The 57,330-nt window shown below is 42.6% G+C and carries 56 protein-coding genes and 3 tRNA genes; 35 read left to right on the forward strand and 24 right to left on the reverse strand.

Annotated features, from left to right (window positions below; translation table 11 throughout):
- Positions 1-59: 59 nt before the first annotated feature.
- Positions 60-527 carry a nickel-responsive transcriptional regulator NikR gene (gene nikR / locus EO92_RS11285; protein WP_048171687.1) on the reverse strand — a complete coding sequence of 156 codons (468 nt, stop codon included), beginning with the start codon at positions 525-527 and terminating at the stop codon, positions 60-62.
- A gap of 634 nt (positions 528-1,161) precedes the next feature.
- On the opposite strand from nikR (EO92_RS11285), the gene EO92_RS11290 reads away from it, so the two are divergent.
- Positions 1,162-1,911 (forward strand): peptidylprolyl isomerase, encoded by a 750-nt coding sequence (locus EO92_RS11290; protein ID WP_048171689.1) that lies wholly within the window; start codon positions 1,162-1,164, stop codon positions 1,909-1,911.
- A 164-nt stretch (positions 1,912-2,075) separates the two neighbouring features.
- Positions 2,076-2,161 (forward strand) — tRNA-Ser (locus EO92_RS11295).
- Positions 2,162-3,018: 857 nt separating this feature from the next.
- Here the strand turns inward: EO92_RS11295 and EO92_RS11300 are convergent.
- Complete coding sequence (locus EO92_RS11300; protein ID WP_048171691.1) at positions 3,019-4,275, reverse strand: acyltransferase family protein; 1,257 nt, start codon at positions 4,273-4,275, stop codon at positions 3,019-3,021.
- A gap of 578 nt (positions 4,276-4,853) precedes the next feature.
- On the opposite strand from EO92_RS11300, the gene EO92_RS11305 reads away from it, so the two are divergent.
- Positions 4,854-5,354 (forward strand): cupredoxin family copper-binding protein, encoded by a 501-nt coding sequence (locus EO92_RS11305; RefSeq protein ID WP_048171693.1) that lies wholly within the window; start codon positions 4,854-4,856, stop codon positions 5,352-5,354.
- Positions 5,355-5,708: 354 nt separating this feature from the next.
- On the opposite strand, the gene EO92_RS11310 is transcribed toward EO92_RS11305, so the two are convergent.
- The 3 genes from EO92_RS11310 to EO92_RS11315 all read right to left on the reverse strand — a co-directional run bounded on the left by EO92_RS11310 (position 5,709) and on the right by EO92_RS11315 (position 8,373).
- The gene (locus EO92_RS11310; protein WP_048171755.1) at positions 5,709-6,614 is read right to left on the reverse strand and encodes a RimK family alpha-L-glutamate ligase; all 906 of its coding nucleotides are present in this window, start codon (positions 6,612-6,614) and stop codon (positions 5,709-5,711) included.
- Positions 6,611-6,952: a hypothetical protein gene (locus tag EO92_RS17835; RefSeq protein ID WP_156165806.1), complete on the reverse strand. Its 342-nt coding sequence runs from the start codon at positions 6,950-6,952 to the stop codon at positions 6,611-6,613. The genes EO92_RS11310 and EO92_RS17835 overlap by 4 nt, the downstream gene beginning before the upstream one ends.
- A 224-nt stretch (positions 6,953-7,176) precedes the next feature.
- Entirely contained in the window at positions 7,177-8,373 is a 1,197-nt protein-coding gene (locus EO92_RS11315; protein WP_048162079.1) for a tetratricopeptide repeat protein, read from the reverse strand.
- A 219-nt stretch (positions 8,374-8,592) separates the two neighbouring features.
- Here EO92_RS11315 and EO92_RS11320 point away from each other — a divergent pair, with 219 nt between their 5' ends.
- A complete protein-coding gene (locus EO92_RS11320) occupies positions 8,593-9,384 on the forward strand; it encodes an HAD family hydrolase (protein ID WP_048171695.1) in 792 nt (263 codons plus the stop codon).
- A 187-nt stretch (positions 9,385-9,571) separates the two neighbouring features.
- On the opposite strand, the gene EO92_RS11325 is transcribed toward EO92_RS11320, so the two are convergent.
- The gene (locus EO92_RS11325) at positions 9,572-10,450 is read right to left on the reverse strand and encodes a tetratricopeptide repeat protein (RefSeq protein ID WP_048133761.1); all 879 of its coding nucleotides are present in this window, start codon (positions 10,448-10,450) and stop codon (positions 9,572-9,574) included.
- Between the two features lie 1,016 nt (positions 10,451-11,466).
- Positions 11,467-11,979, reverse strand: a complete 513-nt coding sequence (locus EO92_RS11330) for a response regulator (RefSeq protein ID WP_048171757.1) — start codon at positions 11,977-11,979, stop codon at positions 11,467-11,469.
- Positions 11,980-12,224: 245 nt separating this feature from the next.
- Here EO92_RS11330 and EO92_RS11335 point away from each other — a divergent pair, with 245 nt between their 5' ends.
- Positions 12,225-12,506, forward strand: a complete 282-nt coding sequence (locus tag EO92_RS11335; protein WP_048066210.1) for a helix-turn-helix domain-containing protein — start codon at positions 12,225-12,227, stop codon at positions 12,504-12,506.
- A gap of 166 nt (positions 12,507-12,672) precedes the next feature.
- On the opposite strand, the gene trxB is transcribed toward EO92_RS11335, so the two are convergent.
- Together trxB and EO92_RS11345 are read right to left on the reverse strand one after the other, a co-directional pair.
- Complete coding sequence (trxB, locus tag EO92_RS11340) at positions 12,673-13,590, reverse strand: thioredoxin-disulfide reductase (protein ID WP_048171697.1); 918 nt, start codon at positions 13,588-13,590, stop codon at positions 12,673-12,675.
- Between the two features lie 54 nt (positions 13,591-13,644).
- Positions 13,645-13,887: a thioredoxin family protein gene (locus EO92_RS11345; protein ID WP_048171699.1), complete on the reverse strand. Its 243-nt coding sequence runs from the start codon at positions 13,885-13,887 to the stop codon at positions 13,645-13,647.
- Between the two features lie 164 nt (positions 13,888-14,051).
- Here EO92_RS11345 and dph5 point away from each other — a divergent pair, with 164 nt between their 5' ends.
- From dph5 to EO92_RS11370, 5 genes are all read left to right on the forward strand, one after another.
- Positions 14,052-14,852 (forward strand): diphthine synthase, encoded by an 801-nt coding sequence (gene dph5 / locus EO92_RS11350; RefSeq protein WP_048171700.1) that lies wholly within the window; start codon positions 14,052-14,054, stop codon positions 14,850-14,852.
- 57 nt (positions 14,853-14,909) lie between these two features.
- Positions 14,910-15,191 carry a DUF357 domain-containing protein gene (locus EO92_RS11355; protein WP_048133755.1) on the forward strand — a complete coding sequence of 94 codons (282 nt, stop codon included), beginning with the start codon at positions 14,910-14,912 and terminating at the stop codon, positions 15,189-15,191.
- A gap of 405 nt (positions 15,192-15,596) precedes the next feature.
- Positions 15,597-15,986, forward strand: a complete 390-nt coding sequence (locus tag EO92_RS11360; RefSeq protein ID WP_048133753.1) for a DUF555 domain-containing protein — start codon at positions 15,597-15,599, stop codon at positions 15,984-15,986.
- A 300-nt stretch (positions 15,987-16,286) separates the two neighbouring features.
- Positions 16,287-17,186 (forward strand): carbohydrate kinase family protein, encoded by a 900-nt coding sequence (locus tag EO92_RS11365; RefSeq protein ID WP_048171702.1) that lies wholly within the window; start codon positions 16,287-16,289, stop codon positions 17,184-17,186.
- A 133-nt stretch (positions 17,187-17,319) separates the two neighbouring features.
- On the forward strand, positions 17,320-17,991 hold the full coding sequence (locus tag EO92_RS11370) for a diphthine--ammonia ligase (protein ID WP_048133750.1): 672 nt from the start codon (positions 17,320-17,322) through the stop codon (positions 17,989-17,991).
- A gap of 490 nt (positions 17,992-18,481) precedes the next feature.
- Here the strand turns inward: EO92_RS11370 and EO92_RS11375 are convergent, their stop codons facing one another.
- The 3 genes from EO92_RS11375 to EO92_RS11385 are packed head-to-tail and all read right to left on the reverse strand — an operon-like array spanning position 18,482 to position 20,064.
- On the reverse strand, positions 18,482-18,877 hold the full coding sequence (locus EO92_RS11375; RefSeq protein ID WP_048162089.1) for an AIR carboxylase family protein: 396 nt from the start codon (positions 18,875-18,877) through the stop codon (positions 18,482-18,484).
- 21 nt (positions 18,878-18,898) lie between these two features.
- Positions 18,899-19,186: a chorismate mutase gene (locus EO92_RS11380; protein WP_048133745.1), complete on the reverse strand. Its 288-nt coding sequence runs from the start codon at positions 19,184-19,186 to the stop codon at positions 18,899-18,901.
- The gene (locus EO92_RS11385) at positions 19,183-20,064 is read right to left on the reverse strand and encodes a shikimate kinase (protein WP_048171703.1); all 882 of its coding nucleotides are present in this window, start codon (positions 20,062-20,064) and stop codon (positions 19,183-19,185) included. The genes EO92_RS11380 and EO92_RS11385 overlap by 4 nt, the downstream gene beginning before the upstream one ends.
- A gap of 242 nt (positions 20,065-20,306) precedes the next feature.
- Between EO92_RS11385 and EO92_RS11390 the strand changes: the two genes are divergently transcribed.
- From EO92_RS11390 to EO92_RS11415, 6 genes are all read left to right on the forward strand, one after another.
- A complete protein-coding gene (locus EO92_RS11390) occupies positions 20,307-21,302 on the forward strand; it encodes a phosphate uptake regulator PhoU (RefSeq protein ID WP_082108090.1) in 996 nt (331 codons plus the stop codon).
- Between the two features lie 459 nt (positions 21,303-21,761).
- Positions 21,762-22,403, forward strand: a complete 642-nt coding sequence (locus EO92_RS11395) for an Era-like GTP-binding protein (protein ID WP_048133742.1) — start codon at positions 21,762-21,764, stop codon at positions 22,401-22,403.
- Between the two features lie 5 nt (positions 22,404-22,408).
- Complete coding sequence (locus EO92_RS11400; protein WP_048133813.1) at positions 22,409-22,768, forward strand: DUF2073 domain-containing protein; 360 nt, start codon at positions 22,409-22,411, stop codon at positions 22,766-22,768.
- 14 nt (positions 22,769-22,782) lie between these two features.
- Positions 22,783-23,295 (forward strand): hypothetical protein, encoded by a 513-nt coding sequence (locus EO92_RS11405; RefSeq protein WP_048133740.1) that lies wholly within the window; start codon positions 22,783-22,785, stop codon positions 23,293-23,295.
- Positions 23,296-23,573: 278 nt separating this feature from the next.
- Entirely contained in the window at positions 23,574-24,188 is a 615-nt protein-coding gene (gene hxlB, locus EO92_RS11410; protein ID WP_048141169.1) for a 6-phospho-3-hexuloisomerase, read from the forward strand.
- A gap of 127 nt (positions 24,189-24,315) precedes the next feature.
- On the forward strand, positions 24,316-25,428 hold the full coding sequence (locus tag EO92_RS11415; RefSeq protein WP_048141171.1) for a pyridoxal phosphate-dependent aminotransferase: 1,113 nt from the start codon (positions 24,316-24,318) through the stop codon (positions 25,426-25,428).
- Here the strand turns inward: EO92_RS11415 and EO92_RS11420 are convergent.
- Positions 25,368-25,592, reverse strand: coding sequence for a hypothetical protein (locus EO92_RS11420; protein WP_048171707.1), 225 nt, complete (start codon positions 25,590-25,592; stop codon positions 25,368-25,370). The genes EO92_RS11415 and EO92_RS11420 overlap by 61 nt on opposite strands.
- Positions 25,593-25,898: 306 nt before the next feature.
- Here EO92_RS11420 and EO92_RS11425 point away from each other — a divergent pair, with 306 nt between their 5' ends.
- A complete protein-coding gene (locus EO92_RS11425; protein ID WP_235283307.1) occupies positions 25,899-26,834 on the forward strand; it encodes a cytochrome c biogenesis CcdA family protein in 936 nt (311 codons plus the stop codon).
- Between the two features lie 128 nt (positions 26,835-26,962).
- Here EO92_RS11425 and EO92_RS11430 read toward each other — a convergent pair whose 3' ends face one another.
- Positions 26,963-27,976, reverse strand: coding sequence for an NOG1 family protein (locus EO92_RS11430; protein ID WP_200895022.1), 1,014 nt, complete (start codon positions 27,974-27,976; stop codon positions 26,963-26,965).
- A gap of 649 nt (positions 27,977-28,625) precedes the next feature.
- Here EO92_RS11430 and EO92_RS11435 point away from each other — a divergent pair.
- Positions 28,626-29,501, forward strand: coding sequence for a CBS domain-containing protein (locus tag EO92_RS11435; RefSeq protein ID WP_048133733.1), 876 nt, complete (start codon positions 28,626-28,628; stop codon positions 29,499-29,501).
- Positions 29,502-29,673: 172 nt separating this feature from the next.
- On the opposite strand, the gene hisE is transcribed toward EO92_RS11435, so the two are convergent.
- The 3 genes from hisE to EO92_RS11450 form a co-directional block, all read right to left on the reverse strand.
- Positions 29,674-29,988, reverse strand: a complete 315-nt coding sequence (gene hisE / locus EO92_RS11440; RefSeq protein ID WP_048171710.1) for a phosphoribosyl-ATP diphosphatase — start codon at positions 29,986-29,988, stop codon at positions 29,674-29,676.
- Positions 29,989-30,057: 69 nt separating this feature from the next.
- Positions 30,058-31,320, reverse strand: coding sequence for a 3-isopropylmalate dehydratase large subunit (locus EO92_RS11445; RefSeq protein WP_048162093.1), 1,263 nt, complete (start codon positions 31,318-31,320; stop codon positions 30,058-30,060).
- Between the two features lie 576 nt (positions 31,321-31,896).
- Positions 31,897-32,739 (reverse strand): YkgJ family cysteine cluster protein, encoded by an 843-nt coding sequence (locus EO92_RS11450; RefSeq protein WP_156165809.1) that lies wholly within the window; start codon positions 32,737-32,739, stop codon positions 31,897-31,899.
- A 1,055-nt stretch (positions 32,740-33,794) separates the two neighbouring features.
- Between EO92_RS11450 and nikR (EO92_RS11460) the strand changes: the two genes are divergently transcribed.
- Positions 33,795-34,217, forward strand: a complete 423-nt coding sequence (gene nikR / locus EO92_RS11460) for a nickel-responsive transcriptional regulator NikR (protein WP_048171714.1) — start codon at positions 33,795-33,797, stop codon at positions 34,215-34,217.
- A gap of 748 nt (positions 34,218-34,965) precedes the next feature.
- Entirely contained in the window at positions 34,966-35,469 is a 504-nt protein-coding gene (locus EO92_RS11465; RefSeq protein WP_048171763.1) for an amino acid-binding protein, read from the forward strand.
- A 91-nt stretch (positions 35,470-35,560) separates the two neighbouring features.
- Here EO92_RS11465 and EO92_RS18595 read toward each other — a convergent pair whose 3' ends face one another.
- Both EO92_RS18595 and EO92_RS18600 read right to left on the reverse strand, forming a co-directional pair.
- The gene (locus EO92_RS18595; protein WP_235283309.1) at positions 35,561-36,295 is read right to left on the reverse strand and encodes an ABC transporter permease; all 735 of its coding nucleotides are present in this window, start codon (positions 36,293-36,295) and stop codon (positions 35,561-35,563) included.
- A gap of 49 nt (positions 36,296-36,344) precedes the next feature.
- Complete coding sequence (locus EO92_RS18600; RefSeq protein WP_235283310.1) at positions 36,345-36,785, reverse strand: ABC transporter permease; 441 nt, start codon at positions 36,783-36,785, stop codon at positions 36,345-36,347.
- A gap of 417 nt (positions 36,786-37,202) precedes the next feature.
- On the opposite strand from EO92_RS18600, the gene EO92_RS11475 reads away from it, so the two are divergent.
- From EO92_RS11475 to EO92_RS11490, 3 genes are all read left to right on the forward strand, one after another.
- Positions 37,203-38,378, forward strand: a complete 1,176-nt coding sequence (locus tag EO92_RS11475) for a DUF2117 family protein (protein WP_048171716.1) — start codon at positions 37,203-37,205, stop codon at positions 38,376-38,378.
- Positions 38,379-39,479: 1,101 nt separating this feature from the next.
- Entirely contained in the window at positions 39,480-41,390 is a 1,911-nt protein-coding gene (locus EO92_RS11485; protein WP_048171721.1) for a VIT domain-containing protein, read from the forward strand.
- Positions 41,391-41,593: 203 nt separating this feature from the next.
- Positions 41,594-41,794 carry a hypothetical protein gene (locus EO92_RS11490; RefSeq protein WP_156165807.1) on the forward strand — a complete coding sequence of 67 codons (201 nt, stop codon included), beginning with the start codon at positions 41,594-41,596 and terminating at the stop codon, positions 41,792-41,794.
- Positions 41,795-41,951: 157 nt separating this feature from the next.
- Here EO92_RS11490 and EO92_RS11495 read toward each other — a convergent pair whose 3' ends face one another.
- Together EO92_RS11495 and EO92_RS11500 are read right to left on the reverse strand one after the other, a co-directional pair.
- Complete coding sequence (locus EO92_RS11495) at positions 41,952-42,689, reverse strand: hypothetical protein (protein WP_048171726.1); 738 nt, start codon at positions 42,687-42,689, stop codon at positions 41,952-41,954.
- Between the two features lie 213 nt (positions 42,690-42,902).
- The gene (locus tag EO92_RS11500) at positions 42,903-43,295 is read right to left on the reverse strand and encodes an RDD family protein (protein WP_048133724.1); all 393 of its coding nucleotides are present in this window, start codon (positions 43,293-43,295) and stop codon (positions 42,903-42,905) included.
- Positions 43,296-43,710: 415 nt separating this feature from the next.
- Between EO92_RS11500 and EO92_RS11505 the strand changes: the two genes are divergently transcribed.
- Positions 43,711-44,073 carry a hypothetical protein gene (locus EO92_RS11505; protein WP_048171728.1) on the forward strand — a complete coding sequence of 121 codons (363 nt, stop codon included), beginning with the start codon at positions 43,711-43,713 and terminating at the stop codon, positions 44,071-44,073.
- 180 nt (positions 44,074-44,253) lie between these two features.
- On the opposite strand, the gene EO92_RS11510 is transcribed toward EO92_RS11505, so the two are convergent.
- Positions 44,254-44,574, reverse strand: a complete 321-nt coding sequence (locus EO92_RS11510; protein ID WP_048141223.1) for a hypothetical protein — start codon at positions 44,572-44,574, stop codon at positions 44,254-44,256.
- Between the two features lie 524 nt (positions 44,575-45,098).
- Between EO92_RS11510 and EO92_RS11515 the strand changes: the two genes are divergently transcribed.
- The 7 genes from EO92_RS11515 (at position 45,099) to EO92_RS11550 (ending at position 53,621) form a co-directional block, all read left to right on the forward strand.
- A complete protein-coding gene (locus tag EO92_RS11515; protein WP_048171730.1) occupies positions 45,099-46,235 on the forward strand; it encodes a DUF373 family protein in 1,137 nt (378 codons plus the stop codon).
- A gap of 69 nt (positions 46,236-46,304) precedes the next feature.
- A complete protein-coding gene (gene mtnP / locus EO92_RS11520; protein WP_048171732.1) occupies positions 46,305-47,081 on the forward strand; it encodes an S-methyl-5'-thioadenosine phosphorylase in 777 nt (258 codons plus the stop codon).
- Between the two features lie 557 nt (positions 47,082-47,638).
- Positions 47,639-50,119, forward strand: coding sequence for a DUF5814 domain-containing protein (locus EO92_RS11525; RefSeq protein ID WP_048171734.1), 2,481 nt, complete (start codon positions 47,639-47,641; stop codon positions 50,117-50,119).
- Between the two features lie 177 nt (positions 50,120-50,296).
- Positions 50,297-50,695 (forward strand): DUF3467 domain-containing protein, encoded by a 399-nt coding sequence (locus EO92_RS11530; protein ID WP_048141234.1) that lies wholly within the window; start codon positions 50,297-50,299, stop codon positions 50,693-50,695.
- Between the two features lie 883 nt (positions 50,696-51,578).
- Positions 51,579-53,000, forward strand: coding sequence for an APC family permease (locus tag EO92_RS11540; RefSeq protein ID WP_200896772.1), 1,422 nt, complete (start codon positions 51,579-51,581; stop codon positions 52,998-53,000).
- Positions 52,984-53,289 (forward strand): hypothetical protein, encoded by a 306-nt coding sequence (locus EO92_RS11545; protein WP_052734346.1) that lies wholly within the window; start codon positions 52,984-52,986, stop codon positions 53,287-53,289. Before EO92_RS11540 ends, EO92_RS11545 begins: the two co-directional genes overlap by 17 nt.
- 11 nt (positions 53,290-53,300) lie before the next feature.
- A complete protein-coding gene (locus tag EO92_RS11550) occupies positions 53,301-53,621 on the forward strand; it encodes an AcrB/AcrD/AcrF family protein (protein ID WP_327037153.1) in 321 nt (106 codons plus the stop codon).
- A gap of 40 nt (positions 53,622-53,661) precedes the next feature.
- On the opposite strand, the gene EO92_RS18315 is transcribed toward EO92_RS11550, so the two are convergent.
- Positions 53,662-53,916 (reverse strand): hypothetical protein, encoded by a 255-nt coding sequence (locus tag EO92_RS18315; RefSeq protein ID WP_048171738.1) that lies wholly within the window; start codon positions 53,914-53,916, stop codon positions 53,662-53,664.
- Between the two features lie 306 nt (positions 53,917-54,222).
- On the opposite strand from EO92_RS18315, the gene EO92_RS11560 reads away from it, so the two are divergent.
- The 4 genes from EO92_RS11560 (at position 54,223) to EO92_RS11575 (ending at position 55,701) form a co-directional block, all read left to right on the forward strand.
- Positions 54,223-54,447, forward strand: a complete 225-nt coding sequence (locus tag EO92_RS11560) for an LSM domain-containing protein (protein WP_011034307.1) — start codon at positions 54,223-54,225, stop codon at positions 54,445-54,447.
- A gap of 39 nt (positions 54,448-54,486) precedes the next feature.
- The gene (locus EO92_RS11565) at positions 54,487-54,888 is read left to right on the forward strand and encodes an Lrp/AsnC family transcriptional regulator (protein ID WP_200896773.1); all 402 of its coding nucleotides are present in this window, start codon (positions 54,487-54,489) and stop codon (positions 54,886-54,888) included.
- Between the two features lie 192 nt (positions 54,889-55,080).
- Positions 55,081-55,158, forward strand: a tRNA-Glu gene (locus EO92_RS11570).
- 465 nt (positions 55,159-55,623) lie between these two features.
- Positions 55,624-55,701: transfer RNA gene (locus EO92_RS11575), tRNA-Glu, on the forward strand.
- 438 nt (positions 55,702-56,139) lie between these two features.
- On the opposite strand, the gene EO92_RS11580 is transcribed toward EO92_RS11575, so the two are convergent.
- Entirely contained in the window at positions 56,140-57,120 is a 981-nt protein-coding gene (locus tag EO92_RS11580) for a hypothetical protein (RefSeq protein WP_235283311.1), read from the reverse strand.
- Between the last annotated feature and the right edge of the window lie 210 nt (positions 57,121-57,330).

Here is a 57,330-nt window from a genome sequence, read left to right on the forward strand (position 1 = left end):
TCAAATGTCCATAACAAAATTATAAAATCATTTGTATATATTCAAACAGGAAACTCTTATTATCCGCGGTAATTGTCGGACAGCCTCTTTAGCTCAGGGATAGTTGATACTGTCCTCTCTTCAGGTACGGTTGTTAATCTGGCGTGCTTAACTCCCTTTAAACTAAGGATTTTTTCAGCCAGTTCCACTATTTTTTCTCCGTCCCCTTCAAGGATTATCACTTCAAAGCAGAAATTTTCTTCCATATGGAAATGGACTGAAGAGCTTATCAGATCCATGTATTCATGCTGAATTTCTGCCAGGGTACTTGTTACGCCTTTTTTTGAGCAATCGTATACAATAGAGATGCTTGCAGCCCTTTTGCCTTCTATCTGCTGCATCCATCCATAGTGCTGGTTGTATGTTCTTATGGCATCCCTTATGCCTTCAGAACGTGAGGAGTATCCTCTCTTCACAAGGGCTTTATCAAACTTATCCAGAAGCTCCCCGGGAAGGGAAATCCCTATTCTCATAAGTCTTTTTTCCATACACCTCTCCTGAAAATGAAATCCTTTCTGTCAGGCTTTTCTGGCCTCAGCCGTTTTACTGATGAAAAATCAAACCTGTTGACCAAACAGATAAAATCCACTATATTTCCTAATCCCCATTAAATATAATATTCAAGGATATATTTAAGATTTTATTGTATTCAGAGACATAAACAGTCACAGGATAGAGATAATTAGACTCTGGAGTTATGTTTGATTCAAAAGATGTTTATCTGACAAAATGACGGCATGAATGAACTGGTACAGACTAAAGTCTTCCTGCCGGAACTTCTGTCCCTGCCTGACAAAGCTGCAAAAAAGGATATTTTTGCCTCAGAGGACAGTTTCTAAGACGAAAATGAAAGTGACTTTTCTTCCGTATTACAGGCCGAATCTTTTCCCCAAATATCCCATAATGGCAGCAGGTGCTGGTTATGGGATAAATTACAATAAATTAAAATTTTTACAACGACCAGTGAGGTTTCAGGCAACCCTGTTGGTTCCCAAAAAGCTTATTAAAGCCAGAGTTCTATAGCGTGAAACGCGTTTACTCTAAAAGTTCAGGAATTTAACTAATAAAGGATAATTTCCTTACTTATCAAATTTAATTAATTTAATAGAAGAGTTGAGAATTATGGCAATTCAGAAAGGCGATTTCATAAAGTTAAACTACACAGGTAGATTTGAGGACGGCAGGATTTTCGACACAACAGACGAAGAGCTTGCAAAAAAAGAAGAGATCTATAATCCCCGCGGACTTTACGGCGGAGACGTCGTTATTGTTGGAGCAGGGCACACAATCGATGGCCTTGATGAAGACCTTGAAGGAAAGGAAGATGGTTACTCCGGCACAGTTTCAATCCCTCCGGAAAAGGCATTCGGCCCAAGCAACCCGAGTCTCGTAGAGACCGTTTCCATAACAAAGCTCCCGGACAGAAATGTTCACCCCGGCATGCCTGTTGAACTGGACGGCAGAAGAGGAGTTGTCAGCAGGGTTATCGGCCGCAGGGTCACTGTAGACTTTAACAGCCCCCTTGCAGGCAAGACTGTTAACTACGAGTACACCATTGAAAAGATCCTTGAGAATGACGTTGAAAAGATCCAGGGTATTCTTGCCCTCTATACCGGCATTCGTGACACCGAAGTCGAAATCGTTGATGGTGTCGCAAAGATCAATGTGCCCACAGGCCTGACCTTCAACCAGCGCTGGCTCATGGCAAAGAACAGGGTAGCATCCGAACTCTTCAAGTACGCCGGTCTCACAGAAGTCCAGCTCATTGAAAAGCTCACAGTTGAAGCTGAAGTCCCTGCACCTGCAGAGCCTGAAGTCGAGGCTGAAGCCGAAACCGAAGTTAAAGAAGAGACTTCCGAGTCCCAGGAATAATTATTTAACTGTAATTAACAGAAATGCGAAGAGTTATTTCTCTTCGCAAATTTTATATATAATAATCAGGTTCTCTGTATACGCGTCCCGGAATATCAGGACGTTTTGCCGGGATTTATCCGGAAAGCCAAAAAAAGTTACATTTAAAAGTATATTTTCAACATGCTGAGGTAGCCCAGCGGACTACGGCGCCGGTCTTGAAAACCGGTAGTGCTCACGCGCTACGGGAGTTCGAATCTCCCCCTCAGCGTAACTTCAATGCTTTTTTTAAAAAATCATTTTATTCCAATCAATGCCTATCTCCGATAGTTGCCGCGTCCCGTACTTCTAAAACAGTAAGATCAAACTTTTACATCGGGAGACTGAAAATTTATACATCGGAAAGCTTCAGTTATCACTTTTTCAGCTTACTGAAGTTGATATTGAACTTTGCCCCACTGTAATTTTAAGTTCGATAGAACCTTCTATCTGTTCAACAAAAATATTTATAAGCTGCAGGCCAGGGGAATCCGTGTTCCGAAAACCAAATTCCGGAATTAGAATCAGATCTGTGTATATGAACAGTTCTGTTTTTACCAGCCTACCGTATATGTTTTAAGAGAATTGGTTAAGAATAGAATAGGAATTGGGAGTTTAGGTTCTTTCCCAATATCCAAATATATTTATCATCTGAAAATCCGTTTTTCCGTTTTTCTGTTTTTCCAAGTTATTATATAACTTGTTAATTCATAATTATTTTTATAATATTTAAAATTTTCTGATAAAGTAGTGGCACAAATATATTTAAAGATATATTCTTCAGTTAACTGGATTCGGTTCCAAAATCTAGTGATTATTGCATTTCTTGATTGAAATTCTGAATTCGCAAGAAGAATCCGGCCTTTAATCAAAATCAGTATTCGAGATCAAAAACCGCGATCCAAAGATCTTATCACAAGAATTGTAACCCATTATAAATCCAGTGATTTTTAATTTTACATTCATCACTGGATTTTGGTACTGAGTCTTATTTCCTGTCCTTTTCTTATTCTCTACCTTAATCTACAATTTTTTATGGTTATTCCGACGTCTGATTAACTTGATTTGATCTGTTCTCACATATTATTCTCATTTATTAAAACCTGTAATAAATCTTGTATAAGGCAGGTTTTTTCCAGGGAATTTTCCGTGGGAGAAATTTCTTTTCAAGTTCAGTTCCATTGTCTGAATCTGGTATGAAATGAAAAATAACAGGGGAATAGCTATAAACACCAGAATAACATCGCGTAAAATTGGAGAAACTATGAAGTTTGTTCCCGAGTTCCACAGGGCAAAAAATGGTCTATGGAATAAATAAACACAGTACGAAGATGTAGCAATATACGTAAAGAATGAGCTTAAAGAACGTGAGAATTTTTCATTGACAAACTTCATCGCAAACGAATACTCCAATACACAGAACAAAATTACAAAAATATTTAGAAGTAGTGTGTCAATGAGGAACTGTAGTAAAGGCGGGTTAATACTCAATAAACCTGCCATACTGTCCAGGATAGATCTTACCATGGAAGAACCTATTGTGCCGCCACTCGCGGTATCAATGGTTACGGAAACTCTTGGGTCCAGAAATAGAGACTCCCTCAATCCCATAACGATTGTCAGTACGAAGATGACCGGCAGAACTGCCAGCAGGACCTGGGCAAGGGGTGTTTTCACGGGGATCTTTACAGCTTTTCCAAACTGGCTTTCCTTGCAGGCAAGGATCCCAAAAACGAATATAAGGAAAAACATGAAAAAGCGGTGGTCAATAATATTGAAAGTTTTTGAGATTAAAAAGAATCCGAGATATATAATGGTAGAGGAAAGTAAGAGGCGTTTTGTAGTCTTTGAGTACATAATGAGAAACGGATAAATGGCATAGAAAATAACAATTAAACCTACAAAATAAAGCGTTAGCATAGGAGATGCATAAGCCGGAGCAAGCAGGATTTGCAGCCCAAGTACATGTACAAATATATTAAAAAAACCAAATACATTTTCCGAATTGGGAAAAACAAAGCCTGAATTTAACCTCGGGGCAAATACGAAAAATACCAGTACAAATGTAGCCAGTGCAGCCCAGTAAAGGGGATAGATTCTAAGAAGCCTTTTTCTATAGAAATCAAATATATTTTGAAGCGAGTTTATCGAGTGATTATTGTAATATATCAGGTATCCACTCATAAATATAAAGAGACCCAAACCCATGTTTGCAAAGTAAGGATCAAAGGCATAGAGTGCTAATTTCCCATAAGTAGAATATAAAAAATTACTCAAGTGAGCTGGAATAATCATAATTATTGCTAATGCTCTTAAAAAGTCAAATGCAATTATTTTGTTTTTCATTATATCAGTCCCTACACATATCTTAAAATTGTCCCAGAAGTTTACCTCATGAATTAATTTTAGTTACCCAGAAGTTTATCTTATAAATCAAAGTTGCGCTGGCGCACCCCGGAGCAAGCTGGCGGGGTATTCGACTGAAGTTAATTTAAACTACCCAGAAGTTATCTCAGGAATTAATTTAAGCTAATTTCATTGGTCATCGGTCAAGGAATTTTCTTGCCTAAAGGCTATCGATTTTGTACCAGAAGTATGCCTCAAATTTTGTCCAATTAACCTCAAATCGATGCCGTTCTCCATCTTATAATCTGATGTTTTTTTTGAAAACTTTTGTAGAAATGGATGCGATTTATCATGATTCCTCACTTAACCGAAGACGCATGAAGCCCTATTTTATAAATAGAAGACAATAAAACGCGTAGAGAAAAAAATGATATGAGTCGACATCAAATATCCATTATTTAAAACTCTTATTGACATACAATAATCCCGAAAAAGAACTATATTCCGAATTTGGTAGGAATTATTATAAAATCAAAACGTTATTTATAAAGCATTCTTATTTTGCATGGGGGAAAATAATGAGAAGAGAATTGGTTATTTTGCTAGTCTTATGTAGCGTATTTCTGGCAGTAGGATGCGCAGAGAATGGTGCCGAAGAGCCTGCAACTCCGGTCGAAGAAGTGACTCCCGCTGAAACCGTAACTCCGGTTGAAACCGTAACTCCAGTTGAAGCTGTAACTCCCATTGAAGCTATTACTTCAATTGAAGCTATAACTCCCGTTGAAGCCATAACTCCAGCTTCAAATACAACGCCTGAAACCGGAGGGGAAGGCCAGACGGTTGATGTGTCAATCAAGGATTTTGCCTTTAACCCTGAAGAAGTCACAATATCAGCAGGAGATACCGTAAGATGGACGAACCTTGATTCAATTACCCATACAATAAAAGGTCCTGATTTTGAGTCTGATACACTCAGGGACGGAGACTCTTACTCATTCGTGTTTACCAAACCGGGAGTCTATGAGTACGAGTGTTCTATCCATCCATCTATGAAAGGAACTGTTACGGTTACGGAATAAAGGCTTTAGAAAAACTGTGCTAAATTCGGAATATCAAAATTTACTGAAATTTCATTTAAGTTTTTAAAACGAATTCTTTACTTTGTACTCACTTTTCGCAGGCGTCTGTTCAATTCTTACTATTTATTTCTGCTATTGGGTTATCTAAAAACTGTATAAGTTATTCATACCTGCGGTTTTGAAACTTCACACACTTTTTGACCCTGTACATTCATTCAAAGATTTCAATTTGAATTTCTTGAAGATTCGATCAAAATAATAATTGCAGATTCTGGTGTAATTTTCCACAAACGATAACAAGAAGAATGCTTCATTGGAGGACATTTGTGGAGTGTCAGATCAAAGATTTGACCTTTACTTTTCCCCCACCTTTCCCCTCACAAAATCATAAATCATGCCTGCAACATTGACTTCGCAGCATTTTTCTATGCCCTCGAAACCAGGGGAAGAATTTGCCTCGCAAACTTTGAAGTGGTCGCCGTTGAAGAGAAGGTCGATGCCGGCTATGTCGAGACCAAAGGTGCGGGCGGTTTCGGTTGCCAGCTGTTCTATCTCGGGGGTCATGTCGAATTTGCGAACTTCTCCACCTCTGGAGTAGTTGGACTTGAAACTGCCTGCGGGAGCGATTCTTTCCATACAGGCGACTGCCCGGCCTCCGATTACGAGAACGCGGAGATCCCTGCCGAGGCTGGATTTTATGAACTCCTGAAGGATTATGTTTGCATTGGGGTTGGTTACATGGATCAGTTCCATGATGTCCCGTAAATTGTCATGGTTTTCCGAGAGGAAGATTCCTTTGCCCATGGAGCCGGAGAGGGCTTTTACTATAAGGGGGAAACCCAGGTATTTTTCAACCAGGTTTATGTTGACCGGGTTTTTGGCAAACATTGTATTGGGAGAGGATATTCCTCTTTCGGCCAGGATCTGCTGGGAATAGAGCTTGTCCTTGACGGTATCAATGCTCTGCGAAGAGTTAAAAACGCAGACCCCGAGGCGTTCCAGGTGGCGGATAACCGCAAGTGCGAAATAGGTTGTGCCTGCACCCATTCTCGGCAGGAGAAAGTCCGGGAGGGGGACAACTTCCCCGTCCAGAAGAATGCTTTTTCTGTCATCCCTTGTTACAATAAGGTCGAACTGATCGGGTTTTACAACCCTGAGCTCTATTCCCTTCTCACCCGCAACCTCGATGAAGCGGTGAATTTCGTACAGGTCGGGCCTTAATTCGGCAGCCGTGCTCTTGTAAAGAATCCATCCTTTCATTCTTTCATCCGCTCCACCCTGTGGGGAAGTGTTTCTAAATTTAAAGGGAGATGTACATCTATTTGAAAAGCGTTTCCGGTATATAGAATTATGCTTAAAATTATGCTTAAAATCATGCTTTGAAGTATGTTTTTCGCTGCTGAGTCCTGCATTTTTGCCGGATTTTCTCTTTTTAAGATTATTAGATTTTTCGGTTTTTTCGGACATTCCGGAAACCAGGAAACGAATCTAAAAAAGTGAAAAGTTCCAAGATAAATTATAAAGTAGGAAGGGTGAATTCTTGATGACAATCCGTAAGGTTCAGGCCCTGTCGGAATTAACTGTGGCTTCTCGACCATGCATATGAGCCTGAGGATGTCGGATGAGGTCGTGAGATAGATATTTCTTCGGGTCTCTGAACTACTCAAGAGATTCTATCACACAGCTTATCACACAGCTTATCACGCGAACGCCCATTCTTGCAGCGAGCTCATTAAACCCAGGGGCTTATAGTTAAAAGAAGAAAGTGGAAAGTAAGAAGAAAGTGGAAAGTAAGATCAGGAGGGAAAAGATCTCTCCGGATTTACTGAATGTTCCCACCAATCTCAGAATATCTGGGGTCGATTTCCACAGCTCTTATATATGCGTCCTCAGCTTCGTCTTCACGTCCGAGGAAACTCAGGCAGACAGCTTTTCCAAACCAGGCGTCTGCAGCATCCGGGTAAAGGTTAAGTGCCTTTTCATAGGTTTCCAGAGCTTCTTCAAAGCGTTTGAGCTGAGTCAGCACAAAACCGAGGCTTGAGTAGGCTTCCAGATATTCAGGGTCAAGCTGTGTGGCTTTTCTGTACGCTTCGACAGCTTCTTCAAACCTCTGCACCTGGCTGAGGGTAAATCCTTTGTTATACCAGACATCGGAGTTTTCGGAATTTATTTCGATTGCTTTTTCAAAAGCATTAATTGCTTCATCATACCTTTCCAGGTTTTCCAGATCTATGCCCATATTATTCCAGGCATCGTCATTTTTAGGATCAATTTCCACGGCTTTTTCGTAGGCTTTCAGAGCCTGCTTGTAACTGCCAAGGCTGTCAAGGTCCACTCCTTTGTAATACCAGGCTTCAAGAAAACCAGGGTCTATCTCGAGTGCTTTATCGTATGCAATAATTGCTTCATCGTAGTTTCCCAGCTGTCCGAGAGCTATACCTTTTCCTGTCCAGGCCTCTTTATAATCCGAATTTTCCTCAAGGACTTTCTCATAGGCTTCAACAGCCTCTTCGTATTTTTCTGCCTGGCTGAGGTTCAGGGCTTTTCCATACCATGCATTAGGATAGTCCGGCCTGAGCTCAAGGGCTTTCTCATAGGCTTCGACTGCTTTCTCGTATTCTCCCACCTGAGAATAGGAAAAAGCCATGTTGTTCCAGAGGTCCGCATCTTCAGATTCAATCTCAACAGCTTTTTGATAGAGTTTGAGAGCTTCCTCAAACTGCCCAAGGTTTTCAAGAGCTGCAGCCTTATTATTCAAAAGATAGATATTTTTCGGGTCTCTGTCAATCGCCTTATCAAAGGCAACAATTGCCTCATTCAACTTGCCAAGCCTGAGAAGATCAAGGCCGCATTCATTAAGTTCGGCTGCAAGAATTTCGTTGCTGACTTCTTCCCTTGCCACACTCTCCGAGTCATCCAGTACATACATATCATCGGAAACTGACCCCTCTCCGGTTTCAGTTTTATCTCCATTTCCTTCTTTTGTGAAGGGTTCGTCCTTGTGTTCTCCAGAGTTCATGTCCAAATTTCCTTTACTGTCTTTTACAATTAAGACCCACAATTTTTCAAGTACTCGCGTTCGTTATCTACTTAAGTTTATTGTTCGTTATGACCTATACATCTGTCATTTATGGCTTTTATAGCCTCCCCCAAAAAGTAGTCTGAAAAGTCCGGAAAAGGGGAATAGAAAAAGAAGAAGGTCCGAAAAATTCAAAAAACATAAAATAGATCCGAAAAAATGAACCAGATCAGGGAAACCATGGAAAGTGTCCGGAAGAATGTACAGCAAAATCGCCCGAAAACTCTGAAAGCTGTTCTCTTTGATATGGACAATACTCTTTTTGATTTCGTAGCCGTAAAACTCATAGCATGCAGGGAGATCCTTTCCTATCTTGGAGAGGGGGATAAGAACCTTAAGAAGGATCCCGCAGAACTTTTCAGGTACTTTCTCAGGGGAACTTACGGGTTTGAAGACTATGAAAACATAAAGGACTACATGCAGGAGAGAAAGCTTTTCACAGCGCAGGCATACAGACAGTGCTGTGAGATCTATGACAGGGAAAAACTGCAAAACCTCGAACTCTATCCGGGGGTCAGGGATACCCTGGAGGAACTGAAGAAACTTGGGCTCAGACTTGCAATAATAACAGACGCTGACAGGTACCATGCCCATGCAAGGCTTACAAGAGTCGGGCTTCTTGATTCCTTTGAGTTCCTTGTGTCTGCAGATATGACAGGTACGAAAAAGCCGGACCCTGCCCATTTTCTCTTTGCTCTTGATGCTCTCGGGCTAAAGCCGGAAGAAAGCCTGGTGGTGGGAGATAGCATCAAAAGAGATATGGCTCCTGCACGCAGGCTAGGCTTAAAAACAGCATATGCATCCTATGGGGACTGGAGACCCACAGAGGAAACAGAACAATGCTTTGACTTCCAGCTCAACACATTTCAGGATCTTATGGGATATATCGGCACCCTGAACAGCCCTCATGTTCAGACAGATCCGCAAAACAAAAATCAAATTGATCCGTAAATAAAAGTCCGGCTGGATAAACTATAATAAAAAAGACAGTTTAAAGATAAGGGAAAAAGATAATTTTAGCCAATGTGCCTGTCAGTTCCTGAACAAGTTTTTCTGGCTAACGGCTTTTTCTGGTTAACGGCTTTTTCTGGCTCCGTATCTGCATTTTCTCTGGAAAGATGCTCTATATTAAGGTTGCTTAAATAAGGTCTGAGTATATAGGGTTTATATCAACTGCCCTTTCATAGGCTTCCATTGCTTTCTGGTGTTTCTTAACTCTGTCGTATACTATTCCTTTGCCAATCCAGGCTTTTGTAAAGCTCGGGTTGATGTCTATAGCCTTTTCAAAAGCTTCAAGCGCTTCTTTGTATTTCTCAAGGTCTCTCAGGGCAATTCCTTTGTTGTACCAGAACCTTGCATTCTCGGGATTTGCTTTGATCTTGTTGTCAAAAATCTCCACAGCTTTCTCAATATATAATTTTGCTTCATCATTCTTCTCAAGCCAGCGCAGAGCGACCCCTTTGTTGTAAAGGGCTTTTCCGTTAGTCGGGTTTAACTCAAGTGCCCTGTTAAAAGCATCAAGAGCCTCCTGATAACTTTTTATTTTACAGAGCCCCATTCCTTTCTTGCACCATTCGCTTGCGCTCATGGAGCCCATGTCGTAGTTCTTTGAATAGAGCCGAATAGCTTTCTCAAGGTCGTCCATTGCATCTTCGTATGCTCTCATCTCCCTGAGAGCCATTCCCCGCCTGTACCAGACTTCCGGGTCTTCAGGAGCCAGGGATACCGCCCGGTAGAATGCATCCAGGGCTTCCTCGTATTGCATGAGACTCAGGAGAAGTTCAGCTTTGAAGCACCAGGTTTTAGCATCAGCAGGGTTGATCTCCAGGGACCTGTCAAAAGCATCAAGAGCATCCTCGTACCTCATGAGGCTTTTGAGAACAATCCCTTTGCTAAACAGGATTTTTGCATTATCAGGGCTTATTTCCAGAGCCTTATCGTATGCATCCAGAGCTTCTGTAAACCTTTTTAGTTCATGGAGTGCAACGCCTTTATTATACCATTCATTCAAAGTCATAATTTTACCACACCTATTTGCCACACCTTTTTTGGGTTACGTTTTTCCACAGCTTTACCACATCTACCTTGAACAACAATATACTTTCAGAGCATTAAATCGGTTTTGTACTTTAGTTCCTTATCAGAAATAAGGATGGAAAAACAGTTACGCATGATAATTTACGTTTTATTCTTTTTTAAACATTTTGAAATATTCATAAACATAATTAGTTTAAAAATAGAGTTTTCAAAACATACTCATTAATAAAGTCGATATTTAGCAAATCTGTGACATATTAGTAACTAAATTAATAAATTTGATATTCGTCGACTAAAATATGATTTTGAAGGGCTCAATATACACCGCCTTTCTTATAAATATCATTTCAGTTCCGCTTTCGCCAAAAAATTCTTCAGGTTGTCCCTGAAAAGTAAATAGGTAAAGACCGGGGAAATATCTTCTGGATAAAAAGAAGCCGATTTCTACGCGCGACCTGTATGGAAATCATTACTTGTTACCCTAATATCGAAGTTGCGGCAGAGTTCTCAAAGAACTTCAACGAAGCTATGTAATTTTGACGGAAAATCTAATTTTAATGATAAATTTGATTCTAACGGGAAAATGTAATTTTAAAAGAATCTGTAATTTTAACGAAGAGACCCATTTTAAGAAGTGATCTAATAGGATTTGTAAAAAGTAATCTTTATTAAAATAATTAAAAACTAACATAAGTATATCTGAGGAACTTACACACTAAATTTATAGATATGTATTTCACACAATTATTTAGTAAAAGTAATAAACATAGTTGATAAGCATATTAACAGGATACAAGTAAAGAGGGCATCTTAAGGAATGTGTAAATAAAAATCTTAAGATGCCTCGAAGAAATCTGCCGAATTTCAAACCCCGGAACAATCTGTTAGAGTATGCAGAACCTGAAAAGGAGAAAGAAAAGTAAATTTCACCTTTCAATAAATCTGACTTCCTTATGACAGTATTACTGCTTATAAGAAAGGAATTTCCTCCCGGATTCAAATCCGGTTACGTCTCAGGATCATTCCTACTCTTGCTTTCAATTCCAGAGGATTAAAAGGCTCAGCAACGTAATCGTCAGCTCCTGATTTAAAGGCTTTAACACTGTCTTCCGCTTTATCCCTTTCACTCAGCATCATAACAGGAACCCAGCAGCACCTTGGGCTGGCTTTAAGCTGTCTGCAGATTTCAAAGCCATCTGTATTCAGAAAAGCCGTATCAAGCAGTACCAGGTCTGGTCTTTCCGCATTCACTGTTTCAAGGGCTGGAAAGCTGTCCGATGCATTGACAACGTTATAGTTTTCAGCTTCGAGAACCTTCTTAAGGGTCTGGTGGACATTATGCCTATTACCCATAATCAGGATTTTTTCCCTGATATCACGAAGGTTTGCAATCCGAACTTTTACTAACTCTTCCGAAACAGAAAGAGTTCGGGCAATATCTCTTTCGCTTATTTCAGGTTGTCCCTCTATAAGCTTTAAAATTTCACGGTCAAGATTAATGTTATGCATTTCCCTCCACCTCATACAGTATAGATTTTCTTAGGTATTAAACATTTCTCAAATATTAAAACTAAGAGATCCACTAAAAATATACACAGTGAAAAGAGAGGGAGCAGAGTTATCCAAATATTTCGGAGATTTAATATGAATAGTCTGACTACCCAATACGGAGATAAGTTTATAACCATAAATAGCAAGTTAATATTGGAAATAAGAATCACTTACGGAGAACAGCCACCTCTGAGATGATAACAATGGATCCACTTGAAAAAATCTTTGGAAAAACCGCACAGATGACCGTCCTTAAAAATCTGATCGGGCACCAGAACGAATCGACCTACCTATCAGGAATAGCAGAAGAGACCGGTCTGTCTCACTCCAGTGTCTCAAGAGTCATTACCCCGCTAATAGAGTCGGGTATTGTCATAGAAAAACCTCTTGGAAAGCAGATCCGAACCTTTCAGTTGAATATGGAAAGCGACGCGACAAGATTGATCATAGATTTTTACAATAAAATTAACCAGATGCTGGAATAAGCCATAAAGCGAATTCCCGAATGCGTAAGTTAGGGACAGGGCAATCTTACTGTTCCTTTTTTAATTTTGCATGAATAGTGTTGACTTTACGATCCTGGCAAGAACCATACTTATAAGAACCATGTTTCCAGGCCGAGTTCCGGCATGAGCCATTCCAGGACATATTTTATTTAAGGCTTTCGATATATTCGTTTGCGGCCGTGGCTGCGATTGCTCCATCCCTCACCGCTGCTACGAGCTGCCAGATAGGAGTGTCACGGCAGTCTCCTGCAGCATAAATTCCCTTCTCTGAGGTTTCCATCCAGCGGCCGGTCTTGATAAAGCCTTCATTATTTTTTTCCACACTAACGAATTCGGTATTCGGGTGGATGCCCACATAGATAAAAACACCATTAGTAGAAAGCTCCCGTGATTCTTTGCTGTTGAGATCTTGCAGGATAACTTTTTCTACCTTTTTAATCCCTTCACCGCTCCCGACTATTTCCAGGACAAGAGTATTGAGGATGAGCTCAATGTTTGGAGTTGCAGACGCCCGGTCCTGAAGGACTTTTGCAGCCCTCAAACGGTCCCGCCTGTGGACAAGATATACCTTCTGGGCAACCTTTGAAAGAAGAAGAGCATCTGTAACTGCAGAGTTGCCGCCTCCCACAACAACTACAGTTTTGTTTTTGAAAAAAGGCCCATCGCAGATTGCGCAGTAGGAGACTCCTTTGCTGATAAGTTCCTTCTCGCCGGGCACGTTCAGATGCTTTGGATTTGCGCCTGTGGCAATGATTAAAGCTTTTGCTTCCAGGTCCCCGCTATCCGTTGAGACTATTTTTTTTGCCCCTTCGGTCCGGGCCGAGATAACTTCAGTAATCCTGGTCTTAACCCCGGCTTCCTGAGCATGTGTTCGATATTTTTCCATCAGTTCAAGTCCGGAAATTGACGGAAAGCCGGGATAGTTTTCTACAATATCTGCCATAGAGATCTGGCCGCTGATCTCGCTCTTTTCCAGAATAAGAGTCTCAAGCCCGAAACGCACAGCGTAAATTCCCGCTGCAAGCCCTGCAGGCCCCCCTCCTATAATTATCAGGTCGTACATACTTTCCTCCCATAAACAGAAAATGAGTTCAAAAAATAAAGTTTTAACGCGCCTTCACGTAATGCGGGCTATAGCATCTACTTTTTTAGGAAGACCCGTAAAAGCAGGTTCCCCATCAATAAGAGTTGTAGGGACACCGGCTATGCCGTACTTATCAATAAGAGCCTGACCCTCCGGAGTCTCTACATCAATTTCCTCGTACTCGAAATCGTATTCCGATTGAAGGTCTTTCCAGAACCTGCGTGTTGCCGGACATGCCGTACACCAGCTGGCATGAATAAGCGTAACCTTTACCATAAAAATACATCTCCAAAAACTGCTATTGTAACCCTTATTTCTGTTATTAATTTATAAATATAAATACGTTGAGAGTATCCGAAAATCCAAAAATAGATTCACAGATTCCCTGGATAAGCCTGCGGCGCCAAAAGCTTTAAACCAATAAGCTCCTAAAGCGGGGTATGCTCACATTTATAGGGCTTGGCCTTTTTGACGAATACGATATTTCCTTAAAAGGGCTTGAGGCTGTCCGGGAAGCTGACCTTGTATACGCTGAGTTTTACACTTCCTGCCTAATGGGAACAAACCCTGAAAAAATGGAACAGCTCTACGGAAAGAAAGTCCATTTACTCTCAAGGGAAGACGTGGAACAACAACCTGATTGGCTGGATGAAGCAAAAGACAAAAATGTCGCCTTCCTCACAGGCGGGGATACAATGGTCTCCACAACTCACGTTGACCTGCGCCTCAGAGCCGAAAAGCTAGGGATAGAAACCCGCCTGGTTCATGGAGCATCAATCGCCTCAGCCGTCTCAGGGCTTACCGGGCTTCAGAACTACCGCTTCGGAAAATCCGCAAGTATCCCATACCCCTACGAAAGCCGGCGAGGAGCCAGGGTAATTTCGGAAACTCCTTATGATACCATAAAACAAAACTCCGAACTTGGCCTCCATACCCTTGTCTTTCTGGACATCGATAAAGATAAAGGATATATGACCGTTAACCTTGCTCTTGAACTCCTGCTTGAGGTTGAAGCAAAAAGAGGGGAAAGTGTAATGGACATGGCTGTTGCCGTGGGAATCGCAAGGGCAGGCTCGGAGAAGCCCGTGGTAAAAGCTGACTACGCAGAAAACCTGAAGGATTTTGATTTTGGAAAGCCTCTTCATATCCTGGTAGTCCCCGGAAAACTGCATTTCCTTGAAGCTGAAGCCCTTGTGAAACTTGCAGACGGTCCTGAGGAAATTATGGAAGAGACGGAATAAGATCAAATAAAAAACTGATCGAATAAAAAATGCAAAAAGGACTTCCTGGTGGTCAAGATGCCTGCCGATTTGAATGAAAAGGTCAACAGATATGAGGATATGTTAAAAAGAGCACTGCAGAAAGCAAAGTATGCTCCAATCCCTGACTCCCATATGCATGCAGTGGCAGTGGATTACTACACAATGGCAGAAGCCTACTATAAAGATGGAATCTACTTTCTTGAGAACGGGGACCCTGTAAACGCCCTGGCTTCCTTCAGCTATGGGCACGCCTGGCTTGATGCCGGAGCAAAACTCGGGGTCTTTGCTGTGGACGACGAGACTCTTTTTACAATATAAAAGACCTGAAAGAACAGGACTGGAATAAAAAATAGGAATACAGTATAGGAATATAGTAACCCTTACATATATACAGGAATAGAAGGTAAGGAATCCTGAAAAAGAAAAACTGAAGGTTAAAAAGTTAATAACTAAAAAACAAACGCTAATAACTGAAAGCTGAAAAATAAAAGCTGAGAAATTAAAGAATAATAAAATATAATAAGTTGAAACTTATAGCTGAAAGTTGAGAATTTAAAAGCTTAAACTGAAAAACCATATCATAAGTAAAGTTTATAAATACAAACGCTTATTCGAAGCCAAAACAATTAATATCCTTTACTCGATTCTTTAGATTTTGTAATACTTTTCCCCACTCCGGGAATATTCTTAAAAACTTATACTAAATAACTACGGTGGATAATTATGAAGAACTTTCATGTGGTACTTGAAGCAGCTTGGTTGGTTAGAGATGTAAAAACGGCTGATGATGCAATAGGGGTTGCGATTTCTGAAGCTGGAAAACGCCTGAACCCCAAACTGGATTTTGTAGAGGTTGATGTGGGAACTACGTCATGCCCGGCATGCGATGAGCCTTTTAGCAGTGTTTTCATAGCGGCAAATACCGCTCTTGTAGGACTGGTTTTTGAAATGAAGGTTTTTGATGCCGAATCTGCGGAACATGCGGAAAGGATCGCAAAATCCGTCATCGGAAAGTCCCTCCGCGATATTCCTTTAACAGTTGTAGAAGTAACGGAATTCGAACGGTCAAACGATAAAAGCGAACCGCAGCAGAAAGGTAAGGCAAATAAATAAACAGATTTCCTTCCCTTAACCTGTTGAAAATGCCGGGGCAGAGGAAGGCGTACCTTTACGGTTTTTTCGTACCGGTACGGCTTCTTATAAGACAGCTTTTCTATAGCCAGGGTTTAAATATCTCGGGCTAAAAAAAGAAGCATCTGTCACGGCATAAATTAATAAATCAGTAATTTTATCTTTTCCTGAGTTTTTACTTTACTTTACTTTACTTTACTTTACTTTACTTAACTTTCAAGAATATATTTTATTCCACAAACTCCCGGGCCCCTCCCATACCCATAAAAAAGAGGATACTGCATGGACAGAGTAATTTCCGTAGTGGGGCATATCGCCCTTGATTACATTGTAGATGTTGAAAAAATAGCAGGACTAAACGAGTCTTCCCCTGTAAATGACTATGAAGAATATCCTGGTGGTGGAGCTGCAAATATTGCAGTTGCCATTGCAAAGCTGGGAGGAAAAAGCCAGCTGATATCTCCTGTAGGTATGGATTTCTCAAGCTCGGGATATGAGAAGCTTCTTAAGGAAGCATGTGTTGACCTCTCCCGCCTTTACAGTATTGAAGACCTGAAGCTTTCCAAGGCTTTCATTTTCACGGATCGGGAAGACAACCAGACCACCTATTTTTACTGGGGAGCGTCCTCAAAATTCAAAGAGCTTGAGCCTGAACCTGCAGATTTTGTCCACCTGGCAACAGCAGACTGCGTCTACAATGCAAAGATAGCGCAGATTGCCGGCTTTGTCTCCTTTGACCCGGGACAGGACCTGGTGACTTACTCAAAAGAAAAACTCGAGACAATCCTTGCCCACACTGATATTCTCTTTGCAAACAAGCACGAAATCAGGCGAGTTTCAGAGATGACCGGAAAAGCATTCTCCGAGCTCAGGGCTATGATTGATGTTATTGTTGTTACATACGATTCAGAAGGCAGCAAAATTTACACAGGCAACGATGAATGGGCAATTCCTGTAGTTTCCGTAAAGGCTGTAGACCCTACCGGAGCAGGAGACGCTTACAGGGCCGGTTTCCTGCTGGCGTACACCAGGGGGTATTCCCTTCCCACATGCGGAAAAATAGGGTCAACTGTGGCTTCCTTTACCGTGCAGACCCGGGGCTGCCAGACCGGCCTTCCAACCTGGGAAGAGATGAGATCTCGCTACGAAGCCAGCTTCGGAAAACTGGAAGCAGAGAGCTGAGATCGCAAGAAATCCGTGGAACGCGGGCCGAAATGGAAAATACATATAAAATGTTATATAAAAACTCCCGAACTATAATCCGCGAATTATAACCTGGAAGTACGAAAAAACGGAATTACAGAAGAGGATGCAGATGAAAATAGCAGCACTGATTTCTGGCGGCAAGGACTCGGTCTTTGCCATCCACAAAGCCCTTGAAGAGGGACACGAGGTAACCCACCTCATCAGTATTATTCCCGCAAGGGATGACTCCTACATGTACCACTCAATCAACCTCCATATGGTAGAACTGATCTCTGCCGCCAGTGAAATCCCGTTGATTCAGCAGCAGTCCAGCGGAATTAAGGAACTTGAGCTTGATGACCTTACTCTTGCTCTGAAGAAGGTGAACGTGGACGGTGTGTCTGTAGGCGCTATTGAGTCGCAGTACCAGGCAAGCAGGGTACAGAAGATCTGCGATTCCCTCGGGCTTAAAGTATATGCCCCTCTCTGGCACAGGGACCCTGAAGAACTCCTGTATGAGATGGCAAAAGTTCTCGATATCAGGATCGTCAGAGTTGCAGCCAATGGAATGGACCAGTCCTGGCTTGGCCGCCCTATTAATGTGAACTCAATAGAAAACCTCAAAGCCCTGAACCGCAGGTACATGGTCCATATGGCAGGGGAAGGCGGAGAATACGAAACCGTAGTCCTTGATGCTCCTTTCTTCAAAAAGCGCATAGAAATTGTAAAAAGTGAAGTTGAATGGGAAGGCGATGCAGGCTCCTTAAAGATCCTGGATGCAAGACTGGTCGATAAGAACTGATTTTTCATAACTGGCAGAAGCCCGAAAAAATATAGGTACTGCAAGAATATCCTGAAACCTCGCAGTATATGCTCATTTTTATATATTATGCGAGATATTTATTAAGTAAGGCATCTGAGAAAAAAATCTTTTCTCGCTGTAAACCTCAACCAGCTCTTTTATCCCCCATATCCCCACACTTCCAATACTCAGATGCCCTATCCCCCAATACAATTTACTGATAATTCTATACACTTTTTCCATTCTGATTTATCTCTTCATATCCTGTCTTCTCTTTGGAATGAAAGGACTGTGATTTGAAAAGTACTTTCATTTATTTGTGCCTGTTATTTGAAGAATTTCATGTTTGTTTTTACTCAAAAAGATCACCTCCGTAAAGGTGGAAGACCCAAACATGATTACATATGGGAATATATGAAAAAATATGAAAACTGGTTTAGGGAATTTAACTCCCGCAGTGAACAAATTAAAACCAGTATTCTCAAAATAATTAAGGGGTTTCGATTAAATCCAGAATTCTCAGAGCAAGGTGTGCACCGTTTGCTCCGTTGTCAATCCCTACACTTCCCACAGGTACTCCAGGAGGCATCTGGGCTATGGAGAGAAGAGCATCAAGCCCGCCAAGTTTTGCGCTTACAGGTACACCTATTACAGGTTTTTTTGTCCTGGAAGCCACAACTCCGGGAAGGGCTGCTGATAGGCCTGCTATTGTGATAAAGACTTTTGCGTCTGTACCTGAAACATAACTCTCAAGCTCATCAGGGTTTCGGTGGGCAGAGATAACCATTACTTCGTAAGTGTATTTGCTCTTTTCAAGAACAGAAACCGCGCGGTTGGCGATTGATCTGTCGGACTCAGAGCCCATAATCAGTGAGATGTCGACCATTTTTTACTCCTTTGAGGCAAGTCAGGGCAGGCTTCCCTTTCCACTTAATTCGTTCTGGCGTTCAATACTCATCCTGATAAGAATTTCGTAAATTTCCTTTACCGATCCTAAATCAAGGTTGAGCTCGGTTGCAATATTTAATGCCCTGTTTATTACAACCTCGTTTTGCTTACGGTCATTTATGGAGGTTCCATTTATTCTTTTTGATTCAAGCACTTTCTCAGCAAGGTTAACTCGTCTATCAATGAGGGAAAGGATTTCCCTGTCAATCTCCTCGATTTCTTTGCGGACAGCTTCAAGTTCACTCAAGAGGACCTCTCCCTGTTAAAGGATATCGCATCTCTGTTATTTATACTGGTCTCTAGGACCTTTCCTTCCATACCGCAGCTTTCCCAGGCAGATTTAAGTTCTTTTACCTGCTCGGCCTTCACCAGTGCTACGTAGGAAGGACCGGTTCCGGAAAGGCTAACTCCTTTTACTCCGCACTCCAGAGCCCTGAGCATGTATTCCGTATCAAAACCAAGGGCTCCGCAGTAAAGAAAACCATTAAGTGTCATTGCGCGCTCGTATTCCCCTTCAAGGGCAAGCCCGTATGCCATTTCTACATAAGGTGCAATCAGCCGGGAACGTTTCACATTTGTGTCCGCACTGAAAGCCTTTTTTATCGGAGTAAATATCAGGACTTTTGAATCGGCTTCTTCGCGCCTGATAAGTTCCATATTTCGGTTATCAGTGACAACAATCCCACCTAAAAAGGAGGCACAGGCATCATCAAAAGCTCCTGTTACCGTAACTCCCACTTCTTTTGCAGCCCTTACCCCCAATTTTATGATCTCAAGAGGAGGCAGGATCTCACCAACTGCACGAAGAGTTGCAAGGACTGAAGCGTTTGCTGCGGCACTGCTGCTCTTGAGCCCTCCTGCAAGAGGGATTTCACTTCCTGTCCTTATAGTACCTTCGAGTTCAAGTCCGAATCGCTCAAGGACGAGTTCTACACAGCGTTCTATAAGGCGAGTGTCTCCTTCAGGCATCTCTTCAATTGAGCCAAAAATGCCAGATTTACCCTCTGAGAGTTCCACCTTTGCAAAGGTTTTTAAGTCTATCCCGAACGCTGCACCTTTCCATGTCGCTATGGCGTTTATTATGGTTCCAGCCCCGAAAGCGCAGGCACGCCCTTCAAGTGTCATCACGTCCAGAATGCTCTGATCTTTAATATTTTTTACCTCTCTTCAGAGCAGAAAGTGAGGTAAACTTAAATACAGGGTTCAGGATTTTATCTGCCAAAAAGGAAGAAGCCCCCAAATATACATAGTGAAGCCAAATTATATATATTGCATATTTATCTAAACACTAATAAATACTATAAATATGGAGTGAGCATCATCTAACTTCCAGGCCTGGCCTGAGCAACCGAAAATGGGGAATCCACATAGAGACCAGAAAAGTACAGCAGACAGGCGGATCCACTTATATTATTTCTCTCCCTAAACAGTGGGCCGAAAAAGTAGGAATCGAAACAGGGATGAGAGTATCCATTCAGGCTCAGCCAGACGGAAAACTGTTGATTGACCCTATTCTGGAAGGGCACACGATAAAAACGAAAAGGATCGATGTTACAGGCTATGAGGCAAAAGCTCTGGAAAGGGATATCATTGCTGCATACCTCTATGGTTATGACAGGATGGAGTTTACCTCAAAAAGAATACTTGCCGAGCAGAAACAGGTAATCCGGAAGGTGTGTTACAAGCTCATAGGCCCTGAAATCATTGAGGAAAGCTCAAACTGCGTGGTCATTCAGGACCTTCTTAACCCCAATGAACTCCATATCAAAAAAGGTATACACAGGATGTTCCTGATTACAGGCTCCATGCAAAAAGATGCCATACGAGCCCTCAAAACTGTTGACCATGACCTTGCTCTTGATGTAAGCCAGAGGGATGACGAGGTCGACAGGTTGTGTCTTCTGATTTCCAAACAGTTTCGTTCCGTGCTTTGCGGAGGAAGAATGCCCGATTCCTCGGAAACAAGTATCGAGGAATATCATGATTTCAGAATGGCGGCAAGCCCTATCGAAAGAATAGCAGACCATTCACAGAGGATTGCAAACGTTGCCTCAAAAATGAAGGAGCCATTCAGGGAAGACGTGATGGAAGTCATAGAGGACCTCAGCAACACCTACATGGGACTCGTTAAGCAGGCAGTAGATGCTCTCTATAATGCTGACACCTCTCTTGCGAACCAGGTAATAGACAGTATAGACGGTATGAGCTCGCGTGTAACGGAACTGCATGCGTATATTCTCAAACTTGAATCCCATGAAATCATGCTCTCCCTGGGGATGATCGTAGACAGTCTCTCAAGAATAGGAGACCTTGGTTCTAACATAGCTGAGATCGCCATAAATTCCGCGATAAGGGACAAATGAGGGAACAAATAAAAATCATTTATATTTTTAAGAGATGATGAATAAAAATAGGAAAAAATATAAAGGAAAGTACAGAACATCAGTACAAACATAAAAATTTAATAGAAAATGAAAAGAGTTACAGATGGGCTGAAAAAGTTCATTATAAAAAAGTTTTTTATAAAAGATATCCGGAAATCAGGCGATAAGAAGTAATTTATTTATATTCTGGTGTTATTTCACGGAGGCACTTTCTATATTTCACATAGAAAGAATGCAATGTTTGCTATTTATTCCAGGTATATCGGAAGGGAGATGTCAGTATCTCCAAGTTCTCTGATTTCCGCAGCTTAACAAATGGAAATTATTTATATGCATGGATCACTTAAATGAAAAGGTCACGAAAACACCAGTAAACCCATAAAGGAAAGCAATCCGAGAAATCCTTTGGTGTTATGCTTTTCCCAATGGAGGGAAGCCATGAATATGATAAAACGATTTAAGGTAAGCTTTTCAAAAGTGTTTAACAAACTGTTCAAGAAAAAAGGAGCATGCATAGGCATCTACGGCCCCCCCAATGCCGGCAAGACCACCCTTAGCAACCGCATTCTCAGGGACTGGGTCGGAGGCGAGGAAACCATGGGCTCGGTTTCACATATTGCCCATGAAACCAGGCATGCAAAAAGAAGAAACGCAGTCACTATCGAAACTAACGGGCATACTATCAGCCTTGATATTGTGGACACTCCCGGGCTTGCGACAAAGATCGACTTCCATGATTTCATGGAACAGGGAATGAGTGACTCAGAATCAAAGAAGAGGTCAAAAGAAGCGACAGAAGGCGTAATTGAAGCTGTCAAATGGCTGGATGACCTTGACGGAGTCATACTGGTAATGGATTCCACTGAAAATCCTTATACGCAGGTAAACGTAACCGTTATAGGGAACATGGAAGCCAGAAACCTGCCGCTTCTTATTGTAGCAAACAAAGTAGACCTTCCTGACGCTGATCCAGGAGTCATAAAGGAAGCCTTTCCTCAACACCCTATGGTACCTGTTTCGGCGCTTGACGGAGTGGGAATGGATTCATTCTACGAAGCTCTGGCCAAACAGTTCGGGTGATCAAAATGCAGGGAATCCAACTTGATCTGATATCCGAAGCCAGGATTTCTCAAATGGCTTCGATGGAAAAAGTTCGATACATAATCGATGAGGTGCGGAAAGGTAAAATCCTTGTGCTTGAAAAGGGTCTCAACCCTATGGAGGAAGCAAAACTAATTGAGATGACAATGTCAGCAATTCAGCCGGATGTGTTTTCTGGAATAGAGATGCAAAGCTACCCTGCAAACACGGACGTTTCCCTGCTGGGAAAGTTTTTCAAAAAACAGAGCAACAAGAGACTTACGGTTATAGGGCCCGCAAACCAGCTCAAAACTCTAAAAAAGGATAGGAATCTGATCAGTGCACTTGTCTCTGCAAGTAAGTAAACGAAGTGGAAACAATGTGTGCCCAGAAGACCCAAGACCTGGAAGCAAAAATATCCTCTCCCCAGCCCCTAGGCTCCTTTGAGATGGGCAGGAACGACGTTAACGTAGTCTGTACCTACGGGAAAATTGCAGTATGGTTCGGACGAAAGGTTCCTGATTACATCATAGCGCAGGTACTGATAGGAATCTCAAAGGTAGACCCTTCTACTGTTCACGAGTTTGAGATCATCTGTGACTTTGATGAGATCACGGAGTATGAAAGCAAAGGGTACATACTGGTGTCCTATGGTAAAACAGCCGGCGGCTATCGTGTAAACTACAGCATTCCGTTTTCCAACAAAAAAGCTCTCTTCCATCTATCCAGGTTCGTACTTGAAGAACTCCATAAAGGAGAGGTACGTAAGGACTTCTACTGGAACGGGAGTGACTGCGATATCCAGCGGCTCTACAAGGAATTCAAAAATAATATTGACAACTGGGAATTAAAAGCTATTAATTATAAGACTGAGCCGCAAACAAATCGCTAAAGTTCCGGCGCAGAACGGGATGAAAAGAAGCTTCCAGAAATTTATCCTGAAATCCTTACCAATAAGTTTAAGAAAATGAAAAAAGGTTATCTGGAAGGGATTTCAGGAATTATAATCTCAATATTTCTAGTGTTTACAGTCGTAGTCTCAGGAACTCCGCCAGTTTTGAGATTATTATTCAGTTATCCGGTAGAATTAAGTAAATAAAAAGTTAAGCAATTATTATTATAATTATTACATTATTGAGAACTCAACTCAATACTTTTTGGAGAACTTATATGAAAAAAGATCAGGTAAAAGACTGCGAAGATGTAATCTCATCAATGGAATTTATCGTGGAAAACATCAACGAGGTGATTAAGCTGCTTGACCGCGAAGCTATAATATGCATGCTTCAGAAGATCCTGGGAGGGGAAAGGGTCTTTTTAATGGGAGCAGGGCGGTCCGGGCTTGTTGCCAAAGCTTTTGCAATGAGGCTAATGCATCTCGGGTTCACTGTGTACGTTGTAGGAGAGACCACGACCCCCGCTGTCCGTCCACAGGATGTTGTGATTGCCATTTCGGGATCTGGAGAAACCCGTTCCATAGCAGACCTGGGAAAAATAGTAAAGGATATTGGCTCAACCCTCATAACTGTCACCTCCAAAAAGGAGTCCACACTCGGCAAAATCTCTGATATTGCCATGATCCTTCCGAGCAAGACCAAAAATGATCATGATGTAGGCGGCTCCCTTGAAAAAAGCATGAGAGGAGATTACAAGAATTCACCTCCGCTGGGAACTGCTTTTGAAATCATCTCACTTGTTTTCCTGGACTCATTAATTGCCCAGTTGATAACGCTTACAGGTGCTTCGGAAGCAGAACTCAAATCCAGGCACACAAATATCGAATAATGGATTGAGCATTGAATAATGGCTTTAAAATAACCGTAAAAATAACCGGGAACCGGAATAGTGGGTAACTTAAGAAAAAGCAGGATTTTAAAGGATATAATTTGCAGGGATATAAGGAGGGCGCAACTTGAAGGAAATTAAGTTTTCAGAAAACGTATCCCGGATAGATACATCCGGAATCAGAAAGATTTTCGAAGCTGCAGGCTCAGATGCCATCAACCTCGGGCTCGGGCAGCCTGACTTCGATACTCCCGAACACATAAAAGCCGCAGCAATCAAAGCCATAAATGAAGGTTTTACAGGCTACACCGTAGGTTCCGGAATCCCTGAACTGAGAGAAGCCCTGAGCCACAAATTCCAGGAGGAAAATGGGTTTTCGGTCTCTCCTCAGGAAATAATTGTAACCTCAGGAGCATCTGAAGCCCTTACCATTGCCCTTGCAGCCCTCCTCAACACGGGAGATGAGGTCCTTATCTCAAATCCCGGATTTGTATCCTATAATGCCCTGACGGAGATCATGAACGGAAAGGTGGTAAGCGTCCCCCTTGCAGAAGACCTTACTATGAAGCCGGAATCCGTGCTTGAGAGAATTACCCCTAAGACAAAAGCCATTATCCTTAATTCCCCTTCCAACCCAACAGGCGCTGTCTCAAGCAGAGCAGATATCAAAGCTCTTGCCGAGATTGCAGACGACCACAACATAACCATCATTTCTGACGAGGTATACGAGTACTTCATCTATGAAGGCGAACATGTAAGCCCTGCCAGTTATTCGGATAATGTGGTCACTGTAAATGCGACCTCAAAAAGCTATGCTATGACAGGCTGGAGGCTCGGGTACCTGGCAGGCAGAAAAGAGTACATAGCCCAGATGCTCAAAGTGCACCAGTATATACAGGCGTGTGCAAACTCAGTCGCTCAGAAGGCTGCCTATGCCGCAGTGACCGGACCAAAAGACTCTGTCAATGTCATGCGTGAAGAGTTCCGGAAACGCAGGGATGTGCTTGTAAAAGGGCTCAACGATCTGGGGATGGAATGTGCTCTTCCGAAAGGAGCTTTCTATGCCTTCCCTAAAGTCTCAAACTCCGCAGAGGTCGCCTCAAAACTGATCTCAAATGGTGTTGTCGTTGTCCCGGGAACAGCCTTCGGAAGCGCAGGTGATGGTTACATAAGGATTTCCTATGCAGCTTCAATGAAAGATATTGAAAAATCCCTGAGTATTATGGAAAAAGTGCTCTGAGACTTTTTTAAAGAGAAAGATCTTTTCTCTTCCTTTTTTCCAATTCCTTTATTCAAACTCCTTTTCATGTCTCTTTTCTCTTTTCTCTTTTCTCTTTTCTCTTTTCTCTTTTCTCTTTTCTCTTTTCTCTTTTCTCTTTTCTCTTTTCTCTTCCTTTTGTTCAACTTTTCCTTTTCTTTGCGCCTCTATTTTTATTCAGTTCCCTGTTTATGGGAAAACACCGTTTACTTTGGGAGTATTTATATTGAGGCATCCAGATACCTTGATATAAAGAAAAGAGCTTTTTGCAATTTTTCCACGGTCAGCTAATCGATATTATTTTGCAATGAGCTTTTTTTAACCAGTGATATTTCCAAAAATATTCCTGCGCATCGGAGGTATTCGCTGAAAGCGGTCTGTATAAAAAAGTATGTGTCACCAATAAGGGGAATTTCTGGATGTTTCCACAAGAATAGCTTCGGAAGAGAAGTATGAAAAAGCAATCTATGTTCCCGCTGGCTGCAACTAAGGGAACTCTTGTGTTCATATCTGTTTTTTTGTTGCTGAGCCCTGCTTCCGGTTCAGCGATCTCAACTCCAAACAGATCAAATGGCTATTTTTACGGAAGCGCAAACACCATAGAAGTTCTTCTGCTGGAAACCCTCGAAACTCCGGCTTTGCTTTTCACCCCGGAATCCTCACCTCCTTTAACAGGAAGTAGAGAAGGAAAAAATAACCACCTTGAGATAATGAGCCCCTTCTTAATCCTGGTTGCAGGCATCCTTGCCGGTTTTAATCCCTGCCTGCTTGCAGTAATGGCTTTCCTGGCTTCTGTCACCCTTGCCCAGCAGGGAGGAAGAAAAGAGATGCTCAAAATCACCCTGGGCTTTTCTGCAGGAATTTTCACCATGTATATGTTTGCAGGGATAAGCATTTTGAGTACTGTCAGTTTCCTGCCTGAAGTCCGAAGTCATTTTACGGCAATTACAATCCTGCTAACTACCCTGTTGGGTCTCTGGCACATTTATGATGCCTACTGGCTGAGAACACATGCAAAATCGACCTTCAGGACTCCGAAATCCCTGAAGGACTTTATGAGCAGGATGGGTGAAAAAAACCTCCTGCTTCTGTCCTTCCTTGCAGGAAGCATGTTCTCCCTGGTCAAAGCCCCCTGCGTCGGAGCAATCTATCTCTCAATCCTGAGTATGCTGGCAATAAAAACCGATGTAGCAAGAGGAATAGCATACATGGGAATATACAACCTTGGACTTCTGCTGCCTGTAATGTGCCTTGGCCTTTTGCTGGCCTTCGGACTCAGCCCGAAAAAAGTCACGGAGTTCAGAGAAAAAAGAAGAGTGGAGATTAGGCTGATAACAGGGCTGATTCTTATTGCCCTTGCCCTGTTGATGCAGCTCAGGATACTCTGAGTAGCCAGAAAAAGATCTGAAATTCTGATTCTGGCTAAAATCGGATTCTGGCCTAAACAACAAATCCTGCATGAAACAGGGTTCTGGCTAAAACATATCCTGAAAATAAATACAGGTAAGATAAGGAATCAGAAAGTGGATTCCTCATCCGGCTCTTCTGTTGAGGCCTCTTCTAAAGACTGACGACGCTTTTCTTCAATCAGCTCCAGAAGCTTGCTCATTACCTCTTCTATTCCTTCTTCGGTAATTGTGGATATGTTCAGCTCAACCTCATCTATTTTTCTGAACTCTGGCCTGTCAGCTTTGTTGGCAACCACAAGCATAGGAAGGTTAAAGTTTTCCCGAATTTCAGCAAGCAGGCGTTTCTGGTCTTCAATCTCATATCCGCAGCTCTCGCTTGGGTCAATAATGAACATTACAACTGCATCCAGGAAGTGGATTGCGGTAATTGCCTGCCGTTCAATATTGTTTCTCTCAGCCATAGGGCGGTCAAGGAGACCCGGGGTGTCCATAACCTGATAACGGACTCCATCCCGTGTGAAGTGACCTATGGTTACTCCTTTTGTTGTGAAGGGATACGGAGCAATTTCAGGGGTTGCACCGGTAATCTTTGTAACAAAACTTGACTTCCCTACATTGGGATAGCCAGCGATTACAATCGTTGGCTCGTCCTGGACATCAGGGAGTTTTCTGAGAATGTTTCTGGCTTCATTCAGGAAGAGAAGGTCCTTATTGATGGACTTGACAATGGATGCAATCCTTCCGAAGGCTTCTTTTCGGACAGGCTCGGGAAGATCGGCATCCCGGATTTTTCCGACATAGCTTCTTGCAACTTCATGGATCTTCCGGCTTGCCCAGTCCACGGATGCCAGAGACATCTTGAGTTTCTCGACACCTACAAGGACGTCGGTCAGTTCATAATAGAATGTGGGCAACTGTTCAAAACTTGGAAAACGCCTGACTATATTTGCAAGGTTATCAGTGAAAATGTTTGCAGCCGTCAGTACCATGGACTCGTTGGCTCTGAGCCGGCTGTCCCTCCCCTCAATAGTTTTCCCGGACATAGCTCTTGCTGCCCGTTTAAAAGCTTTATTAGTTAACTCCTCTGAAGTAGGAACTGTGTGAATTTTCTCAAAGATCATAATATTCTAACCCTCTGGGGGCTCTTTTAATTTATATAAAGGTTTTTCTGAGTGAAGAAGTTTAACAGAACAATCTAAAGTCCGTAAGCAAAAGTTTCGCAAAAGTTCCTTAGCGGGTTTTCTTTGCTTTTCTTATCCGGATTATCTGAACAGCTTCAGTCCAAGCGTTTTCTGTCCAAAACTTACAATACCGGAATTATTGCCCGGAAACATGATTAAGTTCTGGTCTTAAAATACCGCAACATACGAAATATTAATATAAGTTTGAAGTCTTCTGAGGTACTTCTCTTAAGATAGATTTGGAGCGGTATTTAATAACTGTAAAATTACTGTTTAATTTATTGTTGTCTATTACATGATCAATAACCAAATTACAATTATGGTTCTATCAAGAGTATTAATTACAAATTATTATAATAATTTATATAATAATTTAAATACAGACATGAAACAAGCTGTATTTCTAAGCAGAACCGGACTTTATTTATATTTGTAATTATAATTTGTATAAGGAATTTATAATCATTAATTATGGTAAATTAAGTGATGCACTATTCTCGATATATAGATTTTCAACGTATAGGTATTCTTGATGTATAGATATTATACATCATCCTGATACAAGGTATATGAAATTGATGGTGGTAGTATGGAACTCACTCCGATTCAAAAAGACATTATAATTACATTAATTAACCTTCAGCGGCAAAAAGATAGGGCAATTAAAGGGGAAGAAATTGCCGAAGTTATCCAAAGAAACCCTGGGACAGTCCGCAACCAGATGCAATTATTAAAGGCTCTTGGACTGGTCGAGGGTGTCCCCGGGCCAAAGGGAGGGTATAAACCAACAGGGGCAGCATATGATTCTTTACGCATCCAGCAGTTGAAAAACGAATCCGTTGTTCCGCTCTACAGGAATAATGTAATCGTTAATGGGGCAACAGCTGCAGAAATCAGCTTTACGACCGTCCGGAATCCCGATGCCTGTAACGGAGTAATCAGGGTAATAGGAAATATCAAGGACTTTGTAATGGACGATAAGCTTCAGGTGGGTCCAACACCTGTAAACCGTCTTATAGTCCGTGGAGAAGTTACAGGAAGGGACGACACCAATAACGCAATCCTTTTTAACATTACAGAAATGATCTCCCTGCCTAAAAAACATGTCAAACATTATATGAAGTATCCTCCGCTGCTTGTGAATTTCAATGCCAGTATTCAGGAAGCAACAAGGCTTTTTATCCGGAATAATGTACACGGAACTCCTGTGGAAGACAAAGGAAAAATCGTAGGGATAATTACTTACACCGATATCGCACATGCCATTGCACAGGGAAAACCCAATGTAAAGGTTAAGGACATAATGACAAAAGAGCTGATAACTGTTGATGGAGACATGCAGCTCTATGATGTGGTAAAACTCTTCCATAAATATAACGTTGGAAGACTGATTGTAACAATCAACGGAGTTCCAAAAGGAACCCTGTCAAAAACCGATGTGTTGAATGAACTTGCGGTGTATTGAAACTGCAATTTAATTAAGGGTACGTCAGACCGGAGGACAGAAGTCCCGGGTCTTCAAACCCCCTCAGCTTCTTTTAATATTTCTTTAGTCCTTTCGGTTCTTATTTTGCCTATATATTTTGCCTATATATTTTGCCTCTATTAACCTTTTATCGTGTTTTAAATCTCTTTATTCAGTCTCTTTTCATATTTTCGTGCCTGGCACTTAGCTCCTCTGCGATTTCATCAAGGGTAACGTTGTTTGCTGCAAGCATTACCAGTAGATGGAAAATAAGGTCTGAGCTCTCCGAGACTATTTCTTTATGGTCTTCGTTCCTGACTGCAAGTATAGTTTCAATAGATTCTTCTCCCACTTTCTCAAGGATTTTATTCATACCCTTGCGGTGGTTTAAAAGTTTGCAGACATATGAATTTTCGTCATAATTCTCTTTTCGATCCAGGATGATCTCATACACCCTGTTTAAAATGGATAAGTCAGCCTCCGGCATTCTAACACCTGTTTAAGATAAATACTCAGTTATGGTAAAATTCAAAAGAAGTAAAAACAGGAGGGTTATTCAAACCTTCCTGGGGTCGGTAATTTCTCCTGTGAGAGCGGATGCTCCTGCTGTTGCAGGGGAAGAAAGGTACACAAATGATTCTGCACTTCCTTCTCTGCCTTTGAAGTTGCGGTTGGAGGTCGCAAGGCCAACTTCTCCCGGGCCGAGAAGGCCGAAAGAGCCGCCCATGCATGGTCCACAGCAGGGAGATTCTACTATTGCGCCGGCGTTCATGAGTTTTTCAATATACCCGGCTTTTAACAGTTTCATGTATTCTGTCCTTGAAGCGGGCACAACAAGGAGGCGCACATCTTTTGCAACCGGTTCGTCACCCATGATATCCGCCATGAGCTTGATGTCTTCGAACCTGCCGTTTGTGCAGGAGCCCATAAAGATCTGGTCAATTTTCGTGCCTTCTACTTCAGTTACCGGCTTTACGTTATCAACATTGTGAGGGCAGGCTACCTGGGGTTCAAGGTCAGAGACATCATAATGCCTGACCTCCAGGTATTTAGCACTTTCATCAGACTTCCAGTACGGGTCAAGTTTATAGCCCGGAATACGCTCTTTCAGGTATGCTTCGGTAACCTCATCGGCTTCAATGATTCCTGCTTTTCCTCCCATCTCGATTGCCATGTTGGACATGGTCATGCGCTCAGGGATGGAGAGGGAACGAATTGTCGAACCTGCATACTCGGCTGCCATATACCTGGCACCTTCTACCCCGACATCCCCGATAAGATGCAGGATAAGGTCTTTGGAGTAAACGTGCTTCGGCAGTTTACCTTCGATTTCAAACCGGAAGGTCTCAGGAACCCTGAACCAGAGTTTGCCTGTAGCAAAAACGGCTGACATATCAGTAGATCCTATTCCGGTAGAAAATGCCCCCAAAGACCCGTATGCACAGGTATGGGAGTCAGAACCAACAACCAGGTCTCCTGGCAGCACATGCCCTTTTTCAGGCAGGACCTGGTGGCAGACTCCTTCATACACATCATAATTTAAAATGCCCTGCTCTTTCGCAAACTTCCTTAGCATGATATGGTTTTGTGCGGCATTAATTGAGTCTGCAGGGACCTGGTGATCGAATATGATTACGATTTTGCTGGGGTCCCAGACTTTTTTTTCTTCCTCATCTCTCATGATTTCGTAAAAGCCCTGGACTGCCAGCGGACCTGTGATGTCGTGGGTCATTGCCAGGTCTATGTTTGCCAGTACAAAATCCCCGGCTTTAACGGGAGTTCCGGAGGCCTTCGAAAAGATCTTCTCCGAAACGGTCATCGGGCGATTGTCACTACCAGACATTCCGGTCATGGGGAATAACTGGCGCTTTCTAATAAATAAATTTAATTGATGATTCCGAACATAAATGAAATTCAGGGCAGGAATAGCAGAATTTTTCCGCCTGAATTGCGCCGCCCGAGTTTCGCTTCGGGATCACAGGAAATCAGAGATTTTCTGGGAGTTGCACTGCAAGTGCAACAGTATGCGATCCTTTTCTCTGCACTCAAGAGGGCTAATTTATAGATTGTAGTAGTGAGCTTCGCTCGCTCAAGCGGACTAATTTATAAATATGAAGGGCCACCAGACAAGTTGGCGGAGGCACTTATGTTTACCTCTGAATTAAAAAGCGGTTTCCGGGTTTAAGGAAAGTATTCTCTCAGTCCGGGGGATATTTCTTCGGTATATTATCACTCTTAATTGCGGCACTGGTTTTTCGGGTTGTTTTTTTAGCTGGTGGCAGGCCGGCCCAGTTCCGTGCAGCGCGGGGGGAGGAAATGATAAATCTCCTCCCGGATTCCGGAATAGATCAAACAACTAATCAGGGACCACCGGGGTATCCTGAAATCCCGTGCCTCAATCGATGATTTTTGTAATTCCTCTGCTGTCGTGGACGATATAATTACACATATCTTTTTCCAGATTATTTCTTGCAATATCCGGACCTTCGTCCCCTTTTTCAAAATCCTCGTATTTTTCGTACATGGCAAGCGTATCCTCAAGTTCCGAGATATATCTGGAAAGCAGGGTATCTGCAAGTTTTCGGCTCTCTTCCGCAGAAATGTGATCCCCAAGTCCTTCACATTCGCATGTGTACAGTTTAAGCCCTTCAATGTAAAAAGGATAGGTGCTGCAGAGCATCGGGCGCACAGGATAAATCCTGCACTTGTTTGTGTCATTTTCGAGGAAAACGCAGTCTCCACTTCTTTTCCGCCTGAGCATCCAGCCATAGGTATGTATATTGCCCTCGGAGTCGATATCGTCCTTCAGGAGATCAAATATCTCAGGGAATTCCGGAGAGGACCCTCCATTTGCTTCTAAAGCTCTGGAATAACCTTCTTTATCCCGGCCTGCGTCCTCATCTCCGGTTTTCTCAGGCTGGCAGGCTTCAGGGATAAGAGGTCCTGCAACCTCAAGTTTTGAAAGCCCTGTATACTCCCGGATTTTCTCAATTTCCTGAGGAGTCAATACTACCCGGTTGTCCCCAAAAGCCCGTCTACAGCATTTCCCGCAGTGCTGGCAGGAAAAACCTGTTTTTTCGATTTCAGCTGCAAGCTTTTCAGGGTCAAGTCTGCGAGCTAATTCAATTTCTTTTTTGAGGGCGGCAATAAGAATGATCTGATACTTTGTTTTTTCGGATTTTTGTTTACTGCCTGAACCTGGAATTTCCATATACAGGTTCCTGTCCTGCAGGTACATCAAATTAACGCAGGCAACGGTATCACTTAATGTGAATATCATACCTGCAATTTCCCTGACAGTCTCACCGAATTCAGTCGATTTCGGAACAGTCTGCCCGGGAACGCCGAGCGGGTCCTTACCCCTGACCCTCCAGAACAACAGGGGCACCAATATAAAGGTGACAGCTGAAGTGAAAGACCAGGAGAAAGGCCCCTTCATAACGGGACTTCTGCTTGACAAGGACGTGTGGTCCAGCTACAGCAAAGTCATAGCTTTTGTCTGGCTAGATTTGAGGGCCATTTTATTCTTCCAATTTCCCGTAACTGACTCCGGCCCTATATCGATTGGATCTGAAAGCCAGAGACGCAACAGAAGATACCTAACAGTTTTCATGCGGAATGTAAAAAAAGTTAAATAATGAGCATAAAGCCAGAACATTTTCTGGCTCCACCTTCGCACCTGAGGCTCCCCACCTGCCCGCTTTACAGGTGAGGAATTCCAAGCATTGCAGGTGCCATCCACAAATTTGGGAGGTCTTTATGTTTTTAATGTCTGTTCGTATAGACATATGAATGTATAACAAGCTTATACTTAATACTTTTCATTTAATATATCGTATTTGATGTTATTAAATATAAAATATGTATTACTTATAAAGAGATTATGGCAATTCACTTTTATTCTTCATAGTATTCTCATCCTAACGAATTATCAAAGTTATCCCCCTTGATTTCGTGACATTGTCATGTGAGTTTCACACATAAAAGTTGCTATTCATGTATGTCACCAGTAGGATTGCCTCAAAAGGCAGAGGCAGCACAATGGCGTAATATAGCATAGCTTCTTGTCACGCCTTGAGAAAGTAGGTGCTATACTAAAGATGTTTTCAACAGAGATGCTTCGGGATTTCAGTCAAACGTTAGTTTTATTATTCATTAGTGATATATAATAAAGTTCGCACCAGCCAACTCTTTTATTTTAGAGAGGAAGTTAAAAAAACATATATAGTAATACGTATCATAACTAAAGTAGAATCATTCAAATGAATTTGAAATTACCTGGTGAGTGATAGAATGGAAACAGAACTTATGAGGATAGGGGTTTCACTTCCCGATACTCTTCTTGATAAATTTGACGGGATTATTGAAAACAGAGGTTATTCTTCCCGCTCGGAAGGCATAAGAGATGCCATTAGGAGTTATATTTCCTATTACGAGTTGATGAATGACATTAAAGGCCATCGTGTCGGAACAGTCGCGGTTATTTATGATCACACAAAACGCGGGCTTTCAAATGCCATAACTGATATTCAGCATCACTATTCTCACCTGATAAAGTCTTCCGTGCATATTTATCTTGATCCTGACGACTGTTTTGAAGTAGTCGTTCTGGACGGAAGCGGCGAAGAAATTGCAGAGCTTGCTGAAGCTATGATGGCTCTTAAAGGGGTAAAATATTCAAACCTCACAACTGTAGAATCAAACGAAAGTATCTGACCTTTTCACATAAGACTCGAACCAATGCTTCGGAGCCTTAAAGAAATCAAACCTGATAAGTGGGTGAAATTCACCTCGATTTTTTTCCAGTGAGGTTGAAGTTTGCATTTTCATTGAGTTAAAACATTTAACTACTGATTTTGAAAAACTCTAGTTTTTTAATAATTGAGTCTTAAGGTATGAGAATTTTTTGAATAAAATAACATTAATTCGAAAAATTGAGATGCAAATAATAGATAAAGTAGGACAAAAAGTAAAATTTATGAGAACTGGCCTCAAATCGAAACATCCTGAAAACGATGCCGCAAATATTTCCAAAAACCCGTGACCGATGTCAAAAAAATGGAAAGAAGTTTAATATAACTGACATTAAAGGGGGCTGGAGAATAATTTTTCATACCAGAGGACCATTTCTCCATAATATTCGATTTCTTTTAGTTGTGTTGCAGGCACAGACATTTTTTTAGTATGTTGCGGGTCGGGCCAGGCCCTTTGCGACGCAGGGGAGATTACTGAGAGATTCCTTCTATGGATTCCGAAATAGATCAACCAACTTATCAGGGACAAAACACAATTTCATAAACTGAAAATACTTTCTCAGCTGGATTTAGCAGGCTACTTCAGGTTCGATTCCTTCCTCAGGATTTGGGGAAATATCTGTGGGAACAGATGCAACTTTTTATCAATCCCGCATCTCAGGTCTAATCAGTAAGCTTTATATTGGAGACTCAATTTAATGATAATTTCTATGTGGCAGACACTACTCAAAAAGTTCGAGAAATACCCGGCACAGGCAAAAGTACTTAAGTTACTTTTTGAACGCGGGTTTCAGGTGAACGAGGAAGGAAAGGTAACTTCCGGAAGCATCGAGATCGCACACACTCAGCTTGCAAAGGAAGTAGGGGTTGACCGGAGGGTGGTTGACGCGACCACAAAGACCATCATCTCTGACGAACTCCTGAGCACTATATTCAAAAATGTTCATTCAATCCCTTTTCTCAGAGACGTTGCCCCTGCTCTCGGGCTCGGGGTAATCATAATCATCCCTGAAGACGCTGCTCACATTGGAATCCTTGCAGAAGTTGCAGGCCTGATTTCAAGACACAACGTAAGCATTCGCCAGGCCGTCTCAGATGACCCATACTTTACGGACAGTCCCAGGCTCACCATCGTTACCGACCACAAAGTCCCCGGAGACCTTGTTGACGATATCCTTAGCCTGCCCTCAGTAAAAGGAGTAAGCATCTACTGAAAAAAAGGGAAGCCGGAACAGCACTCCGACTCCAAGAAGCCCTGCTATTAAGATCTTGTTTCCGGTATTCAAGGTAGTTTATCTCCTGAGATTATATATCTCCCCTTACAACCCCTTCTGCAACCGACGATTTCCCTTTCAAAGCTGCCTTAAAGCCCTGACATGACCCAGTTTTGAGGCCCTCCCGGCAGGATAGACCCCCGAAAGCACGGACACGAGTAAGGAGACTAGGATCCCGGCTGCAAGAATCTTGAAGTTTAAGGCAGTAAGGTGTTCGGTATCCGATTTCAAGCCTTGACATTAGCAGAGACCTTCCTACTCTGTCTATGAGGGCTGCAAAAAGGACGCCAAAGAGATCCCCTAAAATCCCTCCAATGGTTCCTATAAACAGACATTCGGCTAAAAACATCCGCAGGATGTAAGATTCCGAAGCCCCGAGAGCCTTTGAAATCCCTATTTCCCGGGTCCTTTCGTAGACCGAGACTACCATTGTGTTGACCACCATCAGCCCGCCTACAAGCAGGGAAATACTTGAGAAAAAGGCAAGGACAAGGGTCACCCCGTTCATGATCCTGTTTACCGAGTCGATTTCGTCCTGGGCACTTGAAGAGGAAAGCCCGAGTTTTTCGACCTGCTCCCTTGTTTCGTGAACCTGCGAAGAACTCTCCACCTTTATCAGGACCCCGTCATAATACTCCTTTTTGCTGAGTTCTTTTGCAGATTCAAGCCTCATGAAGGCCCCTGAATCGAGTTCGTTTCCTGCAGGTTTCAGATGGCCCACAGGAATAAAACTTATTTCCCTATAAAGAGGCCCCGTCTTCTTCATAAAGGCGCAGCCTGACCGTAATCAGGTTCCCTATTTTGGCCCCGTCTATTTATTCCAGTTTTTCCCGCAGATCACTTCCAAGTACGATCTGGTTCTGGTCACTATCGAACCAGCTCCCTTCGGCAAGTTCGAGCTCATTTGCAGTCCTGTAATCGTCCTGGACCCCGAACAATTCAAAATAGGTCCCTGAAGGGCTGACATAAGCATCCTTTACATAAGGGCATGCCACTTTCCCGTATTCTTGTATTTCCTCTACTTTTGAGTCGCTTATGAGGACAAGTCCGTCTTCCCTGAGCCCCGGAGATGCCTCAATTAAGGTCAGGTCCCGGGACTTCGGTATCTCTTCGATTGCATTGATACGAAGGTTTTCTCCGAACGAGACGACGGCTACTACCGTTACCACTCCGATAGCGATTCCGAGGAGAATAAACAGGGTTCTGAGCTTTTTAAGGCTTAACTGCCGTATTGCCATTGCGAACTCTTCAATCAAACCGTTCACCAATCCCTTTTTCCAGTTCCTGCCATGGGTGCAGGGGTCAGATCCACGCACATGAATAGATATAAGCGTAAAATATAAGACTTGAAAATATTGAAGATTACATTATTTCATAATACAATATTTAAATTAATTAACATAAATTATGGACATATAACTTTTGATATTTAGCGGAGACGTCCCTGAAGCAAACTCTTCACCGGATATAGTATAGATACGTCTCTTCAGACAATACAAATAAATTATCAAATAGCTCCATGCCTTTATACTGGCTGAATCTTATGATATCTGCCGGGAATTTGAATAATGAAAAAGCAGATATCCCAAAATATTTAGGAAAAAATTATTAAATTATTAATACAAAATTAATTCGATGAGTATAATTAGTTTGACTATATATGTTTTTAATATATGCAGATTGGAATAGTGATTCATAACCTACAGCTTATGGATTCTCCCCAGACAGTTAAAGACATTCTTACACTTATCTCCAGGGGAAATTGCATAAATGCCTGCCTCTGCGGTACCCTGGGAAAAGTTGCGGCGATTGATGCCGGCCTTGAAAACTTGATTGATATCGAGCAGTTTCTGAAACCCAGCGCCTGCATCGAGTCTCTTTTCGGGTCGAACGACATGGTGTGCCTTTTGAACCACGGCAGGGAGCTTCAAACCGGCCGGACTTTCGGAAGGATCGTGGTTTCGCATATACAAAATCCTGAAGAGAAACCCCTTCTTCAGATTGAAAGGCCCGGATGCCTTGATGGGGAACTCATTCCCTGGAACCAGGCTGCAGACCCCCATGCTAAAAAACTCTCCGGCCTTCTGAACCTTAAAATTTCCCCGCCTCCGATGCCAGTCAATACCATAGAAATCAGCAATCAGGGAAGGCATGTTCTGAGACGAATCTCAACCTTTCCAGGGGCAAACATAATGGTTGAAGGGATCGTGGTTGGGAAAGCTACTTCCTCTGAGGTCGTCCTCGTATCAGAAAACGGCTTTCTGACTTCAATAGAAGGAGGGACCATAAAGGAACAGGGTATCGAAATTCTCCATAAACATGGAGAAAGAGTGCCTGTTGACCTGTCCGGAGCCTGGGTAAAAACCACAGGTTCCCGAAAAAGTCCCGACGTCTGCAAAAGCCTGATGGAATACAAAACCGAAGGAATAGCGAAAACCTTTCCTTTGAAACAGTGTTTTTTGCAGGAGAAAATCCCGGAAGGGGGAGTTAAGGTCATTCTTATAGACCACTGCGCAGAGCATTCATTTGAGATGATGGAAGGGGCAGGTCTTGCCATTACTGTCGGGGATGACACGACAGAGCTTGCAGGAAATATCTTTTCCAGATTTGGAATCCCTATTCTGGGAATTACGGACGGGGACTGCGACGAACTTGCAACTGCAGTGAGCTATGCCCCATGTTCTCTAGTCCTGCGTTTAAAGCCCGGAAAGGATGATGAGTTCGGAAGGAAGCTTCAGCAGGATATATTTTCAGGAGAACATACCGCGTTTTTTGAAGATGTAGAGAGTCTGAAGCTGAGGATCATAAATCTTGCAGAAAATTCCCTGGAATCCATCTCAGAATACTGAGCCTTTACCTGCACTAACACAAAACTCGGAAAATGCCGGAAAAACCCAAAAAACCGGAAAACTCGGAAAAACATCATTTTGCCTGTAGAAATAAATATTTTCGGATCTTCGCTGTTTTGTATGGGTTGAAAACAATTTCTTAGTTCTAAAGTAACCAGGCAAAAGAGAGAAACATCGAGCTTGAATGTGATTTTCAACAACAAATGATTCTAAAGTTTATACATACTAATTCAACATTTAGTGGATGAATGTAAGTTACCCACATTAAATAGCGAAGAGCCTTTATAAATGATTCCCGAAAAGTTCTGGGGCCCTCCAGCCCCAACCTGAACTGAAACAAAATTCGGGTATTAGCGTAAAGCTAAGGGCTGTTACCCGGATAAATGGTTATAAATAAAAAAATGTGTATTTATTAATGTCGCTTCCGCCGACTCATAATCCACAAATATATGTCTCCAATTATCTCTTTTTTCAGGCGGAAGCAGGACTCCATAATTCTCAGATCCATAAAGGAAAAGTACATTACTTTTTCAAACCCTCAGACAAGTGTTGCCGAACCGTCATTATGGGCATTATAATAATTACTATTCATTGGTCATCGGTTAAGAGAGAAATCATAATAAATTACCCTATTTCTGTGACATATCTCGAAAACATATATTGATATGAAGTTGGAACAGGTATCGATTTTAGTATCGGTGTTCGAAATTTGAAACTAATTTATACTCTAAAATCGATAGCCTTCAGACAAAAAATGTCTTAACCGATGACCAATGGGCACGCATATAACTTTACTAATTGATCACTTTACATATATTTTAGAATTTATACTGATGACGGATATTTTATTTATTCTAAAACTTCTTTTAAAGGAACTTTTTCTTTCTCATACATTACACGAATTTCCTGCATAACTTTGAACGAATCCGCAGCTAAAGTCAAATATAAATAAAACAGTGGCATATCTTCATACATATCAGTAATAAATATTTGCTGAATTATTCCTGAATTCTTGCATAAAAAAGTCAAAAAATTTTCCTGAATATCGGATCAACTGAAGGGGGATTTTGTATAAGGAAAGTTCTTATTATCTGCCTGGTTTTGCTGGCATCTATTCAGATTGGGGCAGCCAGCCCTGTTGCAGAGTACCTGAAGCTCAGTACGGATGTAAACAATGGGTATGCAATTACCACTGTTGAAGAAAAGCTCAGCAACCCGGCTGAAACGGCTGTTGAAGACAAGTTCAGTTTTTTGATTCCTGAAGAAGCTTTCATTTCGGGCTTTACCCTGATTATTGATGGAAAAGAGTACAGGGCTGACGTACTTCCAAAGAAAGAGGCTTCCGAAAGATTTGAGTCTGCCGCATCGGAAGGAAGGACAGCAGGCCTCCTTGAAACAAAGGATGAAAACCTTTTCGCCTATGCCCTGAGCTTTGAGCCCGGGCAGAGCATCATCGTGAAGCTGACATATGAACAGGCGCTTAAGAAAACTCTTGGGGAATACGAACTCGTGCAGTTCCTGGAAAGCAGCCGTTCAGTGGCAAACTTTTCGGTAACCATAAACGTAAATTCTGCAAACCAGCTTATCCGCCTGGAAACCCCTGCTTTCCCGGAAGCTGAGGTGGAGTACCTTTCCTCAAACAGAGGGCAGGTACATTATAAGGCAGACTCGCTCCCCATCTCGGAACTCAGGGTAGTGTTTGAAACGGCAAACCCTCCGTTGAACGGGAACATGCTTTTTTACGAAAATGAAGGCCAGGGGTATATGATGCACATCTTTTCCCCTAGCGAAGAAGACCTCGGGACCTCAGCCATGAGCAAAGAAATAATCTTTGTCCTTGATAAGTCCGGCTCTATGCAGGGATACAAGCTCGAGCAGGTAAAGGATGCTTTCGGCAACATTATTGAGGACCTGCCCCCCGGAGATTACTTTAACATTATTTTCTTTGACAGTTCGATACAGAGCTATTCCGGAACCCTTATGGAAGCAAACGATGAGCAAAAAACCGGGGCTCTTGACTTTGTAAATAACCTTGAGGCAAACGGCGGCACAAACATAAATGAAGCCTTGCTTACAGCTCTTGGGATGTTCAACCTTGAGAGCGGAAGAGTGCCCATAATTGTTTTCCTTACAGACGGAGAGCCAACTGAAGGCGTTGTTTCCCCTTACGCAATCCGCCAGAACATTAAAGATGCCAATACCGCACATGTATCTATCTTTTCCATTGCCTTCGGGATTGAAGACGAAAATAACTATAGTTTCCTGAGAGCTATGAGCCTGGAAAATAACGGGACTGCAGAGAGGTTCGCTCCGGAAGATAACGCTTCTGAGGAAATAGGGGGCTTCTATAAAACGATTTCAACCCCCCTGGTCACGGACATGGACTTCTCCTACAGCAGTGGAATCTCCGAACTCGTAAACACCGGGGAAAAGAACCTATTTGCGGGCTCTGATACTATTGTCCTCGGGAAATACAGCTCTGAAACCAGCAAAATCCAGGCGGATGTTTCGGCCAGTACCAGGACCGGGGCTAGAATTTTTTCAAAAGAGTTTACTGTAAGCCCGAAAGGGGAAAATGCCTTTATCCCCAGGCTCTGGGCCTATACAACCATCGAATCCCTGCTGGATAGGATTGAAGTAGAAGGAGAAAACGAGCCACTTGTGTCTGCAGTAACGGACCTGGCCCTTGAATTTGAGTTTGTGACACCCTATACATCCCTCTTCGTGGAGGTACCTGAATTCTCCGGTCCGGAAGCAGACGATGGCGAAGAAACGGTTCCTGAAATGCCTGCTGGAGAGCCAGCTACAAAAGACGAAAGGGCTGCTCCATTAAGTAGCCAGATACAATCCTCCTCGGATTCTCGTTATGAGAGCAACATGGAAATTGAAGAGCCGGTAGAAGGAGAAGTTGCAGAAAAGGTTGCAGAAGAAAGTACACCTGGATTTGGAGCCCTTTTCACCTTTAGTGGACTCACCGGGATTGCGTATTTACTTCACAGGAGACAGAGATGAAAAGATGAACCGGAAGGTAGAGGAGGTTTTACTGAAAAAAAGATCAAAATCCTCTTCCCTTTTAAACTTTTTTGAAAATCAAGAAAACATCATTTATAAGCCTGAATTTTTTCCTTCCTTTGTCCTATAATCCAGGGGAAAACGGGAGGAATGAGGGAGGATGAGCTCCCGCCGGGATGAAAGATCTGTTCGATATGATTAACGTGTCAAAAGTTACGCGTCAGAGGTTAGCGGAAGCACAAACAATAGACAAAATACAGCTTTATTATTTAATTTATATTATTTTGCTAAGAATTGTAAGCTTCCAGAATAAGAAAGAATTTTCAGAAAGAGCCTCAGGAGTTAAAGATCATCATCCTGGAATTAAGGTTTATTACCCGAACAAGCAGGTTAAAATCAATTAATTGTATTTTTGCTTATGATGCATCGCCCGCCTGCGCTTCCAGTAGCAGATGTTTCCGGAATAAGCCGCTTTTCTATAAGCGGAAGCAAAATCCAGAAAAACCTGCGGTTCAGCCTGGAAGAGGAATAAGAACCTGGAAAACGTAACAATTTAAATAATTAGAATCTTTGCTCGAGTTTAATAGTTTTGCTTAAACACCTGATTGTCCTGTCCGTGCTCTTATGCAGGATAGCTGTCCCTCCTGCTTCTTCCCATTCACGGATATTATCGGAGTTATCGTCGATCAGGACCCTTGAGGTTCCGGACTGGAGAGCTTTTTCCGGGCGGAAACAGAGGATTGCATTGTTTGCGTATGGAGTTCCGAGTTCTTTTTTCAGCCACTCTATTTTTCCTTTTCTGGCATTAACCAGAGCAATCTTTCGGTCCGGGGTAGGAAGGGCAGAAAGGATTGTAGGGTGTAAGCCGGAACTATTAAGAAAGCCATGAAGTTCCTTCCCTCCAGCCATCCAGGGCATATCGGACCAGAACCGGGTTCCTGCAGCCGTAATGTGCTTCCAGAAACGTTCCTTATCGGCAGTGTACCAGAACATCATATGTTCACTTAATCTCTCGCATGCGCCTGTAAAATCCGTAAGTACTCCATCCATATCCAGAAAAACTTTAAGCCCCGAATACTGTCCGGAAAAGAGCGAGGCGGGGGAATTCTCTGGAAGGGTAGGGTGAAAACTAAGAGAGGTGCCCTGAATCGGACTGCTCTGAACCGGATAATCCTGAAAGGAACCATTTTGAGCTGGGCTACTCTGGACTGGATAACTCTGCACATAATCAACAGGAGTTGAGTTGATCTTAATAGAACTTTTCTTTGCAGACCTGCGCTGTTCAACATAAATTGACATGTCAACCGTTCCTTACTTTCTCTGGCGGCAAATAGTTTCCTACTTCTTTATGTAAGGAATCATAAAAGTATTTTATCACTATATAAATATTAAAACCTTTCTACAGTAGTTGATTGGATTGAGATAAAAAAGAGTAAAAAAGAGAACATAAAAGAAAAAGAGGAAAGAAAGGATAATAAGAGTGAAGAAATGAATAAAGTTGGAAACCGAAATTCAATCCTCTCGAACGAGAACCAGAGTTTTTGCTATTTTATCATGCAGTCCCTGTTTGTTTTCAGTAAAAAGAATGGGCAAGAATCCTGCGAAGAAAGGAAGGAATGCCAGAATCTTTCCCACAAAGCGTTTTGTTGCACGCTCAAAGGAAATTCTGTTTCCGTTAAGATCAGTTACAATAATATTCATCGCCTGTTTCCCAACTGTTCCCTGCCTTACTGAACTCTCCTGGTATGCAAAATAGTTCCAGGAAAGCAGGATTAAAAGAATATAAAAAAAGGCTCCGCCCATGGCTCCTGACATGAACTGAATAAAAGCCAGAAGAAGGATGATTATAAAAGAATCAATTATAGAGGCTATTAACCTCCTTAGAAAACCCGAATACGTTTGCATATTTTTTCCCTCAAAGAGATTTTATACATTAAGCAGGACTGAATTATAAAATTACCCATTATGAACAAAACGTCTTGTTTAAATACAGGAAGTTTGGAAAAAGGCTTTGAAGGCTGGATTTCTTTTCCCGCTAGTACCCACGGATTTGATTGTGTATGTGAGATCAAGCCTGAGAATTCCAGTGCTCAAATGCCTGCTGGGAGTATTCGTTGGGGAATCCGACTTAATGCATTTCACATCCTTTTGACAACATTGATCCTGAAAACTTGAAATTCGGGCTGGTTTTGCAAAAACATAAACAAATCGGGCAGCTGCCTGACGGAATTTAAGGCAGATAAGATCTTAAATAATTATTAAATACTTTCGTTTTGTACTTCTTTTTAAAAAGTAAGCTAGAAGAGAAGGATAAAAACCTATGAAAATCCGTTTTATTTTCCCCCTGCTTCTGATAATTTTCTGTATTTCTGTTACCATATCCGGCTGTACCGAAAGAACTGACAATAACAATGATGGAGTAAATGAAACCTCGAAAGGAGAGAGTCAGCAGATAGCTGAGGATTATGTAAGAGACCTTGACTCTTACAAAACCTACAATCTGACCGAACCGGTTTTTATTGAAACCAGAACTCTCAACTGTACCTCGTGCTGGCAGTTCGTCTACAAGTTTGATCTGATTTCTGAAAAAGATCCGGCTGTAATCGATACAGCTACAGTGACAGTCACAGTGACCGAAGGCGAGGTTGTCGATGCGGTCTATGCGCAGGGAATCCGATACTAACTGGAATTCAAACTAAATTAGTGGATGCTGAATCCTTGAAAAAGCCAGAAACGAAAATAAGAACGAGAATAAAGAAAGAGAATAAAGAAAGAGAATAAAGAAAGAGAATAAAGACGAAGAAGACCTCCGCTTCCTCATCCTCGATCTCATTTGTTTCTATTTTTTTCTTTTAAATTATCCTTAAATTTTATCCATTAACTTTTTGATATCTGCCTTGATCTCCGAGGCAAGCTTTTTCGCACTGTCTCCGGTCGAATCAACCAGCTTTTCGACTCTACCAGTAATGCTTTTTACCTCGTCCTTTACGTCAATGGACCTTATTTCCCCGGATAGTGACTTAATTTCTCCATTGATATTCTTTGAAAGTTTTGAGGCTTCGTCCCCAGTCTTTTTTGCAAGGCTATCAATATCATCCCCTAGCTTTCCAATTTTTTCCTGAATATTGAAACCTTTTTTACCGGCTCCGGTTTCTTTTGTTTCAGTCTCAATTGCTTTTGCCATATAAACCCCTTTAAATGTTCAATAATAAGAATAGATTTCTCTCCTGGAGAGAGCCTGTTTTTAAACACTTATATATCGGTATCCAGAATTATAACACTATCCTTGAAAGTGAAGGTTTTTTCGGGATTTGTAAAAGAATAGTTATCATGTAAGATATCAGCAGCCGAAATTTATAAAACGAAGATAAAATATATATAGAGTTCATACCCTGTAAAAGGGTCTGCCCATTTTACAGAACTTCAAGTAGCTTGTGTGCGCAGTTCACTATATAAACCATCAATTGAAATAGTATACTTGTAAAGAGTAAGGAAGTTCAACAAATTCAAAGAGTGTATCAGGTCAGGAATAAATTACCGGAAAGAAGGGGAAAGGATCCGGCGAATATAAAAAACGGCTCCTGTAATGCATCCTCTGTAAGCTGATAAATTGGAAACCTGATAAATCGGAAACCTGATAAGATACCTTTTTCAGTAGATAACTGGATCTCCGGGACAGAATATCTCCATAAAAATGATAGAGGAGACATGCAGACCTTAGTTATATGCATAGACAGGGATAACGACCTGGGCGAAAAAGCAAAAATGGGAACTCCCATCGTAGGGAGGGAGGCAAATGTTCAGGCAGCAGTTGCACTCGGGATTGCCGACCCTGAAGATTCGGACACAAATACGATTTTCGGAGGGATCCGGATCCTTGATGAGCTTCGGGCAAAAGGAGTTGACGCTGAGATCGTCTCTTTTGCAGGTGATAAGAATGTCGGCGTGATCTCAGACCAGAAGATCGCCGAACAGCTCGAACTTTATCTCCAGATGAACGAAGTGCAGAGAGCCGTTTTTGTCTCGGATGGGGCAGAGGATGAAACTCTTGTCCCTATTGTGCAGTCCAGAATGAAAATTGACTCCGTAAAACGTATTGTCGTTATGCAGAGTGAAAATCTGGAAAGCACATATTATATCCTCAAACACGCCTTCAGTGACCCCAAGATTTCTCAGACTTTTTTTGTACCTATAGGTCTTGCTTTTCTGATTTATGCCATCTTCCTGCTTGCCCGCTACCCCGAAGGGGCAGTTGTGGGAATTCTTGCAGCTGTCGGGCTTTACATGCTGTACAGGGGCTTCGGGCTCGATGATATTGTTGCCCTCGAAAAAGAAAGGCTCTGGGATGCTTTCCTTGAGCAGAGAATGGTCTTCATCAGCTACACTGCTGCCCTGCTTACCAGCCTTGTAGCCACTGTATACGGAGCTATGGAGGTATGGAAACTCTACTCCGCAGAAGGGGTCTGGTATCACGGCACCTTGACTCTTATTTCGGTCTTCATCAATGTATCTGTCTGGTGGTATGCAGCAGCCCTCCTGCTTGCGGACATGGGAAAAATTTTCGACCTCAGGATGGAGGGCAGGCCCATATATAGAAGTGTCTCCCTCTCCCTCTTCGTGATCGCAACCGGCCTTCTTTTCTGGGGGGCAAGCACATACATCCTGGCAGTAGCCTCCATATCTGACGGGGTCTTAAGCGATCCTTCCCTTGCGTTGCAGTACTTCGTATATTCGATTGCAATTGCAATCCTCATTGCACTTGCAGGGATAAAGTATTCCCTGTCAAACCAGACTCCGGAAAGCGAGAAGAGAGTGAAAGGAAGAAGAAATAAAAAAAGCGCATGAACTTCGGAGAAACAAATCAGTTGAAAATTAATACGTTCACTATTAAAACGCGGAAAAGGAGATATAAAAATGGAGAAGGCACCTGAAATTGCAGAGATTGCAGTGCTTGGAGGTGTGGGTTTCAGCTCATACAGAGACTGCGAAAGCCAGTTGGTGAAAACCCCCTATGGAGAGGTTACCGCATATCTAACCAGCATAAAAGGAAAACGCGTTGCAATAATTCCCAGGCATGCCGAAGAAATTCATATCCCGCCGCATAGAGTTAACTACAGGGCAAATATCTGGGCCGTAAACTCCCTGGGAGTAAAACGCGTAATATCCACAAACTCGGTCGGGTCAATGCGAGGGCATCCCGTGGGCAGTTTTGTCGTGCTTGACGATTTCATTGATTTTACCCGCAGCAGGCCCTCTTCCTTTTATGACGATAAAACTGTCCACGTTGACGTTACTGAGCCCTATTGCCCTGAAATAAAGGCAGCCATTAAGTCTGCCCTGGGAAAACAGGGACTTTCCTATACCGAGGGAATTTATGCCTGTACTGAAGGTCCCCGCTTTGAGACCCGGGCTGAAATTCGAATGATGAGCCAGTTTGCAGATGTCGTTGGCATGACTGGTGTGCCGGAAGTCGTCCTTGCAAAGGAACTCGGTCTCTGTTACGCTTCCCTTGCCATCGTTACAAACCAGGCATGTGGGATGACCACGCAGAAATTAACAGCAGATGAAGTCACAGAAGTTGTTGGGAAGGCTCAGGACTCAATCTTCGAAATTCTCTCGGATGCTATCGGAAAAATTCCCGAGGTTCAGAGCTGCATGTGCAGGTTTGCAAAGGAAGGAGCCTGCCTTTAAAATGTTTATAAAGGGTGTGTGAGGAAAGTAGCAACTGAAAGAAAGTAGCAACTGAAAATATAAAACTCTCTCTTCAGCCCCCTCTTACCACCTCTTTATTCAACCAAGCTGCTGCTCAACTGAACTTCTCTATTTAACCCGATTTCTTTATCCAGCTTAATTTCCTGTTCAGCTGAACCTGTATGCCAGCTCAACCGAAGATCCTGTGTTCTGAAAATAAGGAATTTTTGTTGCCATAAAACAAACCAAAACGGTTCTTATATAAAAAGAAAGTAATAAAATATAAATACGATAGATACTATATACGGAGATACTAAGGAGATACTCTGAAAAAAGTACTCAGGAAGGCATACACTACAGGAAAAATCAGGTGGTGTGCCCTAAAAAATATTTATACTCTGGAAGAGTTACTGAAAAACGTAACCTCATTTTTTACCCTAATTTTCATAGGCGATGCTGCAGTATTATTGGATAAAGACGGCAAGACAGCAGAGTACTATCATTTTTCGACCTCCGAAAGGAAGCTTACTTATACCATTCACATATCAGGATAAACAATGACGCTATGGGTCCTAAGCTATGCTGAAAAATCAAAAATTGTAGTGATGACCATAAAGGACCGTATGAAACAGCCGCTTTCCATGGCTGAGCTCCATATAAAGGACAGTTATAAAGGTCCACGACCTCATAAAATCCGGCTTCTTACCGGCAAAAAAAATGAGGAATTCATTCCTCCCCAGCAGTTCATAGAGCTTTTGCGCAGTGCAAACAGGATTATGCTCAACGAAGGAGGGGACCCTGCAAATGAAGAGGCTTTTCTTGAAATGCTCAAGGGCTTTCAACTCAGTTCTGATAGGGTAAAGATCTGCAAACACTGCTGGATCAATAAACGTTTTAACTTTGTAAACAGCAAGTCCATCAAGTACCACGATGAGCTCATCTGTGAAGACTGTGCAAAAGAAGAATTGCTTCGGGCAGTCCGTTCAGCAGGAGCACCGTATGGGGAAAAATCAGTTGATTTCCTTGAGCAGGTTCTTCACAAAACAAGAGACCTTGACAGGACAATCCGTATGCTGAGCCCTGAGAGGCTGGACCCCGAATTCACACGTTATGACACTATCAGGACAAATCCCTCCGAATCCACTTTCAGGGTAAAGAACCTCCCCCTTGCAAAAAAGTTCAAAGAATTGCTTCTCCAGAAATCCGAGACCCTGCTTCCCGTGCAGGCATTGTCTGTAGAATCCGGGCTTCTGGAAGGAAAAAACCAGTTTGTGGTTTCTGCAACCGCAACCGGGAAAACTCTGATTGGGGAGATGGCAGGTATTCAGAACCTGCTGGATAAAAAAGGGAAAATGCTTTACCTGGTTCCCCTTGTAGCTCTTGCAAACCAGAAGTACGACCAGTTCACGGAACGCTATTCAAAGCTCGGGCTTACAACCTCCATTAAAATTGGCGCAATTCTCATAAAGACCTCTCAGCGCGTGAAAATGCGGACAAGCCCGAATGCGGACATAATTGTGGGAACCTATGAAGGCGTAGACCACATGCTCCGCTCAGGAAATGCTGATTTTCTTGGCAAAATCGGGACTGTTGTTATAGATGAGGTACATATACTCGAAGACCAGGAAAGGGGACACAGGCTGGACGGGCTTATAGGAAGGCTTCGTTACGCGACACCTGAAGCCCAGTTCATCTACCTTTCAGCAACTGTTGCAAAACCTGAAGCCTATGCAAAGAAACTCGGAGCCCAGCTTATCCGCTATGAACACAGGCCTGTTCCCCTTGACAGGCACCTCCTTTTCTGCCAGGAAAACGAAAAGTCAAAACTGATTTCCCAGCTTGCAAAAGAAGAGTATTCAATGTCCTCTTCGAAAAAGCACAGGGGACAGACAATAGTCTTTACGAATTCAAGGAGAAACTGCCATAAGCTTGCAGGATCTCTTTCAATCCAGGCTTCTCCTTACCATGCAGGGCTTTCGCAGTATGAAAGAAAAAAAGTGGAAACCCATTTTGCAAAAGGGGAGCTTCCGGTAGTCGTGACCACTGCTGCCCTTGCAGCTGGAGTGGATTTTCCGGCTTCCCAGGTTATATTCGAATCCCTTGCAATGGGTATAGACTGGATTTCGGTCCAGGACTTCTTGCAGATGAGCGGAAGGGCAGGCAGACCTGATTATCACGATCGGGGTATTATCGTGCTCATGCCCGTGCCAGGGAAGTCCTATTCAAGCTCACAGTCCGATACTGAAGAAGAGGTTGCAATCAAGTTACTGCAGGGTGAGATGCTCTCTGCAGGAGTCGAGTACGGGGAAGCCGAACAGCTTGAAGAGGTCCTTGCTTCAGTTGCTGTTACCTCTTCGGTCCAGGACTTAAGGAATATCCATTCCCTTATGTTTGGGGGCTTTGACCTGGATAAACTGGTTTCCCGTCTCCAGAGCTACAGATTCCTTGAGAAAAAGGGAAATAAAGTAACACTTACTCTATTCGGAAAAATTATTGCAGCCCATTTCCTTCCGGTCTCCAAAGCTTTCCTGATTCGAGACGCTGTGCTTGCGGAAAACAGTCCCATTAAAATTGTAACCAATCTGGAGTTTTTCGATGCTGCATACTTCAAGTATGCAAACCAGATCGGAAGCTCTCTGCATGTGAACATGCCTTCGAGGGTTTTTCAGGGAGCAGCCCTTGATATTGTCTTTGACGGAGAATCTCTGTCCCATCTGGATCAAAAAATAAGGGTACTTATGCTGAACTTTGCCTCGGATTTTTTGACCTGCACATGCAGAGACTCACCTTACTGCGGATGCCCAGAACAGAAGTTTTCGGAGAAGATTATCCGGCTGCGTATGGAAGGTATGGACCCTTCCCAGATAATTAAGGTATTTGAGGATAAGTACGGTATTTCAGCATACCAGGGCGATGTTTTCGGGTATCTGGACAGTGCGGTACGCAACCTTGATGCTGTGGAACTGATCGCAAGAGTCCATTCGAAAAAGGGAGTCTCAGAAGAAGCAAAGAAGCTTAAGAAGAAAGTCCAGGGCTGAACAAATCGTAAAAGTTTTTGCAGACAAGTGATTTATAAGTGATGAAGAGGTAAATATTCCTATTCACACCGGGAAAAATAACTTACAAGGAATAATCTGCCAGTATATGAATAACTGGCAAAAACCAGAGCTCGGATACCCGGGCTCTCGCGAGAGCAAAGCACAGAGGTAATTTTTATGGCCGAAGATGTCGAATCCAGGGAAAATATTGAAAGCGCAGCTTCCAAAAAAGGGAAAAAGAGTATTACAATAGAGTTTGTAAAGCCTGAAGACTTCCGGCAGATATATGCAATCGGAGCTGCAGGCGGGCATAGCCCTTACGATTTCAGGATCGGTTTTTACAACGATACCCCCAAGATGTTCGGGGATGCCTCCGAATCCAGGGTTATCGAAAGGCGCGTTGAAGCCGAAGTGATACTCTCGCCAGTTGCTGCCCTTGAACTGAACCGCTGGCTTACCCAGCACATTAATGAATATGAATCCGTTTTCGGCCCCATTGCAAGAGCGATCCCCCGGCCCAGGAAAGAAAATATAAAACCTGTTGAAGACAGCACGGAGATCCAGGGTTATATCTGAACCCGGGATGAAGTATTATTAAAGCTCACTGGCTGAAGCTAAAATGAAGCTTAAAATTAAGTTTTAAAGGAAACTTGAAGTTTGAGCCTCTTAATTGAGAGGCTCTCTCAAGAATTCTAAGGATAGATTTGCACATTCATCCGTCGGATGCTTTTTCTGGAAAATTGAGGAATGTTCAGGTTATAATTTTTGCGACAACGGTAGGTAACCGATGGGTAACCGATGGGTAACCGATGGACACATTATGAACAGCTGATGGGCATCCGTTAGAAATAAGATGGAAAACCGATGGATTGTTTTTCCTGAGCTTCAAGAAACATTGCAATGTAACCCTGTCAGACTACTTGAAAAATTACAAGTAGCCGGGAATAAAAAATTGAATGCTTGCAAAGCTCAAATTTCCCAAATCCGGCATTTGTTCATTTTAATATTGTATTTATACTTTGTGCTAAAAATATAGCTATATTCAATATTTGTATATATATTTTGCTTATTTTTATGAGGTTCTGTACACCAATTATATAATATGGTGTTTATATAAATCACCGGGCGTAAACTTTAAACACATGGATGTTTCGTACGTTTCTAGCATTTATAATAATGGCAAAAATAAATGTTGGAACAAAAATGGCAAAATAAGTGTGTATCTGCCTCTTCCAGGGGTTACTGTTCTGAAAAACGTCATGGAGAATCTGTCGGAACACACTATTAAAAAAAATACGGAGCACATCCATGGATATCTGGACGCTTGTAAACGGCTTGATCTACCTCATGGCCTTTGCCCTATTCGGCTGGGTTTTGTTAGATGCAAGCAAGGTTTCCAAAAAATAATTTTGTATTTTCGAGATATAGACTGGATTTTTGAAAACGGAGGTATAAAAAAATGGCAGAATCGATTTCAGATGCCTCACATGCCGGTGGCCTTGTAAAAACCCTCAGGCCATACCATGTCTGGGCCCTTGGCGTAGGCATCGTGCTTGTAGGGGAGTACATGGGCTGGAACTTCACCATCGCAAAAGGAGGTGTATTAGGGTCTCTTTTTGCAATGCTTGTGGCAGGTACCATGTACACTATAATCTCCCTCTGTGCAAGTGAGTTAGGCTCGGCAACAAAGCTTGCGGGAGGGCCTTATGACTGGGCAAGGCTTTTTGTCGGCCCGGGGGCTGCGGCGATTGTGGGGCTTGCAGTATACATGGAATTTATCGCCCTTGAAGCCGCAGATGCGATTGTTGTTGCTTTCATCGCAACCGAACTTTTTCCTCAGCTTCAGGTTTTTCCCGTAACTTTGCTTGTGATTGCACTTTTGACCTTTATCAACTATCGCGGAGTCGTTGGAGCTCTTACCCTTAACTTCGCCCTTACAATGCTGGCTTTCTTTGCAATCATTGCCTTCTTCTTTGCAACTGCCTTTGGAGTGGTTGAGACCCATCCAGGATACCTGCTTGAAGGAGCTATGCCAAACGGGCTTATCGGGCTTTTTGCAGCCCTTCAGTTTGGGCCCTGGTTCTTCTTAGGAATAGAAGGTGCGGCAATGTGCGCCGAGGAATGCAAACACCCCTCAAGGGCTGTGCCTCTGGGCCAGCAGGCAGGGATGATCACCCTGCTTGTGGGTGCTGCAATGACGATTTTCCTTTGCTCCATGCTGATCCCCACAGATACGCTTGGTGTTTCGGTATACCCACTCTTTGAAGCTGCCCAGAACGGCGGGATTTTCATCTTTATAGCCCTTCTCGGCCTTGGGACCTTCCTGACCTGTATCGCCAGCGCCAACGGATGCGTCTGTGATGCCTCACGCTCCTGGTATGCCCTCTCAAGGGACGAATACGTTTCCCCCTGGTTTGCCGCGGTGCACCCGAAGTACAGCACCCCTTACAGGGCAGTGATCTTTACGGCCCCTATTGCCGTAGCCTTTGCTTTCAGCGGTTACCTGGACCAGGTCATCACCTTTTCCATCATATCGGGCCTGCTCTGTTACGTGCTGATCCCCTTCTCTCTTATCCGCTTCAGGAAGCTCTTCCCTACAAACACAAGCAAGGTAAGGCCCTTTGCAGGCCCGCTTCAGCCCTATATTGCATACTTTGCAATCGGGATTGCCCTGCTGATAATGTCAACCCTTTTCTGGGGTTACAAGTATAACCTGCTCTTCGGGCTCCTTTTCTACACAATTGCGTACTTTTACTTCTCTTCCAAGCGCAAGAAAAGTTCAGGAAACGAGCCAAACTGGAGTGAACTTGGCTGGCCAGATCCTGAAACAGCAGGCAGCCAGCACATAAAGGAGGTGACCTGTATTGAGTGCAGCAGGTAATACGAACGTTAGTTCAGCAGGCAATACATCCCTGAATGCCAGGTACAAAAGCAAGCTAAACATGGACTCGGCCCTGATTGCGCTTATGCTTTCCCTCCTTTACGGGGTGCAGCTTTTCCTGGTCTACTCGGTCTTTTCGGCAACAAAGCCCGTGCTCCTGGAGTTCTCAGGGCTTGTCCCTGTTTACCTGCTCTTCGTGGGCCTGATGTTTTCCATAGAGACCGTAGGCTGCCTGAAAGTCCGCCAATCTATAAAGCAGCACATGCACGAATTCCGCTATTATGACTGAGGAGGCATTTCATGAGCGCAAATAAAAAGAGTGCAAATAATAATTGTGCAAGTAGAAGTAGTTCAAGTAGAAGTGGTGCAAGCAGAAAGGCAAACAACAAAGAAAGGAGCCTGCTCATGCAGGTCCTTGACATAGCCTTCATCTTCGTGCTGGCCTTTGTCTGCCTTGTGGTCCCTACAACCCTCCAGGGTGCAGTCCTGGTTTCCTGGGAAGAAGGCGGAGCCGGGATAGGCTTTGTCTGGGACCCGGTAGGTTACTTTGGGCTCATGCTTGTTATTGTAGGCTTTTTTGCCTTCATCCTCTTCCATTCGGTGAGGAATTACAGGGTTTGATACCTGCAAAAAATCTTAATTCTGAGCCTGCAGAAAAATCTTAATCCCTAAATCCGGGCTCTGGATAGTTAGGGTCTGCCACAAGATACATCCGGCAGACCTTCTTTTTATTTTCATTTTTTATCTTATTTGTTATTTTGTTTTGTTTTGTTTTGTTTTGTTTTGTTTTGTTTTGTTTTGTTTTGTTTTGTTTTGTTTTGTTTTGTTTTGTTTTGTTTTGTTTTGTTTTGTTTTGTTTTGTTTTGATTCTGGTTAAAATAAGGTGATATTTAGAATTTTTATTTATTTTTACCACATAAAAATTGGAAAACCTGCATACAGATCTCAGGATTGAAAGGCTTTTATAATAGTTCTAGAGATCGATGGTTATATATCTCTGAAAAGGGTATGTAATTTCAGTTTTCTTAAGAGCCGGTGGAGTGACGATTCGGAATGGTTTTTCAGTTGCTGGCAGGAAGCAGCTGATAAAGGCAGCAGGCTTATTGTAAATGCGTATACAGCCCTGACACAATTTGCCCTGCGCCGGCTTTGGAATAAGAGAAGCAGGAACCCGGGAGTACGGGGAACCGAAAATCCATAATAAATCAGCGAGGGTTTAATTTTGTTCCCAAATAAAAAAGTTCAGAAAATCGTTGGATCAAGGATCCAGGTAGAAATGAAAGGCGACCTTAATTTGCTTGAAGGCACTCTGAAGAGTGTGGACGACTATATGAATCTTCATCTTGTGGATACAATGGAGATAGTAAAAGGGGAAAAAGTCCGCTCCCTTGGTTCTGTAGTGCTTCGAGGCAATAATATCATACTGATCACTCCTGTCGAAGACTGAAACGTCTGAAGAAGGAACCTCATTAGTGTGGAAGCAGGCATGGATCTTGAAGACGAAGCATACAATATAATAAGAAGACATAAAGACGGCGTTTTCCAGAATGTAATCTGGAAAGAGCTGGATATCGACAGCAGGAAATGCTCCAGAATCATAAAAAAGCTTCTGGACAAGGACCTGATTATCCGTGAGGTGGGAGTCTCAAACGGAGCAAGGACATACCTCCTGAAAGCAAAAGAGGAGGTTAAAGAGAAATACGACCTTCTGCTCTCCAGGGACCTGTTTTCAGCCTGTACTGGTTGTACCGGGGATTGTGAGCCCGAGTACTGCGGAAGACTCAGCGAATGGATCGAAAACCTTATGGTAGAAAATGCTGAGGAACCTGGAGAAGCCGAAGAAGACATGGATATCGAAGATGATGAAGAAATCGGAGAAGAGATCTGAAAGAAAAGTTGAGATCAATAAAAAACTTTGGTAAAGTCTAAAGAAACCTGAAAGGTCTAAAAAGATCTGGTAAGATCTTAACTAATACCTCCTCAGAAACTATCCGCAATAGATAACTATTTATAAGAGAGCCCCTTATTGAAGATCCCCCTTCAATAAGGGAAATAAAACTCACTTAAGTACAACCAAAATGCTCCGGTAGTGTAGTCCGGCCAATCATTCCGGCCTTTCGAGCCGAAGACTCGGGTTCAAATCCCGGCCGGAGCACCATACTATTATTAACTGTTCGGTAAGCTTTTTATTATTACTTCCATTTTTCTATTATCACTTCTATTACCATTTTCTTTACCTTCTCCATAACTATTCCCTATCATCTTTTTGTTGTATCCTTTCCTGTTACATCCTTTCCTGTTATCTTCCTCTTTTTACTTTCATTTGACTTTTATCGTATATTTGTTAATCGAATTTGCTTCTCGCATCTTTGTTACTCGAGTTTGATTTACTAATTCCCCCCTGTTACCGCGCTTCCCTAAATTTCTGAGCCCTGAAGAGGGGTTTCTAACTAAATATTTTTCAGTCAGTTATGTGGTAATATATAAAAAATTACAGTCACTGCCTTAAATATACGACCAGATTACTGTGTTTGATCAGCTAACTGCACCCAAAGCCATGGGGGGAAGGGACAGATTTATATATTACAAAGGATATTGTTGGATTCGCTGTGAGATGCAATGTGCTCCGGTAGTGTAGTCCGGCCAATCATTCCGGCCTTTCGAGCCGAAGACTCGGGTTCAAATCCCGGCCGGAGCACCAAATTCTAATTCCTTTTTCTAATATGTTAAAAATTCTTTTCTAATATGTTTTAAATTCTTTTCTAATATGTTTTAAATTCTTTTTCTAATATGTTTTTTTGTAATGTGAAAAATAGATTTTTGGACATTTTTATTGTAATATTTCTTCCAGATTATTTTACCAGAGGGTGAGCTACGAAGTTGAAACCAGGTCTGAAAAACTGCATCCTGTGTCCGTATTCTATTTAAAGATCTTTTAATATCCAGAGTTTACATTTGATCCCAGAACTGTGTGACCTGCCTGAAGTTCCTTCAGGTCCAGAGTTTTTACACTCATCTTTTTCCCCTCCTTTTTTACAGGTCAACTTTTTGTCAATCAATTACTGTCAATCAATTACGATCAATCAATTACTATCAATCAATTACTATCAATCAATTACTATCAATCAATTACTGTCAATCAATTTCTTCTAAGGATGCGCTGGTGGAACTCCTTTATTTCCAGGATTCTTTCCAGGTTTTGTGCTTCATCGAGGACTCCTGCTGTACTTAGCGATTCCAGTGCCAGCTTCCCTGCAGCAACAGCAGTTTCCATCCCATATTCCAGCGCAAGGACCCGGAGGGTTTCCAGAGCCCATACAGTTTGAACAAGTGCGCTTTTAGAACCCTGCCGGGAAAGATCCTTTCCCAGTTTTCCAAGTGCCTGGATCACATCCTCTACCTGAGGCTCATTCCTTTTCCTTACAGCAGCAGTACCCAGTTCCTCAAGGAGGATCGCAGCCCCGACCGCACTATCCTCCAATTCCTGCCCGGCTGAAGAAGCCCCTATTTCTCCGAGGAGGTTTACGGCAGCAGCCAGGGTCTCGGAGAGGTTTTCTTCCATTGCTTTCATGGATAACTGCATAAGATATATCTCGGAAAGGCTTGCCAGAACCTCCATTTTTTCCCTTGAAGAGTTTTTCCCAAAGTTTCCCAGGGATTCGGCTGCACTTCTTGCCACAGCATCCATGCCCTTTCCTGCAAACTCCAGGGCAAGACTCCCAAGACCGGAAAGTGCTTTTAATGCAAGTGACTCTCTTTTCTGATCTGCAGCCTCAACAGCCACTTCCCCAAGAGAACGGACTGAGGCTACGGATGCAATCTCCATTCCTTTTTCGGCAGTCGCTCTGCCTATGTCCCCCATAGCAATTATCAGAGCTTTTGCATCAAGCTCGTATTCTGCGGTAATATCCATATATATCAGCTGCACTGCGAAATCCCTCAGGCTGCTAAAAGCATCTACCACCCCTTTAGCATCTCCATCGTAGGCTTTCCTGAATCCCTCTTCAATCATCCTGACTTCAGCCAGCTCACGTTCATCCACCGAAGACATGCAACACCCCGGAATAGTCTTTGTTAATCTTATGTCCTGTCTCATGATCAGTTTTCCTATCAGAGCCATTTTCCTGTCGGAAGCTCTCCATGGCTGTAAGAAATTCCTAAGGGCTGTATCAAAAACCGGAGTATTTTATGAACAGATTTATAGACAGATATGGAAAGGTGCGGGTAAAGGCACAGAAAAAAGCGCAAAAATAGGTTGATAAAGCGTAAAGTACATATACTAATGTACATTATTATGCTCTAGTGTACTATAATGTGGAGTGCATTTATT

It is taken from the genome of Methanosarcina sp. 2.H.A.1B.4 (assembly GCF_000979385.1).
Classification (GTDB): Archaea; Halobacteriota; Methanosarcinia; order Methanosarcinales; family Methanosarcinaceae; genus Methanosarcina.

Coding starts and splice junctions, on each gene's coding strand:
- hisE (WP_048171710.1), bottom strand. CDS start 29,988: ATGCCGGAGGCTGACTTATCCATTTTAAACAGGGTGTATGAGATCATC.
- EO92_RS11395 (WP_048133742.1), top strand. CDS start 21,762: ATGAATATGATAAAACGATTTAAGGTAAGCTTTTCAAAAGTGTTTAAC.
- nikR (WP_048171687.1), bottom strand. CDS start 527: ATGGAAAAAAGACTTATGAGAATAGGGATTTCCCTTCCCGGGGAGCTT.
- nikR (WP_048171714.1), top strand. CDS start 33,795: ATGGAAACAGAACTTATGAGGATAGGGGTTTCACTTCCCGATACTCTT.
- EO92_RS11320 (WP_048171695.1), top strand. CDS start 8,593: ATGAACCAGATCAGGGAAACCATGGAAAGTGTCCGGAAGAATGTACAG.
- EO92_RS11315 (WP_048162079.1), bottom strand. CDS start 8,373: ATGAACTCTGGAGAACACAAGGACGAACCCTTCACAAAAGAAGGAAAT.
- EO92_RS11305 (WP_048171693.1), top strand. CDS start 4,854: ATGAGAAGAGAATTGGTTATTTTGCTAGTCTTATGTAGCGTATTTCTG.
- EO92_RS11385 (WP_048171703.1), bottom strand. CDS start 20,064: ATGACACTTGAAGGGCGTGCCTGCGCTTTCGGGGCTGGAACCATAATA.
- EO92_RS11435 (WP_048133733.1), top strand. CDS start 28,626: ATGGAACTCACTCCGATTCAAAAAGACATTATAATTACATTAATTAAC.
- EO92_RS11445 (WP_048162093.1), bottom strand. CDS start 31,320: ATGACCGTTTCGGAGAAGATCTTTTCGAAGGCCTCCGGAACTCCCGTT.
- EO92_RS17835 (WP_156165806.1), bottom strand. CDS start 6,952: ATGGTCGAGAAGCCACAGTTAATTCCGACAGGGCCTGAACCTTACGGA.
- EO92_RS11495 (WP_048171726.1), bottom strand. CDS start 42,689: ATGTCAATTTATGTTGAACAGCGCAGGTCTGCAAAGAAAAGTTCTATT.
- EO92_RS11550 (WP_327037153.1), top strand. CDS start 53,301: ATGAGCGCAAATAAAAAGAGTGCAAATAATAATTGTGCAAGTAGAAGT.
- EO92_RS11510 (WP_048141223.1), bottom strand. CDS start 44,574: ATGGCAAAAGCAATTGAGACTGAAACAAAAGAAACCGGAGCCGGTAAA.
- EO92_RS11430 (WP_200895022.1), bottom strand. CDS start 27,976: ATGATCTTTGAGAAAATTCACACAGTTCCTACTTCAGAGGAGTTAACT.
- EO92_RS11450 (WP_156165809.1), bottom strand. CDS start 32,739: ATGTACCTGCAGGACAGGAACCTGTATATGGAAATTCCAGGTTCAGGC.
- EO92_RS11580 (WP_235283311.1), bottom strand. CDS start 57,120: ATGGCTCTGATAGGAAAACTGATCATGAGACAGGACATAAGATTAACA.
- EO92_RS11500 (WP_048133724.1), bottom strand. CDS start 43,295: ATGCAAACGTATTCGGGTTTTCTAAGGAGGTTAATAGCCTCTATAATT.
- EO92_RS11475 (WP_048171716.1), top strand. CDS start 37,203: ATGCAGATTGGAATAGTGATTCATAACCTACAGCTTATGGATTCTCCC.
- EO92_RS11375 (WP_048162089.1), bottom strand. CDS start 18,877: ATGGTCGACATCTCACTGATTATGGGCTCTGAGTCCGACAGATCAATC.
- EO92_RS11330 (WP_048171757.1), bottom strand. CDS start 11,979: ATGCATAACATTAATCTTGACCGTGAAATTTTAAAGCTTATAGAGGGA.
- EO92_RS11515 (WP_048171730.1), top strand. CDS start 45,099: ATGCAGACCTTAGTTATATGCATAGACAGGGATAACGACCTGGGCGAA.
- EO92_RS11310 (WP_048171755.1), bottom strand. CDS start 6,614: ATGAAAGGATGGATTCTTTACAAGAGCACGGCTGCCGAATTAAGGCCC.
- trxB (WP_048171697.1), bottom strand. CDS start 13,590: ATGTACGACCTGATAATTATAGGAGGGGGGCCTGCAGGGCTTGCAGCG.
- hxlB (WP_048141169.1), top strand. CDS start 23,574: ATGAAAAAAGATCAGGTAAAAGACTGCGAAGATGTAATCTCATCAATG.
- EO92_RS11405 (WP_048133740.1), top strand. CDS start 22,783: ATGTGTGCCCAGAAGACCCAAGACCTGGAAGCAAAAATATCCTCTCCC.
- EO92_RS11425 (WP_235283307.1), top strand. CDS start 25,899: ATGAAAAAGCAATCTATGTTCCCGCTGGCTGCAACTAAGGGAACTCTT.
- EO92_RS11400 (WP_048133813.1), top strand. CDS start 22,409: ATGCAGGGAATCCAACTTGATCTGATATCCGAAGCCAGGATTTCTCAA.
- EO92_RS18595 (WP_235283309.1), bottom strand. CDS start 36,295: ATGAAGAAGACGGGGCCTCTTTATAGGGAAATAAGTTTTATTCCTGTG.
- EO92_RS11355 (WP_048133755.1), top strand. CDS start 14,910: ATGCCTGCCGATTTGAATGAAAAGGTCAACAGATATGAGGATATGTTA.
- EO92_RS11365 (WP_048171702.1), top strand. CDS start 16,287: ATGGACAGAGTAATTTCCGTAGTGGGGCATATCGCCCTTGATTACATT.
- EO92_RS11300 (WP_048171691.1), bottom strand. CDS start 4,275: ATGAAAAACAAAATAATTGCATTTGACTTTTTAAGAGCATTAGCAATA.
- EO92_RS11370 (WP_048133750.1), top strand. CDS start 17,320: ATGAAAATAGCAGCACTGATTTCTGGCGGCAAGGACTCGGTCTTTGCC.
- EO92_RS11540 (WP_200896772.1), top strand. CDS start 51,579: ATGGCAGAATCGATTTCAGATGCCTCACATGCCGGTGGCCTTGTAAAA.
- EO92_RS11530 (WP_048141234.1), top strand. CDS start 50,297: ATGGCCGAAGATGTCGAATCCAGGGAAAATATTGAAAGCGCAGCTTCC.
- EO92_RS11525 (WP_048171734.1), top strand. CDS start 47,639: ATGACGCTATGGGTCCTAAGCTATGCTGAAAAATCAAAAATTGTAGTG.
- EO92_RS11290 (WP_048171689.1), top strand. CDS start 1,162: ATGGCAATTCAGAAAGGCGATTTCATAAAGTTAAACTACACAGGTAGA.
- EO92_RS11325 (WP_048133761.1), bottom strand. CDS start 10,450: ATGACTTTGAATGAATGGTATAATAAAGGCGTTGCACTCCATGAACTA.
- EO92_RS11565 (WP_200896773.1), top strand. CDS start 54,487: ATGGATCTTGAAGACGAAGCATACAATATAATAAGAAGACATAAAGAC.
- EO92_RS11505 (WP_048171728.1), top strand. CDS start 43,711: ATGAAAATCCGTTTTATTTTCCCCCTGCTTCTGATAATTTTCTGTATT.
- EO92_RS11335 (WP_048066210.1), top strand. CDS start 12,225: ATGGATCCACTTGAAAAAATCTTTGGAAAAACCGCACAGATGACCGTC.
- EO92_RS11345 (WP_048171699.1), bottom strand. CDS start 13,887: ATGGTAAAGGTTACGCTTATTCATGCCAGCTGGTGTACGGCATGTCCG.
- mtnP (WP_048171732.1), top strand. CDS start 46,305: ATGGAGAAGGCACCTGAAATTGCAGAGATTGCAGTGCTTGGAGGTGTG.
- EO92_RS11465 (WP_048171763.1), top strand. CDS start 34,966: ATGTGGCAGACACTACTCAAAAAGTTCGAGAAATACCCGGCACAGGCA.
- dph5 (WP_048171700.1), top strand. CDS start 14,052: ATGCTCACATTTATAGGGCTTGGCCTTTTTGACGAATACGATATTTCC.
- EO92_RS11360 (WP_048133753.1), top strand. CDS start 15,597: ATGAAGAACTTTCATGTGGTACTTGAAGCAGCTTGGTTGGTTAGAGAT.